We start from the raw sequence: 55,651 nt of genomic DNA on the forward strand, positions 1-55,651 counted from the left end.
AAAACCGGCGGTGAAGGCGCCCTCCATGCGGGAGGGCTGCTTGTCGGCGCGTTCGGGCATGGCTCGACGATCGCGCGGAACACGGCCTTCCGAAGGGTCCGTCGCCGACTCGCAACCGAGACGTGCTCCGCTCTTCACGGGCCTGCCCGGTCCCGGAGGTCACTCGAATTCCGGTGACGCACGACCAGTGCTCGTCGGTGACTCCGCCGAGGATCAGCCACCGGACGGTCGTGGACGGGGCGCCGTGTTCGGCCCCGACGACCGGCGGCCCCGCCGATTCCGTCAGAGGCCCGGCCGGGAGCTTCATGCGGCGCGTTCCAGTTCCCAGAGCAGTTGGTTCAGGCCGATGTGTCGGAAGGTGCTGAGGCGGCGCACCATCTGGGAGGCGAGGACGGTCGGCAGGAGCGGGTGGCCGTACGGGATCGGTCCGTCCGGCCGCTGCACGACCTGCACGCCCTGGCCGCCGTAGCCGTAGCCGACGCCGCTCACCCCGTACAGAGGCGCGCTGCGGGTCAGGAGCACCGTCGGGTCGTGGGTGAGGTGCGGGCACAGGTCGGCGGCGGTGCGCGCGTGCCGAGGGCACACCGGCGGTTGGTTCGTGAGGATCATCGGGTCGTCCGGGTCCACCGTGCCGGGGCCGGCGAGGAAGATGAACCCGAGCGGGGTTCGTGCGGGCTCGGCGCAGACCTGGCAGCGCAGCGCCTGCATCGTGCCCCGCTGCCGTAGGGGATGCATCATCCGCCACTGCGGCCGGCCCACCGGCCGGCCGAGGTCGTCGACGGGGCCGAAGGAGCAGCGGGCCCACAGCACGCCGCGCAGGTCGCGGTCCCGGGGGTCCTCGTCGGCGTAGCGCAGCCGGTAGCGGCCCGGCCCGAGCGTGGTCAGCAGCAGGTTGTCGGGGGCGGCTTCCTCCCCCGCGCGCTGGATGACGAAGGGGACCAGGGGCGGTTCGGGGTGCACGGTGTTCTCTCTCGTACGGGGGAAGGCGGTGTGGGTCATGCCGCCTGCTTCGGGCAGCGGGGCGACGAGCCGCTTGGCGAGTTCTTTCGGCGGGACGTCGTCGAGGGCGGCCGGCGTCATCGGGGGAGGCCGCCGGGGAGCGCGAGACAGCACCAGGTGGTGGCCCCGTCGTCGCTGGTCCCCCAGGTGCCGTCGTGGGCGGCGGTGAGGCAGCCGACGAGGAAGAGGCCTCGACCGCGCTCGGCGGTGTCCGCGGCAGCGCGGACGACCGGCCGGCCGAGTGTCTCGTTGTGCACGGCCAGGCGCAGGAAGCCGTCGCGGACCGTCATGGTGAAGGTGACTCGTGTGCCGGCGCCGTGCTGAATGGCGTTGGTGACCAGCTCGGAGACGATGAGCTCGGCGTCGTCGACCAGCGGCTCCAGGCCGCAGTACCGCAGCCGGGCCGCGGTCACTCGCCGGGCCGTCCTCACACGGCGCGCGTCCTGTTCGGAGACGCCGTCCCCGGCCCGGGGCGGGCAGACCTCGAAGCACACGCTCACCCGGTCGCCGGCCGGGCGCGGACGCTCGGGCTGACGGCGGTCATGGGGTGAGTGGTCTGCCGCCGCGGCTGACAAGGAAGGCCCGGCGGTGTCCAGGGCACTTTGACGGGTACGCCCCGGAACCGGGGGGTGAGCAGTCGTCATGGTCGTTCGCCTCGCGCTCGCGGTCGTTTCGGTGCCCTGTCCGCTCCTCGCGGGGGATCGAAGAGCGGACAGGGCCGACAGCGGCCACCCGCATGGGGCGGTCGGCCGGTGACCAGATAACTCCGTTGCGTTGCTGGGTGGTTAGGGTGATCGGATGCCCATTCAACGGAACACCCTAGGGTGATTTGACCCCCGCTTTACCTGACGGGCGGAAAGCGCGGGGCTACGGTGCGTGCATGAGCGTCACGCGCAATGAGGTTCTTGAAGCGTGGATGGACGAGCACGGCCACAGCTCCAACAGCTTGGCCGAAGCGGTGAACAGGGCCCTTGAGCGACTTACCGGACGGCTGGGCGGGCTTGACGGCTCGTCGGTCCGGGATTGGAAGGCAGGCCGCGTCAGATGGCCCAAGTCAGCCACACGCAGGGCTCTCGAGGATGTCACCGGCTTGCCCGCCACCGCTTTAGGGTTCGTGCCACGGGGCCGGGCTCTGTCCACCCCCGCCGCACCGCAGGAGGACCTCGACATGAAGCGCCGTAGCCTCGTCGGCGGCATCGCTGCCGCCGCAGCAGCCGCCGCTGCCCCTGGCACCGCGGCACCCCGCAGTATCGGTATGAGCGACGTCGGCCGTCTGCAGCAGCGGTTCGCCGAAATCATCGCAGGCGACCACCGCTACGGCGGTCAGCTCGGTATCGAGCAGCACGCTGCCGCGCTCGCCGACGAGGCGCTGAACCTTCAGAACGCCGGCAGCGCCACCCAGCGCGTACGCAGCAACCTGTACGCATGCGCGGCCTCGTTCCGTTCCTCCGCGATGTGGGCGGCGATCGACGGCCGTCGCTACGACGACGCGAAGACGCACATGCGCGAGGCGCAGGTCCTTGCCGAGATGTCCGGCGATCAGGCGATCAAGTTCCGCATCTGGAGCCACGCGGGAGCCATGTACCGGCACATGGGCCGCCCCGCCGACGCCTTCGCTGCCAACGACGTCGCACGCAACCTGCACATCACGCGCCACGACCCCCTGTTCGCCTCCCTCGGCCTGGCCCGGCAGGCAGCCATCCACGGCGCAGCGCAGGACCGCGCAGGAACCCGCCGCGCACTCGACCAGGCGCAGGACGCCATGCAGCGCGCGAACCCCGACGACTACCGGCCGGTATGGTTGCTCGCCTTCTACGACCAGGCCGAACTGGACGCGCTCGCCCTGTCCGCCCACCTCGCGCTCGGCGACTATCCGACCGCCGAATTCCACGCCCACCGTTGCCTGTCCGCCCTGCGGCCCCACATGCGCCGCTCCCAGGCCATCACCACCACCCGTCTCGCACACGCCCAACTCGCCCAGGGCGACCTCGAGACCGCCACGGCCACTGCGATGAAGGTCCCCGCCGACGCCGCCACCCGGCATCCCCGCGTCTCCCGCATGCTGCAGGAGTTCGGGGCCGCCCTGCGCGCGAAGGCACTGGGCGACCCCACCGTGCAGACCTGGACCGAGCACACCCGCGACACCTGGAGGGCCACCGCATGACCACGGCACCCACGACCGAACTCCGCACGTTCACCGACCTGGGCCCCGTCCGTGGCGACGTGATCGACGTGTACGCCGACGTGCGCGCCCCGCTGCTGCACCTGCCGAACTACGCGGTCACGGCATTCGGCGAACGGTTGGATCGGCACAGCGCCGAATCCGGGTTCGCGGTCGTCCTCGCGTACGCGGACGGGCACCCGGTCGGCTATGTCTACGGCAACCGGATCGAGCACGGCGACCGGTACTGGCAGCGCACCGTCCCGGAGCCGCCGGAGGAGTACACCAACCGCCCGGCCGTGGCCTTGAAAGAGATCGGAGTGCGGACCACCTGGCGGAAGACCGGCACCGCCCGGCGCATGCATGACGCCTTCCTCGCCACACGGGACGAGCCGTATGTGACGCTCATGGTCAACCCGGCGGCCGGCGACGGGAAGGTCCACGCGCTCTACCGGTCGTGGGGGTACGAGGACATCGGGCAGAGCCGACCGTCACCGGCCTCCCCCGTGCTCATGGTGATGATCCGCGCAACCCGCTGACCGGCTCGGCGAACAGCCCGACCGTCTCCGAGCGGCCCGGCGTAGACGCAGCGACTCGGAAAGGCACCTTCGGTGTCGAGGTGTGCTGTGCGATCGCTGGCGTAGTGATCCGAGGCGTCGATTCCTGGCCCGAGGAGTGAGCTCCGGGCGGATCCGCGGCAGGATGTCGCTCAACGTGGTCCAAGGGCTGTCCTGCCTTCAGGAGGCGGGCCTGTTCCGGTCATTCGTGAGAGCGTCGTGCTTGTGATCGAGTCCTGGGTGATCAATGACGACAGCCCTGTCCCCGTGTCGTCCGAAGTGGTGCTGGAGGCCCTCCGGGCGAGGATCGACAGCGGGCGGCTTGAGACGGGGCTGACCAGTTCGTCCGGACGATCGCTGGCCTTCGTGACGAATACCGAGCGCGCGATGGTGATGCTGCTCGGAGAGGAAGGCGATCCCGGTGAGCATGCCGTGGACCCGGGCGCTACGGGACTGAGCGATGGGTTCGTCCTCTCCAACGGGCAGGACGACGAGTACCCGGATGAGGACACCGTCCCCGTCGCTGAGGCGTTCAGGCTCGTGGAGCACATCGTCGGCACCGGATCCTGGCCGGCGGACGCGCGCTGGGCAGGTGATCGCTGACGGGGACCGTCGTCGGGCCCGGACAGGGAAGCCGGTGAGGTGGGATACAGCCTGGCCGGACAAACCCGGAAACACCCACCCCTGCGCCCGCCCCGAGCTGGGCGTTCGGCCACCTCGCAGGGGCCCGGTACGCCCTCGCCGTCGTCGCGCGGGAGGCGGCCGGAGTGATCGGGTTCGGTGGTCTGGCCGTCGACCCCCACCAGCAGCGCGGAGCCACCATGGGCTTCGCACCGCGCCCGGACGCGTGGGGTGCGGGACACGGCGTGGAGACGGTGCGGCCGCTGCTCGGCGTCGGGTTCGACGACCCGGGCCTCCACCGTGTCCGGGGCGCGCGCTCCCCGCTCGACGAGGCCTCCGCCAGGACCATGGCGGCCGCGGGCGTGGTCGAGGAGGGCGTGATCCGTGCGCACGTGTTGAAGGCGGGCCAGTGGCGTGACTCCGTCGTGCACGCCGTCCTCGAGCGGGAGTGGCGGCCGGCGTCTTGAGCAGCCGGGCCGGAAGGGACCGGTGCCCGGAGCGGGACTTGACGGATAGCCGGGCGGGCGGTTGCCGGGGCCGGAGGGCCCTCCGAGGGTAGGTGTATGTCGAAAACATCGGTCGCCGAGGCACCGCCCTCGGTGACGCCGAGGACCGCACCGCTCGTCGCGACCGTCGCCACCGTGTCCGTCATGGGCGTGCTCGTGGTCGGCCAGATGTACGTCACCATCCCGCTCATGCCGGAACTCTCCGACGCCTGGGGCGTGTCGACCGGGGCGGCGGCGGCCTCGACCACCGCGTTCGCCTTCGCCCACGCCGTGGGCTCGCTGCTCAGCGGGCCGCTGTCCACCCGCTGGGGGCGGCGCACCGTGATGGTGGCCAGCGTCCTCGCCACCGCCGTCGTCACCGCCCTGCTGCCCCTGGCGGCCTCCCTGACCGACGGGGTCGTCCTGCGCGCCCTGCAGGGCCTGTTCGCGGGCTCGTTCATCCCCATGGCGTACGCCTACATCAACGCCCGCGTCGCCCCGCACCGCGCCTCCCTGGCGCTGACCGTGGTCTCCGCCTGCATGGGGGCGACGGTCGTGATCGGCCAGGTCGAGGCGCAGCTGGTGGCGGCGTGGTTCGGCTGGGTGTGGACGTTCTGGGGAACCGTGCCGCTGCTGCTGGCGGGGGCCGTCGTCTCCTGGCGGGTCCTGCTGCCCGAGGAGCGGCAGGTCGGGGGCGGCCTCTCCGGCGTGAAGGCCGCCCTGGGCTCCCGGATGATCCCGCTGTACCTGGTCATCCTGGTCGGCGCGGGCAGCCTCACCGCCGTCTACACCGGGGTCCAGCTGTACGGGCCCGACGAGGTGACGGACGGCGGCGGGCCGCTGCTCGCGCTGCGCGCCAGCGCCCTGCCGGCGCTGCTGGGCGCCGCCCTGGTCGCCCCTTTCCTGGCCCGTTTCCCCGCCTCCCGCCGCGCCACCGGAGCGCTCCTGGTGACCGTCGCCGCGCTGCTGGCCGCCGCCCTCGGCGGGAACGACGCCGTCGCGCTCGGGGCCGCCCTGTTCGCGTTCATGGCGGGCTTCGCCACGCTCGGTCCCGCGCTCATCCAGTCGGTCGGCGCGCGGGCCGGGGCGGCGGCCCAGACCACGGCGATCGCCCTGTACGGCTTCACGCTCAACGTGGGAGCCGGGGCGGGCGCACAACTCGACCGCCTTCTTCGACGAGTTCACTTCGCTGGCGCTGTTCCTGGCGCTGGCCCTGGCGGTCGCCGTCTGCGGTGTCGTACGCGGCGGGCGTACGACCTGACGCACTCGCGGGCCCTTCGTTGCCGCGCCCTGCCCGGCGCAGAACGATGTGGCCGGCGGCCGCACATTCCACCGCCCACGTACTCATGACCCCGTACGCCCAGGGAGCGCCCGACCATGACCAACGTCGCCGTCATCTACTACTCGTCCACCGGCTCCACCCACCAGCTCGCCCAGGCGGCCGCGGACGCCGCCGCCGCGGAGGGCGCCGAGGTGCGGCTGCGCCGGGTGCCCGAACTCGCGGCCACCGGACGGCCCGGCTCCCAGGAGCACGCCGACAGCGTGGCGGACATACCCGAGGCCACGCTGGACGACCTGGAGTGGGCCGACGCGGTCCTGCTCGGCTCGCCCGTCCACTTCGGGCTGGCCGCCCCGCAGCTGATGCAGTTCATCAACACGTCCTCGTCGCTGTCGATCCACGGCAAGCTGCTCAACAAGGCCGTCTCCGCCTTCGCCTCCGGTTCCGCCGAGCACGGCGGCCAGGTGACGACGATCCTGGCGCTGCACAACGCGATCTGCCACTGGGGTTCGGTCATCGTCGCCACCGGCTCCGCCGACCCGGTGCTGTACGAGAAGAACAACGGCAACCCGTACGGCGCGAGCACCGTGACCGGCAACCGCGTCGGCTTCATCCACGACGAGAACGCCGGCGCCATCGCCTACCAGACCCGCCGCACCCTCCAGGTCGCCGCGGCGCTGAAGGCCGCCGCCGCCGCTCCGGCCGCCGCCTGAACCGAGGGGAGAGAGATCATGGCAGTCAGTGACCCGGCCCGGTTGCCCTCGGTCTTCGTCGAGGCCTTCAACGCCAAGGACCTCGGCGCCATCGACCGGCTCTTCGAACCGGAGGCGGTGCGGGTGCTGCAACCGGGCGTGGTGGTGACCGGCGACGGCCGCCGCCGGGCGACCAGCAGCTTCCTCGCCCTGGGCGTCCCGATCGAGATCAGCCTCCGGCACACGTACGTCTACGACGACACGGCCCTGCTGATCGGCGACTTCGTCATCGACGGCACCAAGCCCGACGGGGAGCACGTCCACATCGAGGGCACCGCCACCGACGTGGCCCGGCGCGGCGCCGACGGCCTCTGGCGCTACATCATCGACAACCCGCCGGGCGTCGAGGTGGGCGGGGAGTGATCCGCCGGCCCGCCGTCGCGGCCCGCAGCCCCGTCGCCGGCCCGCCCGTCCGACCGCCGTCCGCGACCGGGAAACCGGTCGACCGGCCGGAAGGCGGGAGGGACTTGACGGACTATTGAATGCCGGTGGCCGGCCCGCCGCGCCCGCGACACCATGGAGCGCGAACCCGCAGCCGGAAGACGGCTCGAGCACTCAATCCGATGAGGGAGCAGTACGGGCATGACCAATGTCGCCATCGTCTACTATTCGGCCACCGGAAACATCCACAAGCTGGCTGTCGCCGCCGCCGAGGCGGCGGAGAAGGCCGGGGCCGAGGTAAGACTGCGGCGGGTCGCCGAAATCACCGACGAGCCGCTCGCGCCCAACTACACGGAATGGACCCAGGCGAACAACGAGCACGCGGCGGCCGCCGGCGGGGTCCAGGTGGCCGCCATCGACGACCTGGACTGGGCCGACGCCGTCGTCTGGGGCACGCCGGGCCGCTACGGCCTGCTGGCCGGACCGCTCAAGCACTTCATCGACCAGACCTTCGAGCTGCACGCGCGGCGCGGCCTGATGAACAAGGCGATGTCCGCGTTCACCTCGACGGGAACCCCGCACGGCGGCCAGGAGTCCACGATCCTGTCCCTGAGCAACGTCTTCTACCACTGGGGGGCCGTCATCGTGCCGCCCGGCGTCACCGACGACATCCTGCTCACGCCGAGCAACGGCAACCCCTACGGGGTCAGCGCCACCTCGGGCCTGCAGGCCATCCCGGGCCACCTCGCGCAGAACGTCACCGACGACAACCTCGCCGCCGTCGGCTACCAGACCGTGCGCACGATGCGGGTGGCCGAAGCGCTCAAGCAGGGGCTGAAGCAGGGCTGAGCCCCTTTTCCCGATCCCGTGTGCCGCACACGGCCGGCCGGACCGCGCTCCTCGCGCGGCCCGGCCTTTTCCTTTCCCCGCGATATGACACATTGCCCGGCCTTCCCTTTTCCGCTCCGCATTCACGTGGGAGATTTTCCGGAGGAATTCCCATTTTCGCGTGTCGGTTCTCGGAGGAAGAGTCCTGATGTTCAAGGTGCCGAAAAGCAAGAAGTTCCTCTACCTCGGAGTCGTCTCCGAGCGTGCCGCGCAGAAGTACGGCGACACCCCGATCACGCTCGACCACGACATGGAGGCCTTCCCGGAGGTGGGCCGGAAGCTGACCGTCCGGGAGTTCGCCCAGCTCGTGGCCGACACCGCGAACCGGCTGTGGGCCGCGGGCGTGCGCCCCAGCGAGCACGTGGCCGTGTACAAGACGTCGAGCTTCGACATCACGGTGCTGGCCTGCGCGGTGGCCCGGATCGGCGCGGTGCCGGCGATGCTCTCCCCGCACCTGGACGGCGAGACGATCGGCAAGCTCCTCGAGCGGCTCGAGCGCCCCACCCTGCTCACCGACGAGGCGAAGCTGAGCGGTTCGCTGGCCGGGCTGCCGCTGCCCGAGCTGACCGAGCGGGTCCTCAGCGCGACGGGCCCCCACCCGGACGCCGTCGCGCTCGCGGACCTGGCGGGCGCGCCGGGGCGCCGGCCGGTGCTGCTCGACCCCGACCAGCCGGCCCTGATGACGCACACCTCCGGGACGACCGGCGTGCCCAAGCTGGTGGTGCACTCGGCCCGTTCACTGGGCGCCCGCGGCAACTGGCAGGACAAGGTCGTCTCCTTCATCCGCAAGCGGGAGACGGTCGCCATGCACGTGTCGTACGTGCACTCGCGGATGTACCTGGGCCTGGCCGTGCTGCAGATGCGCGGCATGCCGATGGTCTTCATGGACGACGGCAGCCCGGCGCACGTCGCCGACATGCTGGTCCGCCACCGCCCCGGCGTCCTGGAGACCCACCCCAACTCCTTCCTGGAGTGGGAGGAGATGCTCGAGGACCCGCGCCGGCCGATCTCCAACGTCAAGTACTTCAACAGCACCTTCGACGCGATCCACCCGAGCACCATGCACAAGTTCCTGCACGCCACGGACCGCCGCAGCCCGGTGTTCCTCCAGGTGTACGGGCAGAGCGAGTGCGGTCCGCTGGCCGGTCGCACCTACCGGCGCCGCAACGCCCTGAAGGCCGACGGCCGCTGCCAGGGCTACCCCACGCCCGGCATGACCAAGTACCGGCTGGTGTCGCGGGGCGGCGCCAAGCCGTCGAAGGAGAACCCCGGCTACATCGACGTCGCCACGGCCGGCCGCGCGCTGACGTACTACGGCGAGCAGGAGCGCTTCGACAAGCAGGTCATCGGCGAGTGGTGGCGGGGCGGGGACGTCGGCTACCGCACCAAGTGGGGCTGTCTGCACCTGCTCGACCGGGAGGTCGACGTCATCCCGGGCATCGACTCCACCCTGGAGATCGAGGACGCGGTGCTGCACAAGCTGGACGAGCTGACCGAGCTGGTCATCGTGCCCGGCCCCGACAAGCGGCCCGTACCGGTGGTGTGCACCCGCGGTGACAAGCCGCTCGACCCGGAGCGCTGGAAGGCCGCCGTCGCCGGCGGGCCCGCCCTGGGCGCGCCGGTCCAGCGCCGGCTGTCCGACCTGCCGCGCACGGCCACCGCGAAGATCCGGCGGCTGGAGCTGGCCCGGCAGCTGGCCGAGACCCTCACGTCCGGGGAGACGGCCGGCGAGCCGCAGGGCACTCCCCCGGCACGGGCCGGGGCCGCCGCGCGCTGAACCACCCGACCGGGAGGATCCCGACCGGAAGAAGGGAGAGAGCGGATGGCGGCACAACGGACGCCCGAACGGACGGCTCAGGGCACGGGGTGGAGCCCGTCGCCCCCGGATCCGGGGTTCCTGGAGGTCTGGGCGAGGTCCGCTCCGATTCGCCTGGCCGGCTACGAGGAGGACCTCGCCGAACCCCACATCCTGCAGAGCGTCGACTGACCGGCCCTCTGACGGCCTCCGGCTGCCGGGTCCGCCGCCCCTTGTGCGGCGGGCCCGGCAGCGGCGCGTCCCATCGGATTTTTCGATACGACTTGGAAACCGGCATGCGGGTTTGTTCTTCTGTAGGTGGAGGAAATGAACCGCCGTGAAAGGGCTGACATGTCGAGTGACCGCATCCGCGTGGCCGTGATCCTGTCGAGTGTGCGCAAGGGCCGGTTCGGGCCCACGATCGCCAACTGGTTCGTCGGCACCGCCGACGGACGCGACGACATCGAGGTCGACCTGGTCGACCTGGCGGACTTCCCGCTGCCGACCGCCCTGACCGACGAGCCGTCGCCCGAGGTCGCCGAGGTGCTCGCGGCGTTCTCCGCCCGGCTGACGGCGGCGGACGGCTTCGTCGTGGTGACGCCGGAGTACAACCACAGCTTCCCGGCCGCGCTGAAGGCCGCCGCGGACTGGACCCAGTACGAGTGGCACGCCAAGCCCGTCGGCTTCGTCGGCTACGGCGGCCTCGCCGGCGGCCTGCGCGCCGTCCAGCAGCTGCGGCACATCTTCAACGAGCTGCACGCCGTCCCGGTCCGCGACGCCATCAGCTTCCACAGCCCCTGGGCGCAGTTCGACGCCGAGGGCAACCTGACCGACCCCGCGGACGCCGAGGCGGCCGCCAAGGTCCTCTGGGACAAGCTGAGCTGGTGGGCGCTGGCCACCAAGGAGGCCAAGGCCCGCCGCCCGTACGACAACTGACCCGCGCGGGAGAACCCCGCACCCCACCGGTCGCCCCACCACCCCCGGGCGGCGGCCGGGCCACGACCTGAACCGGCCGTCCCCGCGCCGCGCCCACCCGGCGCCGGCGGGGCGGCACCGCACCACCCCCAGGACCGCGGGCCCGCGCTCACCCCCCGTCGCGGGCCCGCGAGGAAGTCCCTGCCGAGACACACCGGTTTCCTCCATGTCCGGTTCGGCAGGGTCCGGTCCGTGTGTGCCGGCGCACCGAACGAGGGTGCGTGCGCCGGCACACCGGAGCGACGGGGCCCGGCACGACGGGGCGGTTCGTGCCGGGCCCGCCCCACCGGGCCGGGGCGGCCGCGCAGCACCCCGGCCGCCCCGACCGGCAACTCGTCTCGCGCGTCCGTGGGAAGCTCATGATCGCTGCCGGTGTGCTGTGCGGGAACGCAACCGACGCGGTCGGTGGTCACCGGAGTCGAACACGGCGGACACCGTCTAGGACCGACCGGTGATCGATCCGCGGGAACACCCACGGCCCGAGGTGTCCCTCGGAGGACCCCCGCAGGGGAGTCGAGGCAGTAGTCGGTTCGGCTGCCTGAGCCCGGCTGGGCCGGGGCACCCGTGTCGTGGATGGCGCCTTCGGGGTTTGCCGACGATTCCCCTGGAGGCACCCCCGTTCTCAGGCCTTGGCCGCCGCGACCTCGCGCGCCCTGCCTGACAGCTCCCGCACCGCGCGCGTCTTGGCGTACGGCGTGAGTTCCTTGCGCATCGTGGTGAAGTGGTCGTCACCACGGACGGACGACACATGTTCGTACTCGTCCAGGAAGCGCTCCCACGACTCGCACGACGCCTCGACGTGGCCGTACCGAAGCTGCCGCTGCGCCAGCAGCGCGTAGGCGTGCTGTGGGCCCGCTGCTCCTTCGGCGAGGTCGACGACCTCGGCCGGCCGACGGGCCGGCCGCAGTGGCGGATGATGCACCCGCTGCGGCAGCGGGGAACGATGCAGGCACTGCGCTGCCAGGTCTGCGCCGAGCCCGCACGGACCCCGCTCGGGTACGTCTTCCTCGCCGGCCCGGACACCGCGGCCCCCGAACAGCCGGTGATCCTCACGAAGACGCCCATGACGATCGCTCCCGAAGCCCCGGCACGTCCTGCTGGGCCGGAGTTCCTCGAGCTGGAGATCACCGGCAGGTGTCAGCTCACCTGCCCGTCCCTGTGCTACGCCAAGGCGGGCCCCACCGAGGGCCACGGCAGCATGACCGGCGACGACTGGAAGCGCCTCATCAGCGAGGCCGCCGAGATCGGCCCGCGGTGAAGTGCACGTCCTCAGCACCAAGGATCTGTGCGGCCGCTGCGCGGACGGGCGGGCCGCGGTCATGACCGACGGCACGGTCACTCCGTGCGTCCTGGGCGCTTCCTGCAGACGGGGAACGCGAAGACCGACGGGCTCACCGCAGTTTTCAACGGGCAGCAGTGGGCGGACACAGTGGCGAGCATCCCCGGCGGCCCATTTCGGCGGACGGCTGTACGCCGGACGACTCCAGCGACGTGACGTGACACCGGTCATAAGGGTTCTTCGCGTGTGACCAAGAAGTGGGCCGTGCGGCCTTGCCGGACCCGCCCCCTCGCTGCACAGACGTCACCTGGGCCTGCGCGGCCCAGCTCTACCTACTACGTCCGATGGTAGAATGTGAGAAAGTTAGAAAGTTGGAGAGTCGCAATCTAGCTGAGTCCTGGGTAGTCTGAGTAGCGAAGAAGACATGGAAGGTGAGAGTGGGAGGACATCCATGGCTGCGGCTACGTTCCAGGCCAGCGTGCGCGAAAAGGGGCAGCTGACGCTGCCCGCAGGCGTACGCGAGGCGCTGGGGGTCTCCCCAGGTGATGAGCTCGAGTTCGAGATCAACGACGCCGGCATCGTCGAGGTTCACGGACTGAGGAAGATCCGCACCGACCAGGCATGGTTCTGGACGGAGCGGTGGCAGGCCGGTGAGCGCGAGGCCAGCGAGGACATCGCGGCCGGGCGCACGACCCGCCACGAGGGCGTGGACGGCATGTTCGCGCACCTCGGCAAGGAGAACTGACCCCGACTCACCTGGAGGCCCTATTGCCGACTTTCGATACGACTGCCCGCTTCGACCGCGACTTCAAGAAGCTCCTTCCGCAGGAGCGTGAGCGGTTCGAGGACGCCGTCCGGAACAAGTTCGTGCCGGACGTGGCGACGGGGCAGTTTCGGCCCGGCCTCCGGGTCAAGCCGGTCCAGGGAGTCAGGCTCCCTGACGGCGAGCGTCCCATCATGGAAATGACCTGGGCGCCTGACGGGCGCGCCACCTGGCAGTACGGGGACGAACTCCGCGCGGGTGAGCCGCACGTCATCTGGCGCAGGGTCGGCGGACACGAGATCTTCGATCCCGGCCCCGCGTGAGGGACCTGGAGCGGCCCACCGCGTCCTGCGGTGGGCCGCTCTCGCGCGTCTGACTCGCCCGCCGTCTGCCGACGTCGGCACTTCGGGGTCTGGACATGTGCCGGGACCGGTGACGTGGTCCGCGTCGACGGAGCGCGCATCCAGTTCGCCGACCGCGACAACGACGATCGGGCCGACCACCCCGATGCCGGTCCTCGGAAGGGCGCCACCCGGGCCCGGATCAACTACGGCTGAAGACACCGCGGCCGTCGAAGCCGCTCTCCGCTTCCGTAGCCGAAGGCACTGATCCGCCGGGGGCGGGCGACGGGGTCCGCCCCGCCGCCGACCCCCGGGGATCACGGTCCCGCCCCCACCGGACCGGCCGGACGCTCAGCTTCCCCCGGCCGCCCCGGTCAGCAGCTCGTCGGGGGACGCGGTCAGTTCGCGGCCGGTCAGGCCGCGCAGCACCGGGTAGGCGCGGGTGTCGCCGGCCAGGACGCCGCCGAGCACCGTGCGGCCGTCCGCGGCCAGGACCACCTTCGCGTAGGTGCCGGCCCGCCGGTCCTCCCGTACGTACTCGATCGCCCCCGGAGCGCGCGCGTGCGCGTCGCCGAAGCCGGCCACCTCGACGCCGAGGAGCTTGAGCTTGGCGGAGGCGTCCGCCCCGGCGAACGGCTCGCCCGCCTCGCCCACCAGCTGCCGGGCCACCGTCTCGGCCATCCGGAAGCCGGGGGCCACCAGCCCGTGGCAGCGGCCCTCCACGGCCGCGCACTCGCCGATCGCCCAGATGCGCTCGTCCGCGGTCCGGCACCAGCCGTCCACCAGGAAGCCCCCGCGCTCACCGCGCTCGAGCCCCAGCGGGGCGGCGAGTTCGTCGCGCGGCCGGACCCCGGCGGCGAAGACGACGAGCGCGGCGTCCAGCACCGTGCCGTCGGCCAGTTCCACCCGGTCGGCCCGGCCGTCCGGGCCCGCGCCGACCGCGTGCAGCGCGCTGGAGCAGTGCACGCCCACCCCGAGCCGCTCGATCGCCCCGGCCAGCACCCGGCCGCCGCCCTCGTCGATCTGCTGGGCCATCAGCCACGGCGCCATCTCCACCACACGGGGCCGCATGCCCAGCAGCCGGAGGCCGTTCGCGGCCTCCAGGCCGAGCAGCCCGCCCCCGACCACCACCGCCTCGCGGCCCGGTACGGCGGCCGCGCGGATCGCCGCGACGTCCTCCACCGTCCGGTACACGAAGCACCCCGGCAGGTCGTGTCCGGGCACGGGCGGCACGAACGGCCGCGAACCGGTGGCCAGCACCAGTGCGTCGTATCCGATCTCGGTGCCGTCGTCGCAGGTCACCGTCCTGGACCGGCGGTCGGCGCCGGTCACCGTCGTGCCCGGGCGCAGCCGCAGGCGGCCGTCGCCGAGGACGTCGGGCCCGGCGAGGGCGAGGGCGTCGGGGGTGGCGCCGTCGAGCAGGGAGGACAGCGCCACCCGGTCGTAGGCGGCGCGCGGCTCCTCGCCGAGCACGACGACGCGCCACCGGCCGTGCCGGTCGTGCGTGAGCAGTTCCTCGACCAGCCGGTGGCCCACCATGCCGTGGCCGGCCACGACCAGGGTGCGCGTCGTCACGGCCTCGCTCCTTCCGCAGGGGTGTCGTCGCCGTCGCCGGCGAGGGTGGTGCACAGCCGCCGTACGGCCGAGGTGCAGCCGCCGCACCCCGTCGTCGCCCGGGTCGCCCGGGCCAGCGCCGCCTCGTCGTGCGCGCCGCGGTGCCAGGCGTCCTTCAGGTCCTTCGCGGTGACGTTGTTGCAGTGGCACACCACGGCCTCGTCCGGCAGCGTCCCGCCGCCCGCGTACGTGCCGTCGGCGCCGGTCAGCAGCGCGAGCAGGTCGGCGGGGACCGGCTCGTCGCGGAGGTACAGCCGGCTCACGGCGGCGACGGCGGACGGCGGGCCGACGACGGCCCCTTCGTGGATGCGTCCGCCGCGCAGCACGAGACGGGCGTGGCGGCCCCCCGCCCGGTCCAGCAGCGAGACCGCCTCGTCGGTGCCGTCCGGCGGGACGGGGCCGGCCGGCGGGAGGACGACCATGTCCTTGCCCGGGGTGCGCGGCCGCAGCACGCGCCGCCCGGGCGCGTACGGCCGCTCCCGCCCGGTGAGGATCAGGGCGAGCGCCTCGGCCTGCTCCCACGCCTGGAGCACGGTCGTGCCGACCGCGCCCGCGTGCTCGGCGCAGTCGCCGATCGCGTGGACGTGCGGGTCGCCGGTGCGCAGCAGGGCGTCGACGACCACTCCCGCGCGCACGTCGAGACCGCTCGCGCGGGCCAGCGCGGTCTCCGCCACCGTGCCCGTGCACAGCAGCACGGTGCCCGCCGCCAGTACCTGGCCGTCGTCGAGGACGACCTTGCCCGGCGTGTACTCGGCGGCCCGGCGGCCCAGGTGCAGTGTGACGCCCCGGCCGGCGAGCCACTCGGCGGGCACCGCGGCGCCCGCCGCGTCCAGGTGGCGCTCCATCAGGTGCCCGGCGGGGTGGACGAGCGCCACCTCCTGGCCGGTCCCGCTCAGCGCCCAGGCCGTCTCGACACCGCGGATCCCGCCGCCGAGGACCACGACGGGCCCCTCGGACGGCGGGCGGCAGTCGGCCGCGGTGCGCACCGCGCGCACCCCCTTGGCGAGCAGGCCGGGTCCGGTCTCCAGACCCGGCACCGGCGGCACCCTCGGCCGGGCCCCGGTGGCCAGCACCAGGACGTCGTAGGGCAGTGCGCGGCCGTCGTCCGTGCGCACCGTGCGGGAGGCCCGGTCGACGGCGGTGACCCGTACGCCGGTCAGCTGCCGCACCTCGGCGGGCAGCGCGGGCAGCGACAGCCGGCCGGCGTCGAGCGTGCCGTCCAGGACCGAACCGAGCAGGGCCCGGTGGTAGGCGGGCCGCGGCTCGGCGCCGACCACGGTCACCCCGCCCGGGTGTCCGTACTGCGTCAGCCGGGCGGCCAGCCGGTGCGCGGCCGGGCCGCCGCCCACGATGACGACGCCGGTCACGGCCGCTCACCCGCCGGCGTGACGCGCACCGCGCTCACCTTGAACTCGGGCATGCGGCTGCGCGGGTCGAGCGCGTCGCCGGTGAACAGGTTGGCGCGGCCGGCGCCCGGGAAGTGGAACGGCACGAACACGGTGTCGGGGCGCAGCGCGCGGGTCAGCCGTACGCGCGCCCGGGTGGTGCCGTGCACCGAGCCGACCTCGGCCGTCTGCCCGTCGGCCAGGCCGAAGCGGCGGGCGGTGTCCGGGTGCATCTCGACGACCGTCTCCGGCGCGGCGGCGACCAGCTCGGGCACCCGGCGGGTCTGCGCGCCCGACTGGTACTGGGCCAGTACCCGGCCGGTCGTCCCGTACAGCGGGAACGCCTCGTCGGGTTCCCGGGCGGACGGCCGGTGGTCCACGGGCGTGAACCGGGCGCGCCCGTCCGGGTGCGCGAACCGGTCCAGGAACAGCCGCGGCGTTCCCGGATGGCCGGCGCCGTCGCCGCCGGCCGGGCAGGGCCAGTACAGCGCCTCGCCCGCGTCCAGGCGCGCGTAGCTGATGCCCGAGTAGTCCGCGCGGGCGCCGGCCGAGGCCCGGCGCAGCTCCTCGAAGACCTCCCGGGGCCGGACGGGGAAGCGGCCGGCGTCCTGGCCGAGCCGGACGGCGAGCGCGTGCAGCACCTCCAGGTCGGTGCGCACGCCGGGCGGCGGGGTCAGATGGGCGCGGCGGCGCAGCACCCTGCCCTCCAGGCTGGTCAGTGTGCCCTCCTCCTCGGCCCACTGCGCCACGGGCAGCACCACGTCGGCGAGCGCGGCCGTCTCGGACGGCACGAAGTCGGCCACCACCAGCAGGTCGAGGGAGTTCAGCCGCTCGGTGACGTGGGCGGCCCGGGGCGCCGAGACGACCGGGTTCGACCCGAACACCATCAGCGCCCGCGGCCCCACGTCCCCGCCGAGGGCGTCCAGCAGTTCGTAGGCGCTGCGGCCCGGGCCGGGCAGCTCCCGCGCGTCCACGCCCCACACGGCGGCCACGTGCGCGCGGTCGGCCGGATCGGCGAGCGAGCGGTAGCCGGGCAGCTGGTCCGTCTTCTGGCCCATCTCGCGGCCGCCCTGCCCGTTGCCCTGTCCGGTCAGCGTGCCGAAGCCGCTGCCCTCCCGGCCGGGCAGCCCCAGGGCGAGGGCCAGGTTGACGAAGGCGGCGACCGTGTCGGAGCCCTTGCTGTGCTGTTCGGCGCCCCGGCCCGTCAGCACGTGGGCCCGGCGGGCGCCGCCGAGCATCCGCACCGCCGTGCGCAGGTCGTCCGCCGGCACGCCGGTGACCTCCTCCACGCGCTCCGGCCACCAGGCGGCGCAGCTCTCCCAGGCCGCGTCGAAGCCGGTGGTGCGCGTGTCCACGTACTCCTTGTCGACCAGCCCCTCGGTGACCGCCAGGTGCAGCAGGCCCAGGGCCAGGGCGAGGTCGGTGCCGGGGGCGGGGCTCAGGTGCAGCGCGGCCCGCTCGGCGGTGCGGGTGCGGCGCGGGTCGACGACGACGAGGTCCGCGCCCTCCAGGTGGCGCATCAGCGGCGGCATCGTGTCCGCCGGGTTGGCCCCGGCCAGCAGGATCACGTCGGCCTCGTCCAGGTCGGTGACCGGGAACGGCAGCCCGCGGTCGAGCCCGAAGGCCGCCGTGGTCGCCGCGGCCGCCGACGACATGCAGAACCGGCCGTTGTAGTCGATCTGGCTGGTGCCCAGGGCCACGCGGGCGAACTTGCCGAGCGTGTACGCCTTCTCGTTGGTCAGCCCGCCGCCGCCGAACACCGCGACCGCGTCGGCGCCGTGCCGTGCGCGGATCTCCCGCAGCCGCCCGGCCACCAGGTCGAGCGCCTCGTCCCATCCGGCCGGCGCGAGTTCGCCGTCGGCCCCGCGCACCAGGGGGGTCAGCAGCCGGTCGGGGACGGCCAGTACGGAGGGCGCGGTCCAGCCCTTCTGGCACAGCCCGCCCCGGTTGACCGGGAAGTCGGCCGAGGGCCGCACCGCCACACCGCCCCGCTCGCCCGAGAGCACGGTGGAGCACTGCAGCGCGCAGTACGGGCAGTGGGTGGTGCTCTCCCGCTCCTGCCCGGCCCTTCCCTCACCGGACATGGGAGGGCCTGCTCTGCTCGGTGACGGGCAGGGGGTCGCTCGGACGCTCGCCGCGCAGGTACACGGCCCGCAGCACCACGGCGCACAGCCCGTAGAAGGCGAGGAAGGACCAGAACGCGGGCGCACCGCCGCCCGCGTCGCCGTACGCCGAGCGGAAGGCGAGGTTGATGGCGACCCCGCCGAGCGCGCCCGCCGCGCCGGCGATGCCGATGACGGCCCCGGACAGGCGGCGGGCGGCCGCGAAGGCCGCCGTCGCGTCGTGACCGGCGGTGATGGCGGCCTCCGCCTGCCGGGCGAAGACCGCCGGGATCATCTTGTACGTCGAGCCGTTGCCGACGCCGCTCACCACGAACAGCCAGGTGAACCCGGCCACGAACAGCGCGAACGAACCGTTTTGGCCGGCCCACAGCAGGACGCCGGTGCCGGCCGCCATCCCGGCGAACGACCACATCGTCACGCGTGCGCCGCCGAACCGGTCGGCGATCCTGCCGCCGAGGGGGCGGGCCACCGAGCCGAGCAGCGGTCCGAGGAAGGTGAACGAGGCCGCCTCCAGGGGCGTGGAACCGAACTGGCTCTGCAGCACCAGACCGAAGGCGAACCCGAAGCCGATGAAGGAGCCGAACGTGCCGATGTACAGCAGCGAGATCCACCAGGTGTGGGCGTTCGCCGCGGCCTCGCGCTGGGCGCCCGGCTCGGCGCGCACCATGGCCACGTTGTCCATGCGCAACCCGGCCAGCAGCGCGGTCAGCGCGATCAGCGGCAGGTAGAACGCGGCGACGTACGCCGGGTGGGTGTCCCCGGCGACGGAGATCACCAGCAGGCCGAGCAGCTGCACCGCGGCGACGCCCAGGTTGCCGCCGCCCGCGTTCAGACCGAGCGCCCAGCCCTGCTTGCGCTGCGGGTAGAAGGCGGTGATGTTGGTCATCGAGGAGGCGAAGTTGCCGCCGCCCGCCCCGGCCGCCGCGCCGATCAGCAGGAACACCCACAGCGGGGTGCCCGGCCGCTGCACGAAGTACACCGTCGCCGCCGTCGGCACCAGGAGCACCAGCGAGGAGAACAGGGTCCAGTTGCGCCCGCCGAACCGGGTCACGGCACTGCTGTAGGGCAGCCGCAGCAGGGCGCCGACCAGGGTGGGCACCACCACCATCAGGAACTTCTCGTCGGGTGCGAAGTCCAGTCCGATCTCCGGCGACATGAACAGCACCAGGACCGACCACATGCTCCACACGGAGAACCCGACGTGCTCCGCGAGCACCGACAACACCAGGTTGCGCCGGGCGACGCGCTTCCCGCCCCGCTCCCACGCCTCCTCGTCCTCGGGGTCCCAGTTCTCCATCCACCGCCCTCGGGCGGCTCGTGCACTGGCCATCTTCTCCTCGGCTTTCTCCGGGTCGTGCCGTGGTGGCGGGGTCGGGGTTCAGTGCTGCGGGGCGGACCGGTCCGCGAGGTCCTGCGCCGCTCGTGCGGATGCTTCGTTTCCGGGCAGGTGGCCGCCCCGGGGCCGGCGGAGCGCGGGACACGGGCACCCGGGGCTGATGACGTGCGGGCGGACCGGGCGGGACACGCGTGCGGTGCCCGCCCCGCCCGCCCCGCTGCCTACGCGCCGGAACCGAGCAGGCGGGCCAGCTCGAGGCGCTTGATCTTGGTGGTGGCGGTCTGCGGGAGGTCCTCCAGCCGCCACTGGACCGGATCGCCCAGCGCCGGCAGATCGACCACCGCCGTCTTCCACGCCATCTCGTCCAGCGGCGCGTCGTCGCGCGTGCACACCACCGGCACCGCGCGCCCGTCGGGGCCGGGGATGATGATGACCTCGACCAGTTCCGGCAGCCGGGTGAACAGCTTGTCCTCGATCTCCAGCGTGGACTGCACGCCGGGGATCTCGTCGACCTCGCGGTCCAGCAGGTGCAGACAGCCGAACCTGGTGCGGTAGCCGAGGTCGCCCATGCGCCACCAGCCGTCGTTGACCTGCTTCTGCCAGCGCTGGTGCTCACCGAGGTAGGTGACGATCCGCCCGTCGCTCCTGACCTCGATGAAGCCGGGGTTCTCCTTGGAGACCGGCGCGCCGTCGCGGCTGACCACGCGGACCCCGGTCATGCCCGGGAACGGCACGCCGACGCAGCGGCCGTTGAAGTCCGCGCCGTCCTTGAGCGAGTAGGTGCGCGCGGCGATCGGACCGACCTCGCTCTGCCCGTAGGCCTGGGCGAAGCGCCGGCCCTTGCGGCGGGAGGCCTTCAGCATGGTGTTGACGGTGCGCGGGTGGATGGCGTCGAAGGTGGAGGAGAAGTACTTCACGTTCGCCAGCGGCCCGCGCGGGTCGTCGGCCAGCTCCTCCCAGCGCAGGAAGGTGTTGGGGTGGGCCTCGATGAACCCGGGCGGGATCTGCGTGAACAGGTCGGCCACGGTCCGCGGGTCGTCGTCCCTGAGGATGATCAGCGGGTGGCCCTGGAGGATCGAGATGGGCATCGCCGTGAACATCCGCGAGTGCACGAACGACACGTGGACGGCGATGGGTTCGCTGCGGCCCACCGCGGTGCGCACGACGGTGGCCTGCGGCCGGTAGCGGGCCTGGAAGCTCATGCCGGTGTGCACGGCCAGCTTCGGGGTGCCGGTGGTGCCGGAGGTGTGGGTGATGAGGGTGGGGTGGTCGATGGGCATGCTCACCGCGGGGACCCGCTCGGCGCCGGCCAGTGAGGCGAACGAGGTCGCCCCCGCGTGCTCGCCGGTGGCCAGCAGCACCCTGCGGGACAGGTCGAAGACCTCGCCGGGCAGGTGGTGCTCGAGCTTGTCCTGGTCGGTGACGAGGAACGGCTGCCCGACCCGGCGCAGCAGTTCGGCGACCGTCGCGCCGTCCAGTTTCGGCGACAGCAGGACCGGGATGGCCCCGGTGCGGGCGACGGCGCAGGCGAGGAGGGAGATGTCGAAGCCGTCGCTCTTGTGCACCACGACGTGGTCCCCGGGGCGCACCTTGACGGACCAGAGCCGGGAGGCGACGTCGTCCACCAGGTCGGCCAGTTCGGTCAGCGTCACGCGCCGGCCGAGGCCGGGGGCGATGTCCAGGTCGTGGTCGAGGATCACGAAATTCGCCGGATGGCGGGCCGCCGCTCGGTCGAACAGCGTGCCGAGCCGAATTCCCTTGCTTCCTATTCGCTGGAGAAACATGTAACCGATCTCTCGTCCATGGCTGCGGATTCCTGAAGGGGTGGCCGCATTGCGGATCTGACGGCCTGCCGGTGCGGGTGGTGCGACGCGCGGTCTCAGTTCTTCTCGATGACGTCCTTGATGCGGGCGAGGGTGTCGTCGAGGTCCTGTCCGAGCTTGGCGGTCCATTCGGCGACGAACCGCTTGCGACCGTCCTCGTCGAGATCCGCGACGATCTTGTGGATTCCGGCGGTGGCCCTGCCCATCCGGAAGTGGTGGACGAGCCAGGAGGTGCCGTCGCCGGCGTCCTCGACGTCGAAGCCCCAGATCGACTCCTGGTCCTCGCGGGCGTGGGTGAGCATCATCCAGCGGAAGGTCCGGCCGGGCTCGGCGGCCACCACGCGGGCCTCGGTGTACCAGGTGCCGCGCACCAGCGGCGCCCAGCCGACCACGTCCTCGCTGCGCAGGTTCTCGCCGCGGAAGACCGACCCGACCGCCGAGGGCTCTCCCTCGATCCACTCGCCGCCCATGCACTCGGGGCTCCATTCCTTGCTGCGGGTCAGATCGCTGACCACGGAATAGATCTCCGCCGGTGTCGCGGAAACGCGAATGCGGGCGTCGAGTTCGAAGAGCGGGGAATTGTTGATGATGGTTCCGGTGTTCGCTGTCATGGCGGCAATCCTGCCGATGCGCGCGGAACCGGAGCAATCAAGCCGTTCGGGGTCCGTCAAGTTCAATGACGAACCGCGGCCGGAAAGCGGTCGGGGGAATTGTATTCAATTCGGGAAACGGGAAGGACGTGAAGGCGCCGCGGCGGCGGCCGCGGCGCCTTCACCGGCGGCGGAGCGCGCCGCCCGTCCCCGGGCCGCGTCAGTCGCGCACCCGCAGCACGAGCTTTCCGTGCACCTTCCCCTCGTCCAGGCGGCGGTGGGCCTCGGCCGCCTCGCTCAGCGGCAGCACCTCGGTGGCGCGCGGGCGCAGCAGGCCCGACGCCAGCAGCCCGTTGATGCCGCGGGCCGCGTCGGCGAGCTGGGCGGTGTCGGCGTGCGAGATGGCGAAGCCGTGCACGGAGCGGTCCCTCAGGTACAGCGGCCCCACGGGCAGCACCGGGCGGGTGCGCAGTCCGGCCAGCACCACGATCCGGCCCCGGCTCGCCAGCAGGTCCACCGCGGTCTCGAGGTCGTTGCCGCCGGAGGTGTCGACGTGGACGTCCACGCCGTGCGGCGCGGCGGCCCGGATCCGTCCGGCGACGTCGGCCGAGCGGTAGTCCACGACGTGGTGGGCCCCCAGGGACCGCACGTACGGCTCGTCGCGGCCGGAGGCGACGGCGATCACCCGGGCGCCCGCCCGGACCGCCATCACGACGGCCGCGCTGCCCACGTTGCCGCCGGCGCCGAGCACGGCGACGGTCTCGCCGGCGCGCAGCCGTCCGTGCGTGAACAGCGCCAGGTGCGCGGTCGCGGCCGGGTGGGCCAGGGCCACGGCGTCCACCGGGTCCACCCCGTCGGGCAGGTGGTAGAGCCGGTCCGCGGGCACCGCCGCCTGCTCGGCGGCGGCTCCCTGACGGCCGTCGTGGCCCAGGCTGTTGCACCACACCCGGTCGCCGGGGCTGAAGCCGGTCGCGGCCGGTCCGGCCGCGGCCACCGTGCCGACGAGGTCGCGGCCGATGACGAAGGGGAACTCGACCGGGGTGCGCCAGGCTCCCGAGCGGACGAAGGTGTCCACGTGGTTGACGGCACTCACCTCGATGTCGACCAGCACGTCGTGCGGGCCGGACACGGGCGGTGGCAGCTCGCCGTGACGGATGACGTCGGGAGAGCCGAGCTGGGTTATGTAAGCGGCACGCATGGTCGCCGAGTCTGGCACCGCCCCCGGCGGGTGCGGCAGAGCCGGCGGCGATCGCGGGACACGGTCCGTCAGGTCGGCCCGGAGGTGTGTCAACTCGGGCCCGGTGAAGGCCCGTCGCGCCTCTACGCTTCCCCTCGTGTCCCCCGTACTGACCGATGTGGCGCCCGGCGACCGGCGGATGACCGCGCACGTACGGCCGCTGATCCGCGCCCTGCGGCCCGCGCTCACCGAAGAGGACTTCGACCGGTTCGCCTCCGAGGCGCACGCGCAGGGTCTGGTGTTCACCGCCGCGTACGACGGCCGCGGCCACTGCGCCGCGGTCGCCACGCACCGCGTCCTGGCGACCAGCCGTGGCCGGATCCTCTTCGTCGACGACCTCGTCACCCACCCCGACCACCGTTCGACCGGCATGGCGACGGCCCTGATGACCCACCTGGCCGAACGGGCCCGCGCGTCCGGCTGCCACCGCGTCGAACTCGACTCCGGCACCGCCAACGTCACCGCCCACCGCTTCTACCACGCCCGCGGGATGACCATCGCGGCCCTCCACTTCACCCTGGCCGTCCCCGGGGACTGACGCGGCCCGTTCCCCCTCTTGTCCTGGCCGCGTTGTCCTCGTCGAACCTCGACCCGTACGGAACGTTCCGTACGGGGACGGACGACCGCCTCGGCCTCAGCCGGTCGGCGACCGTACCCGGGCGGGCGGGAGGACGCAGCCGTCCACCGGGAGGATGCCGGTAGGCTGACCTGTCGTGGAAGCGGGGGCAGGAAACGAGATGGTCGCCGTCCCGTCGGGACGGGTGACGCTGTCGGACCGGCGGACGCAGAGCGATTGGACGGTCGAGGTCGCGCCGTTCGAGATGTCGGCGTTCCCGGTCACGCAGTCCTGGTACGCGCGCGTCACAGGCCGACGGCCGAGCAGTGCGCAAGGCGAGCGGCTGCCGGTCGAGGGTGTTTCGTGGTGGGACGCGGTGCAGTTCTGCAACGACCTGTCCCGGCAGGAGGGGCTGACGCCCGCATACGATCTGTGCGTCGACGCCGGGACGGCCGCATGGGACACCTCCGCGGACGGTTACCGACTGCCGACCGAGGCCGAATGGGAGCACGCCTGTCGTGCGGGTACTCCTGGCCCGCGGTACGGCCGGCTCGACGAGATCGCCTGGCACCGGGGCAACTCCGACGGGCGGATCCATTCCGTCGGCGGCAAGCAGCCCAACGCATGGGGCCTGTTCGACATGCTGGGCAATGTGTGGGACTGGTGCTGGGACGTCTACGACGCCGAGGTGTACGGCACCTACCGGGTACTCCGCGGTGGCGGATGGGCCGACGAGCACTGGAGCTGCCGGGCGTCGGTGCGGCGGCGCAGCCACCCGACCTTCCGGATCGACGACGTGGGGTTCCGCGTCGCCCGCTCCGCACCACTGCCCCGGCCGTGACGGCCGCGTGCTGAACCGGTCGGTCAAGCGGTTGCGACCGGCCCGCGGGCGACGTGCCGGTGAACCCGCGGGGCGTGGAAACGCGCTGGTGGAGCGGGGCGGCCCGGGCCTCCCCCGGCCACCGGACAGCCGGACAGGCCGCGGCCGCGGCGCCCTCCCCGTGTGAAGTGACCCAGGTCACTTCACACGGGGAGGGCTTGGCGTGCGGATCTCGCCCATGTCACTCTGTCCGCACCTCTCCCCTGCCCGGAAACGCTTCGGGCACGGTGTGCCGAAGGCGGCCTCCGTCGAATCGTCCCGTCCGGACCCGGCGCACGCCCGCTCCACGGCCGCAACAGCCGGCCGCTCAGGGAACGGGACCTCCCAGCCCTCACCACCCCGCGGTGACCGTGCCGGAGCACAGGCGCGCCGTGCGGCGCCGGCAGGGGGCCCGAGCACACGTCCTCCTGTCCCGGCCGGACCCGTTCCGAAGGAGTGCCTCCGTGCGTATCGCCGTGACCGGGTCGATCGCGATCGACCAACTGATGGTGTTTCCCGGACGCTTCACCGATCAGCTGATCAGCGAACAGCTGGAGCGCGTCTCCCTGTCGTTCCTCGCCGACCGGCTCGAGGTGCGCAGAGGCGGTGTCGCCGCCAACATCGCCTTCGGGCTCGGCCGCCTGGGGCTGGCCCCGCACCTGGTCGGCGCGGCGGGAGCCGACTTCGCCGAGTACGGTGACTGGCTGCGCGCCGCCGGCGTGGACACGCGTGCCGTGCGGATCAGCGAGAAACGGCACACCGCTCGTTTCGTCTGCACGACGGACCAGGCGCAGAACCAGATCGCCACCTTCTACGCCGGCGCCATGGCGGAGGCCGAAAAGATCGACCTCGCCCACGTGGCCGCCCGCTGCGGCGGATTCGGCCTCGTCCATGTCGGTGCCGACGCGCCCGCGGCGATGCTGCGCCACACCGAGGCCGCCCACCGCGCCGGTGTCCGTCTGTGCGCCGACCCCTCGCAGCAACTGGCCCGGCTGACGGGACCGCAGGCCCGACGCCTGGTCGACGGGGCCCATCTGCTGTTCACCAACGAGTACGAGGCCGCCCTGCTGCGCGAGCACACCGGCTGGGACGAGCGCGACGTCCTGGAGCGGGTCGGCACCTGGGTGGTCACGCGCGGCGCGGAGGGCGTCTCGCTGTCCCGCCGCGGTCGGCGCCGGCTCGACGTGCCGGCCGTACCGACGCAGCGGATCGCCGACCCGACCGGCGTCGGCGACGGGTTCCGTGCCGGGTTCCTCGCGGGGCTCGCCTGGGGCTGGCCGCACGAGCGCGCCGCACGACTGGGCTGCGCCCTGGCCTCCGTGGTCCTGGAGTCGGTCGGCACCCAGGAGTACAAGCTCCTCGCCGCGGATCTGGTCGACCGGGTGGACCGGGCCTACGGGTACGAGGCGGCCCGGGAGATCGAGCCGCGTCTGGCAGGTGTGTCGTGAGCGGGCGGGGCCGGGGGCGGCCAGTGACGGGGACGGCGGCGCCGTCGTTGTCGTTCGAGTTCTTCCCGCCCAGGACCGCCGAGGGCGAGCGGAGCCTGTGGCGGGCGGTCCGGCGTGTCGAACCGCTCGCCCCCGACTTCGTGTCCGTCACGTACGGCGCGGGCGGCTCCTCGCGGCACCGCACCGTCGAGGTCACCAAGCGCCTCGTGTCGGAGACGACGCTGCGCCCGGTCGCGCACCTGACCGCCGTCGGGCACTCGGTGGCCGAACTGCGGAGGATCATCGGCCAGTACGCGGACGCGGGCGTACGCGACGTGCTCGTCCTGCGCGGTGATCCGCCCGGCGACCCCAAGGGGCCGTGGGAGCCGCACCCCGAGGGCTTCAGGTACGCGTACCAGCTGGTCGAACTGGTGCGTTCACTGGGCGACTTCACGGTCGGCGTGGCGGCCTTCCCGGAGATGCACCCGCGCTCGCCCGACTGGGACAGCGACATCCGGCACTTCGTCGCCAAGTGCCGGGCGGGCGCCGACTACGCCATCACCCAGATGTTCTTCGACGTGGAGGACTACCTGCGGCTGCGCGACCGGGTCGCGGGCGCGGGCTGCGCGGTCCCGATCATCCCGGAGATCATGCCGGCCACCGACGTCCGGCAGATCCGCCGGTTCGCCGAGCTCTCCGACGCGGCGTTCCCCGAGGACCTCGCCCACCGTCTCGACGCCGCCCGCGACCGGCCCGGTGACGCGTACGCGATCGGGGTCGAGCACGCCACCGCCATGGCGCGGCGGCTGCTCGCGGAGGGCGCACCCGGTCTGCACTACATCACGCTCAACCGGTCCACCGCCGCCCTCGACATCCACCGCAACGTGGTGGGCTCCGCGAGCCCGGTCAGCTGACCGTCCACGGCCGGAGTCTCTCCGGGTTGCGCACGGCCCGGACGTGCTGGACGCGGTCGCCGGCCGCCTCGAACTCCGGCACGGTGACGGTGACCCCGTGGTGCCGCACCACCGGACCGGGCCGGCCGTTGACGCCGCGCTCCACGATCGTCAGGCCGGACATCCGGTCGAGGAGGCCGATCAGGGCCCCGGCGATCCTCTCGCCGCCCCGGGCGGGGCGCAGTCCGGCGTCGACGATGCCGCCGCTGTCGGCGACCGCCATGACCTCGGGGTCGAGAAGACCGATGAGGGTCTTGATGTCCTTGGCCTCCCACGCCTGCCAAAAGCCACTGACCACCTCCGCCCGTCGCGCTGTCGCGGTCGCGGGAGGCTGCCGGGCGCGAATGCGGCGGCGGGCCGAGGACGCCAGCTGCCGGCAGGCCGCCGGCGTACGGCCGACGATCTCCGCCACTTCCGCGAAGGGGTAGCGGAAGACGTCGTGCAGGACGAACGCGACGCGCTCGGCCGGCGTCAGCGATTCGAGCACGACGAGGAAGGCCATGCCGACCGACTCGTCGAGGGTGATCCGGTCGGCGGGATCCTCGGTGCCGCCGGACCGCCCCCCGACCCACTCCGTACGGTCCGGCAGCGGCTCCGGGGGCCATTCGCCCACGCAGTTCTCCCGCCGGGCCCGGGCGGAGCCGAGCAGGTCCAGGCAGATGCGGCCGGCGACCCTGGTCAGCCAGCCCTCGGGGGAGACGATGGCCTCCCGCTGCTCGTGCGACATGGCGTACCAGCGGGCGTACGTCTCCTGCACGACGTCCTCGGCGTCGGCCAGGGAGCCGAGGAACCGGTAGGCGAGATTGATCAGCCGGGGACGTTCCTCCACCAGGACGGGGAGCGCCGGACTGAGCGGGGCGTCACCCGGCTCGGGCCGCGTGCTCATGGTGTCGCCATCTCCCTCGTCCCCCCTCACCTCACATCACGGCGGCCTGCGTCGTCGAACAGACGGAGACCGAGCACCACCTGTTCCCCCGTCAGGAGGCCCGGCCGCCCGGGCCCTCGGTCTCCCCTTGCCGCTTCTCCGTCCCTCCGCAGGCGGGCCCGCCTGCGGAGGGACGGAGACGGAAGGGTGTGCCGGGGTTCGCGTCCGTCACTCTAGGAGCGGCTGACCAGCGAGTCCCGTGCGGCGTACGGAACATCGAGTACGGCTCCAGCAGGCCTCGAGTGCGAGGCGGACGAGCATCCATGAAGAGAGGACAGCACCCGTCGTGGAATCCGTGAACGTCGCGATCATCTACTACAGCGCGACCGGCCATGTGCACACCCTCGCGCACGCCGCCGCCGAGGGCGCCGAGAAGGCCGGTGCGACCGTCCGGGTCCGCCGCGTCGCCGAGACGGCCCCCGCCCGGGCCATCGACGCCAACCCCGCCTGGGCCCGGTACCGCGAGGAGCACCCGGACGTCACCGAGGCCGGTCTCGACGACCTCGACTGGGCCGACGCCGTCCTCCTGGGCACGCCCACCCGGTTCGGCAACCCCGCCAGTCAGCTCCGCGCCTTCCTCGACACCACGGGCCCGCTGTGGGTGCAGGGCCGGCTCGCGGGGAAGGTCTACTCCGCCTTCACCGTCAGCAACACCCTCCACGGCGGGCAGGAGTCCACCATCCTCGCCCTCTCCAACACCTTCTACCACTGGGGCGGCATCATCGTGCCCCCCGGCTACACCGACCCCGTCCAGTTCCAGGTCGGCAACCCGTACGGCGTCTCCCACGTCGCCGGCGTCCCCGGGCGGCAGACGGCCCCCGGCCAGGAGACCCTCCAGGCGGCCCGCCACCAGGCACGGCGCGTCACCGACACCGCGGCGGCCCTGAAGAAGGGCCGCGCCGCGCAGTGACGCCGCTCCCCCGCCGGGCACCGGCCGCGCGGGTTCCCGGCCCCCGGCGGCCGGGAACCCCCGGGTACGGCGGCCGGGGTCAGCTGGGGATCCAGTCCCGCTGGATGCGGGGGGTCCCGATGCCGAGCGACCGCATGTGCTCGATGGGGTTGGTGTACTCCCGGCTGGCGACGATCCGGCCGTCGCCGAGCGTGAAGCCGTGGATGAAGTGGTTGCGGTAGCGGCCCTCGGGATAGCCGGGGAAGCGGATCGTTCCCTCGCCTTCGCACTCGACCCAGATGACCGCCGGGTCCTGCGTCTCGTAGAGGTGCACGTCGGTCCACCGCCAGTCGGGCAGCACCTTCAGGGACAGCTCGCCGTGCCGCTTCAGCTTCTCGCGGCCCCTGACGACGATGGGCCGGCCGATGTCGGTGTAGAACAGGGACGCGGTGCCGTCCTCGGTGTAGAGGGTGTAGCGGCTCAGCCGTGCCTCGGCGCCGGTCTCCATGTACCGCTCCACGGCCCGCCGGTTGCGGGCCCGCAGGTCGTGGTGGTCGGTGAACACCGCGGCGGAGCCGCCGGATCGGGTGGACGGGGACGGTGTCATGGTGCCTCCCGGTGGGCCGGTGGGGTGGATGCGCGGGTCACGGCTGGAGCCGGCTGATCCGCCAGCCGTCGCCGACGCGGTCGTAGCGCAGTCGCTCGTGCAGCCGGTCGGTGCCGTTGGCCCAGAACTCCACGGAGGCGGGTTCGAGCCGGTAGGCCACGAACGTCTCGGGGCACGGCAGCGGCCGCTCCGGGACGCTCAGCTCCAGGGCCCTGGCGCGCAGCTCTTCGAACTCGTCGAGGTCGGCCAGCGGCTCGCTCTGCCGGGAGACGGAGGTCATCGGGTGGGTGAAGACGGGCCGCGCGAACCACAGGGCCTCGGCCTCGGCCCGGGGCAGCAGGCGCACAGGGCCCGCCAGCGTGATCTGCCGGCTGGTCTCGCGCCAGTACAGGACGCCGGAGGCCCACGGGTTCTCGGCCAGTTCCCGGCCCTTCCGGCTGCCGGCGTGGGTGATGAAGACGAGACCGGCGTCCGTGACCGCGTTGACCGCCACGATGCGCGACGAGGTGCGGCCCCGGGCGTCGGCGGTGGCCAGGGCGAGGGCGCGCGGTTCGCGCACGCCGTGGGCGGTGCTGCCCTCCAGCCACGAGGCCAGCAGCGCCATCGGCTCGGGGGACGGCACGAGGAACTCGGGGAAGTCCAGCTCGACGGTCGTGGTGAGGGTCTCCGAACGCGTGCTGCCCCGGCCGGCGGCCTTCCCGGGCGTTCCGTTCCCCGTTGACAGGTCAGACATGGAGCACTCCTTCGATCGTGACGACGCCGTGGCCCTCGACCTCGACGGAGTCGACCCGGTCGCCCTCCCCGTGTACGCGCGCGCCCATGGGGGAGGGACGGCCGATCTCGACGCCCTGGGTGATCTCGATGTGCCGGCCGTAGGCGCTCAGGCCGTGGCGGGCGAGGTGGATGGCGATGGGCCCGGCGGCGGAGCCGGTGGCGGCGTCCTCCATGACTCCGTACGCGGGTGAGAACATGCGGTTGCGCCACCGGGTGCCCTCCCCGGCGAAGCAGTTGGTCGCCATGTCGGGGAACCGGGCCAGGGCGCGGTGGTCGGGATCCACCTTCGACAGCGCCTCGACGCTCTCGAAGCCGACGAGGACGTGGCGCGGGCCGTTGCGGTAGATCTCCACCGGGAGCGTCGACCCGCCGACGCCGAGCGCCTCGAGGAGTTCGTCGGCGCGGTCGAAGGGTTGCCACACGGGCACCGGCTGGCGCATGCGGGCGGCGACGGCCTTTCCGTCCACGCGTTCCAGCTCGACGGGGATGACCCCCATGGCGGTCTCGATCCGCAGCCGGTCGGCGTCGGTGCGGGTGCCCAGGGCGATGGCCGTGCCCAGCAACGGGTGCCCGGCGAAGGGGAGCTCGTTGACCGGGGTGAAGATCCGCACATGGGCGTCCGCGCCCTGGCTGGGCCGGAGCACGAAAGTGGACTCCGAGAGGTTCATCTCCCGGGCGATGCGCTGCATCTGCTCGGGGGTCAGGTCGTCGCTCGCGAAGAACACCGCGACCGGGTTGCCGGTGAGCGGCTTCCGGGCGAACGCGTCGACGACGACGTACTGGTGCATCTGTTCTCCCACGTTTCCAAGGGGGCGCGGCCGTGCCGGGGCGAACGGAGGGCGGCCGGCCCGGCGGTGCCTCCGGTCAGGCCGGATCAGGGGTGCGGTCCGGGGCGAGAAGGCCGGCCAGGGTGGTGCCCACGATGCGCGGTCCGTCCTGGGTGAGCACCGACTCGGGGTGGAACTGCATCGAGGCGAACCGGGGACCGCGCAGGGCGTGGACCTCCCCGGTGGCCGGGTCCCGGCTGACCCGGACCGGGCCCAGACCGTCGGCGGTGAACTCGTCGCTCTCCCCGACCAGGGCGAAGGTGTTGTAGAAGCCGACGCGTTCGGCGGCGCCGAACAGGTCGATCTCCTTCTGCACGCCCTGGTTGGGCACCGCCCTGCGGCGCAGCGGCAGGCCGAGCCCGAGGCCGAGGACCTGGTGGCTGAGGCATACGGCGAGAAAGGGACGGCGGGCGCGCAGCAGGGCGCCGACCGCCGTGTGCAGATGGCGCATCTTGGGGTGCCCGGTCTCCTGCGGGTCGCCCGGGCCCGGCCCCATCACGACCAGGTCGTGCCCCTCGAAGGCGTACTCCTCGTCGAACCGCCGGACCGTCACCCGCAGGCCCAGCGCGCGCAGTTGCTGGTCGAGCATGGAGGTGAAGGTGTCCTCCGCGTCCACCACCAGGACGTCGCGTCCGGCCAGTTCCGGCCATGCCGACGCGCGCGCCGCGGCGTCGGAGAGCCAGAAACCGGCGATGGCGTCGTTGCGCGCCCGCAGGGCCCGGCGTACGCCGGGGTGGTCGGCGAAGCGCTCCCGCCCGCCCCCGTCCAGGGCGGCGACGAGCGCGGCCGCCTTGGCGCGGGTCTCCGCGGCCTCCGAGGCGGGGTCGGAGTGGCGGACGATGGTGGCGCCCACGCCGATGCCGATGCGTCCGTCGGTCCCGATGTCGGCGGTACGGATCAGGATCGCCGAGTCCATGACGCGCTCGCCCGCGTCGTCACGGCCGATGAGCGCGGCGGCGCCGCTGTAGTACTCGCGGCCGCCCGGCTCGAACCGGGCGATGGTGCGGCAGGCGCTCTCCAGCGGACTGCCGGTGACCGTGGGCGCGAACATGGTCTCGCGCAGGATGTCGCGCACGTCGCGGCCGGTGTGCCCCTCGATGAAGTACTCGGTGTGCGCGACCCGGGCCATCTCCTTGAGGTAAGGGCCCACGACACGGCCGCCCGCCGGGCAGATCCGGGCCATCATCTTGAGTTCCTCGTCGAGGACCATGTAGAGCTCGTCGGTCTCCTTCCGGTCGCCGAGGAACTCCAGGACGCCCGAGAGGGAGGGACCCGACAGCGGGTAGCGGTACGTGCCGCTGATGGGGTTCATGACGGCCGTGCCGCCTTGGAGGCTGACGTGCCGCTCGGGCGAGGCGCCGACCAGGGTCCGGGTGCCGGTGTGGATCAGGAACGTCCAGTGGGCACCGGACTCGCCCTTGAGGAGCCGGCGGAACAGCGCGGGGGCGCTCGGCGGCCCGTAGTCCGTGATGTCGGCGACGAAGGTGCGCTTGATGACGAAGTTCGCGCCCTCCCCGGTGCCGATCATCTCCTTGACGATGCGGCGCACCACCTCCTCGTACGCCTCGTCGTCGACGTCGAAGCCGCCGCCGGCCAGCGTCGTCGGCACGTCGGGGATCCGGGTCAGCGCCTCGTCGAGAGGCAGCCGCTGCTGGCCGGTGACGGTCATCGCCACCAGCGGCGTCCCGTCGTCGGCGCAGGCGAAGCCGCGCTCGGCCAGCTGCCGGTAGGGGACGACGACGAGGACCTCGTGATGTGCGCCGGGGTCCGGGACCGGCGGCAGGGGGATGTCGGCCAGGGTCGCGGGCAGGGAGACCTCGCCCGTCAGGACCTCGACGGCGCCGGGGTCGGTCCCGGGCCGGTACAGCAGGGCGTACGGCCGTGACGGTGTGTTCAGCACCTGGTCGAGCAGATCGGCACGTGTCATGCGAACAGCCCCTTGACCGTGGTGACTCGGGCGCAGCGCCCGGCGGCGTAGGCGAGTGCCTGGTGGTGGTGGTCCGCCGAGAAGTCGGCGGTGGCGTCGGCGACGAGGAACGGCCGGATGTCGTGGGTGAAGGCGTCGACGGCGGTGGCCAGCACGCCGACGTGGGCGTAGACCCCGCACAGGACGAGCTGGTCGCGGCCGGTGGCGCGCATCCGCTGCAGCAGGTCGGTCCTGAAGAAGGCGCTGTAGCGCCACTTGGTGAGCAGCCAGTCGTGTTCCGCCGGGGCGAGCGCGTCGACGACCTGGCGGTCCTCGGGTGCGGGACGCATGCCCGGACCCCAGAAGTCCTTGAGCAGACCGCGCTCCTCGTCGGTCATGCCGCCCGGCTGGGCGGTGTAGGCGACCGGCATGCCGAGCCGGACGCACTGCTCGCGCAGCCGCGCCGCGTTGCGGACCAGGGCGTTGCGCAGGTCTTCGGGGAACGGCTTGAGGAAGTACCGCTGCATGTCGTGGACCAGAAGGACCGACCGGTCGGGTTCGGCCTTCCAGGACACGACGGCCGACGGCAGGTCACCCTCGGAGGGAAGCGGGTACGCGGAGATGGAAGGTATACCGGTCATGGCTCCTGTTCCTGCTCGGCAGGTGGCTCAGGCGGTCCAGGACGAGATCACGGAGACGGCCTGCCACGGAGTGAGGCGGGGATCGCAGAACGAGGTGTAGCGCTCACCCACGAAGTCCAGGTCGGCCCGGGTGGTGGCGCATTCGGTGACGTCGTCCGGTGTGGTCTCCAGGTGCAGCCCGCCGGGGACGCCGCCGGCGCCGCGCACGGCCGCCACGAACCGCGAGACCTCCAGGGCGACGGTCTCCACGAGGCGCGCCTTGTGGCCGCCGGGCGCCGTCACGGTGTTGCCGTGCATGGGGTCGGTGAGCCAGATGACGGGGTGGCCCGCATCGTGCACGGCCTCGACGAGGCGCGGAAGCCGTTCGGTGACGCGGTCGGCCCCCATCCGTGCGATGAGGGTGAGTTTGCCGGGGTCCCGCCACGGGTCGAGCCGCTCGCACAGCGCCAGCAGCTCGTCCGGCTCCATGGTGGGACCGACCTTGCACGCCACCGGATTGCTCACCTGGGAGAGCAGGGCGACGTGGGCGCCGTCGACCTGGCGGGTGCGCTCACCGATCCACGGCCAGTGGGTCGAGCCCAGGAACAGCCGCCCCTGCTCGTCGATGCGGAGCATGGGGATCTCGTAGTCGAGGAGCAGCGCCTCGTGGCTCGTCCAGACCAGGGGTTCCACGACGTCGCGTCCCGCGGCGCGTTCGCTCCAGCCCAGATGACCGACGATGTCGTTGGCGGCCATGTATCCCGTGAGGATGCGCAGGGGGTCGGCGCGGCGGCTCTCGCGGTCCGGTTCCGGACCGTTGACCATGTGGCCCCGGAAGGAAGGCAGGGTGGCGCCGTCGACGACCTCGGTGTCCTTCGAGCGGGGCTTGGCGAACTGTCCCGCGATGCGCCCCGCGCGCAGCACGGGCCTGCCGGTGACCAGACCGAGGGCTCCGGCGAGCAGGTCGAGCACCGCGGCCTTGCGTGCCACGTGGTGGGGGGTGCACTCCCGCGGGTCCTCGGCGCAGTCGCCCGCCTGCACCACCATGGCGTCGCCGAGCGCCACCTTGCCGAGCAGGGTCCGCATCGTGGCCACGTCGTCGGGCCGTACGAGGGTGGGGCGTGCGGCCAGTGCCTGGCTCACCCTGCTCAGCTGGGAGAGGTCGCTCCATTCGGGCTGCTGCATCGCCTCCCGGAGACGAATGTCCCGTACGACGTCTCTCACGACATCTTTCATGACGTACTCCGATCCGCAGACGACGTCGTGCCGTTCAGGTGGCGGGCCTTTCAGGTGGGGATTCCCTTGCGCTTGATCTCCGGGACGGGAATGCCGAGCGCCCGCAGCTGCTCGAAGGGGTTCATGAATTCGCGCTGTCGCTTGATCTTCCCGTTCTCGAACTCGAACGAGTGCAGGAAGTGGTTCTCGTAGTAGCCCTCGGGGTAGTCGCCGAAGCGGATCTTCCCGTGGCCGTCGCACTCCACCCAGAACCGGTCGGGGTCCTGGGTCTCGAAGATCGTGATGTTGTACCACTCCCAGTCGGGGAAACACTCCAGTGACCAGACGGCGTGGTCGGCAAGACGGTCCTTGCCCTTGATCACGATGGGGGCGCCGGTGTCGGTGGTCCACAGACCGCCGCTGCCGTCCTCGGTGAACAGCTCGTGCCGCCGCAGCCGGTCCTGACCCTTGGTGTTCATGTACTGCTCGACGACGGCGCGGTTGCTGCGGCGCAGTTCCGCGTGGTCGGTGAATCCCTGGGGGACGGCGCTTTCGGACACAACGGCTCCTCTGTGTTCTCGAGTGACTGAACGCATGACGAAAGCGGCCCCGGTGACGGGACCGCTTGACGGTGAAGTGAACGGACCTCGGCGCATTCACCGGATGCGCGGCCGGCCGCCGGTCGCGGCCGGCCGAGGCGAGGCCGGGGGACGCCGTGCTAGCCGGCGTCGACGGCTGTCAGCATGGCCTCCACCCGGGTGTGCCACTGGTAGTACGACTGGATCTTGTGCGACTCGCCCTCGGGGGTCACCGAGACGCCGTAGACGTACTGCTCGCCGGCGGGGTACGGGGCGTTCTTCACGAGCTTCTCGATGCCCGGGCCGATCTCCAGGGGAAGCCCCAGCGGGTCCTTCGTCTTCACGGAGAAGGTGATCCGCTCGATGGCCGAGGATTCCCAGCTCAGAGTGGTGTACATGCAGAAGGCCTGCTCGCAGAAGCGCAGCAGCCCCTCGCTCGGTTCGGGCAGCCCCGCCTCGCTCAGCAACGCCCGGAGCGCCTCCGGCCGGAAGAACTCGGGCGAGGACGGGTTGAAGTACAGGTTCACCGTCCGCTTCGGGTAGTCGATGCCGACCGTGTTCACGATGTCGGCCACGCCGTACCGCTCGAAGAAGGCGAGGTTGTCGGCGACGCTCCGCGGCATCGACGCCAGCTCGGCGAGCTCGGCCGCCGGCTGCGGTGTCGGCACGGGGAAGAAGGTCCAGGTCTTCTTGAAGCCGCCGACGACGCCGAAGTCGAAACCGTAACCGCCGACCGGGAAGGCCCGGTGGATCTCCGCCGACAGTCGGTCGACGGCATGACCCGTCCGCGTGGCCAAGCCGTTGGACAGCGCGACCGCGTAGGGGTCGAGGTCCTTGGGAAGCATCGTCCAGCGGCAGTCGAGGTCTCCCGCCCCCCGGGGACCGGTCTGGGTCCGGAAGGAGATGACGGCGGGCGCCATCACATGCTCGTACGCCGTCAGGATGGGCCAGACCTTGTCGTGCGAGAGGGGGACGCCCATCATCCGGGACGTCTCCTCGGTGACCGAGTAGAACTCCGATGTCCGAGCTTCTGGCATGCTTCCTCCACGGATCAGTCGCGGTGTCCGACGGGGTGAGGACAGGACAGCTGCCTCGTGCACCTCTGGTGCGGGCGTGCCCGGTTCGGGCGCCGTGAAGGCGGCCAGGACACCGAGCAGCACGGCACGGATGCCGGAAAGCGGGAGTGAGAGAATCTGCCGACTCGCTGCCGCCCGGGAGTTTTCGGGCAGGGAGGGCGTGCAGAAAGCGTGACACAGGCGGCGCCTCCGCACCAAGGGGCTCCCGGAGTGACCTGGATCACGCAACCGACGGTCCTGGCGCCGGTCCGCTGACGGTGTGCCGGACCGGTGCGACGACCGGGGCGCCCGCCTCGCGTGTGCAGCTGCCGGGCCCCGTGCCCGCCACCTGTGCGGTGGCCCCGCCGAAGACCCTAGGGCGTACCGCTCATGCGGTTCCAAGACCTTTTCCGTCATGTGATGATGCCTCCGAAGGCATCACCGGAGGTGAGCGGTGGATCTCCTGCAGTTGCGCTACTTCCAGGCCGTCGCCCGGTACGAGCACATCAGCCGCGCCGCGGAGGAGCTGCACGTCGCCCAGCCCGCGCTCAGCCGCACCATCGCCCGTCTGGAGGCCGACCTCGGCACCCCGCTCTTCGACCGGCGGGGCCGCCGTGTCCGGCTGAACCAGTACGGCGCGGTGTTCCTGCGCCACGTCGACCGCGCCCTGCGCGAACTCGACGACGGCCGCAGAGCGCTGCGCGACGCCCGTGACACGGGGCTCGGCCGGGTCTGCGTCGCCTCCGAGACCCTTCTGACGATCACCCCTGTCCTCGGCAGTTTCCGCGCCGCCCACCCCCGGGCCGACGTGCGGCTCTTCCAGTCGAACGCACGCGAGATGAGCCGCCAGCTGCGCGCCGGCGAGGTCGACTTCTGCGTCGCCTCGCAGCCACTGACCGGCACGGCCCTGGAGTGCGTGGAGCTCGCCCGGGAGGAGGTGCTGCTCGCGGTACCGCGCGGACACTGGCTCGACGGCCGGGAGAGCGTGACGATCCCCGAGATCGCCGACGAGCCCTTCGTCACCACCCGGCCCGGCCACTGGCAGCGCGCCCTCCTCGACCGGCTGTTCGCGGCCGAAGGGCTCACCCCCCGGCTGTCCTGCGAGGGTGACGAACCGGCCGCCAGCCAGGACATGATCAGCGTCGGGCTCGGCATCGGCCTCATCCCCGCGATGTCCCGCCAGGCCGGTACGGAGACGAGCGTCCCGGTCGCCTGGGTCCACCTGGACGCGCCCGACTGCCACCGGGTGCTCACGCTCGTGCAGGGCCGCGACGCGTACCTGTCCGAAGCAGCCCTGAAATTCAGGGAGTTCATCATCGGCAGGCCCTTCATGGCACACCGTCCGCCCGGCCCGCGCCCCGAGCGCGCCCTTCCTCCCGCCTAGAGCCGTCCCGGCCGGAGCGGCCCTGGTGCGGCGGCGACCCGGTCTGGTACGTTCCCACCGGCTGCCGTACCCACCTGCCGCTGGACGTCGCGTGTCCGAACGGTCGTGGTGCCAGGGCACGTCGGCGGGGGTGTCGCGTCCCCGGCCGGCCGGGGCGGCGCATCCCACGTCTCCTGATCACTCGACCGGTTTCCGTGCCGTGGCGTGTCTCCGGCACACGGCCGATCGCCCTCGAGGAGTTCCGTCATACCCGAGATCACGTACGTGGCCGTCGATGGGACCGAACGCGAGATCGACGTCCCCGTCGGTACGAGCGTCATGCGCGGCGCCGTCCTCGACGACGTCGTGGGCATCGTCGCCGGGTGCGGCGGCACCACGCAGTGCGCCACCTGCCACGTCCATGCCGACGATGCCCGGCTCGGCGCACCGGCGCCCGCCGAGCCGGCCGAGGACGGCATGCTCGACCTCACCGCCCGCCCGCGCCGGCCCGCCGGTGCGGGCCGGGGCGCCACGCTCACCGGCCGGCCGCCGCGCGCGACGCGTTCGCCCGGTCGGTCCTCTCCCGGGTGAACTCGGGCAGCTCACGGCCGAAGTGGCCGTACGCGGCGGTCCGGGCGTGGATCGGGCGGAGCAGGTCGAGACCGCGGGTGATCGCGGCCGGGCGCAGGTCGAACCCCTCGGTGACGGCCGCCTGGACGCGGTTCACCGGCACCGGGACGGTGCCGGACGTCTCCGCTGACAGCCCGACCGGCTCGGCCTTGCCGATCGCGTACGCCACCCGCGCCTCGCAGCGCGCGGCCGGGCCCGCGTCACCCGTCGGACCCCACCGCCACAGCGGCAGGACAAGGACGGATCAGGCGACGCCGCTCGCGACCAGGCGGTTGAGCGCCGTCAGGACGTGCACGTCGGCCAGTACGGGAAAGTCGAAGGGCAGGGGACGCGGGCCCGCCTGGTCGGGGATCGAGGTGAATCCGCCGTCGGGGTGCTGCTGGTCCTCCAGGTAGGCGAGGGGCTTGGCCAGGTCGACCCCCGGGGCGTGGCGGGCGAGCGCGCACAGGGCCTGTGCGGTGGACAGCACATCGCTGTCCTTCCCCGGGCCGTGTCCCCACCCGCCGTCGCTCGCCTGGGCCTGCTGGAGGAAGGCCACGGCCCTGGCCGTGCACGCGTCGGCGCGCCGGCGCAGAACCTCTTCCGACGCGGGGACGCGGGACAGGGCGTCCAGGACGCGCAGGGTGACGCTCGAGACGCTCAGCGACCAGCCCGGTTCAAAACTCCCGTCCTCGTGCTGGGCGCCGATGAGTATCTCGGCCGCGGGGCCGAGCAGGTCCGCGTGGCGGCTCCAGGGCAGGGCGATGACGGCTCCCGCCGTCATGTCGAGGTCCCAGGGGTGGCCCCGCAGATAGGTGGGAAAGCCGCCCTCCTCGTTCGCCCGGGCGCGCAGATACGCCTCGCCTCCCTCGATGCCGTGCCGGAACCGCGTCTCGTCGAGTGTCCGCAGGAACTCCACGCACCGGGCGGTGTCGTCGACGTCGGTCTGGGTCGTGGTCTCGTTGTAGCCCCAGCCGCCGTCGGCGTGCTGGCGGGAGGCGATGTACTCCCCCATCCGCGACACGAGCTGCGCGTGTCCCGGCACGGGGGCGAGGGCCACTCCGGCGAGGGCGGTCACGAAGACCTCCTGCCCGTCGACGAACGGCACGCCACCGTCCCGGCCGCGCAGCCGGACCAGCGCCTCGATCCCCTCGCGCATCAGTTCGCAGCCGGGCCGGAAGGTGTGCAGTGCGTGCAGTGCCACCAGGTGGGCCAGCGCGTTTCCCTCCCACACCCGCCCCGCGGGGAAGGCGGCCAGCCGGCGCACCAGCAGATCCCGGTACTCGAGCACGTCCCGCTGGTGCGTGGCGTTTCCGGGCTGTCCCGCTCCCTCGTCGTCGTGCGCGTGGAGGATGGTGGCCGCGCACAGGGTCAGCTCCGTCCACACCGCCTGCGGCCGCGGGCCGATGCTGCCCGGATCGGGGCGCGCGCCGTCCGGCAGCAGGCCGCACAGGCTCAGAATGGTCTCCAGCAGGAGCCGCTTGCGCGCACCGGTGCCGTGCCGGGACCTCCCGAGGTCCAGCACGTCGGCGGTGTCGCAGGGCCGGCCGAGCAGCGCGTCGGCGACCACCCGTTCCAGGGCGCCGTTGGGCCGGGCCCGCTGGAGGTAGTCCTGCAGTTCCTTCTGCGCACGGGGCAGCGCGCGCTCCTTGCGCAGCAGAAGCAGCAGCAGCGCGGACTCGATGATCCGGCCCGCGCACCGGTCCTTGACGGCGCCCTCGCCGTCCACCTGCACGGCCAGGTGGCGCGCCACACGGTCGCGTACCGCCGCGGCTCCGGACCGCTGCCCGTCACCGCTCGCTGCCGGCGGCTGCAGGGCGGGGCCGCCCACGGAGCCAACCAGACGATCACTCATGCTCAGTTTCCTTTCGGACGTCCGAACGCAACACACGGCTGCCCGTGCGGCAGCCCGTGCCGGGGTTGCCGGGCGCGGAGGGGGAGGGCGGTTCGTTCCAGGGGCGGGCGCACACAGCAGGCCCGTCCCCGCCCGCGTCGCCCGGTCCCGGACGGACCTCGCGCGCGTCGGGGAGAAAAAAGAACGCCGAGCACGGTGGGAGGAGAACCTCGACCACCGCTCGGCGGAATCCGGGCAGGGGGAATGTGCCGACAGTGTGACACGGCCGACGTCACCGGGCCAAGGGGTGTCCGAAAGCCGACGCGGCACACGCCGACGGACGCCGGCTCACAAACCGGGTGGCCACGTCGTCAGTCAAGTGTGCTGGAAGCTCAGTAGTTCAGAAGAGAAATGGGGATCTCGATGCACGACACCTCTTCCGAGGGTGCGCCCTCCCACGCCGGGGCGGGCACGGCGGTCATGACGGACCGGACGGTGGACGGTCGTGGAACGGTTGTCCTGCTGCGGGTCGTGGCGGCCCTCGCCCTGCTCCAGACCCTGGTGCAGGGTCTGCTGGCCGGGATGCTGATGAACGGCGACGTCGACTCGATCGACCCGCACGGGCACAACGCCTACGCCTTCGAGTTCCTGGTGTTCCTCCAGGTCGTGGCCGCCTTCCTGCTGTGGCGCCGCAACCGCTGGCTGACCTGGCCGCTGAAGGCGACCATAGGCATCCTGGTGGCCACCTTCGCCCAGACCGGACTGGGTCTGAACGGCTCGCTCGCCGCCCACGTCACCCTCGGTGTGGCGCTGTGCGCGATGGAGACGGCGCTCGTCCTGCGCGCGTTCACGCTCCGCGTGGCGGCCCCGTCCCCGTCCGCCTGAGCCTGCCGGCGCGCGGGCGCCGCCGGCGTTCGCGGTCACGGCGGGGCGCCGCCGTGACCGCCCGGCGCCGTTCGGGAAACGACGGGTACGCACGACCTCACAGCCGGCCGCGCCGTCTCGTCATGACCAGTGACAGAAGTGATCCGAGGAGACCCCGACACCATGAGCTCCCCGCAGGAAGACGACCAGCTCGATCCGGACCTGGACGCGGTCATGAACGAGCGGCGCCAGCTGATCAATCTGGCCTACCGGCTGCTGGGATCGCTGGCCGACGCGGAGGACGTCGTGCAGGACACGTACGTCCGCTGGTACGCCATGACGCCCGCGCAGCGGGAGGCCATCGTGTCCCCGGGGGCCTGGCTGAACAAGGTCGCCAGCCGCATCTGCCTGGACCTGCTCGGCTCGGCGCGGGTGCGCCGCGAGAGCTACGTGGGCGAGTGGATCCCCGAACCCGTGCCCGATCGCACGGAGTGGGCCACCGTCCGGCCGGCGGACACCGCCACCGATCCCGCCGACCGGATCACTCTCGACGAGTCGGTCAGCATGGCCTTCCTCGTCGTCCTGGAATCACTCACCCCGGCCGAGCGCGTCGCGTTCGTGCTGCACGACGTCTTCCGCTATCCCTTCAACGACATCGCCGACATCGTCGGCCGGACACCGGCGGCCTGCCGTCAGCTGGCCACGTCGGCGCGCCGCCGCATCCGCGACGCACAGACCCCGACCCGGCCCGCCAACCGGCAGACCGATGTCGTGCGGAACTTCAAGCAGGCCTGGGAGTCCATGGACATCGACGCCCTCGTCGGTTTCCTCGACCCCAACGCCGTGTCGGTCGCCGACACCGGCGGACTCGTCGAGGCCGGGGCCCGCTCCCTGGAGGGCGCCCGGCAGATCGCGAGCGGTCTCGTGGCCCTCCTCCAGAGGATGCCCGACCTGACCATCCTGGAGCGCATGGTCAACGGTCGGCCGGGGCTCGTGATCCAGCAGGACGGCGTCATCGTGAGCGTGATGGCGCTGGAGGCGACCGACGACCGGGTCACCCACCTGTGGGTCATGCGCAACCCCGAGAAGCTGCGCCGGTGGAGGACGGAGCCGCAGGGCTGACCCGGGCGGCCCGCCTCACATCACGGGGGGCTGCGTCGTCGTACCGGTGGGGGCCGGGTCCGTCCCGCTCCCCCGGGGACGGCCCGGTCCGGGTCTCCCGGTGTCCGCCCGGCTCTCAGCGGGCCACGGCCGCCTCGGCCACCGACGCGTGCGGTGAGGGGTCCAGGAACCGCACGGTCTCGAATCCCGCCTCCGTGAGCAGTCCCTCGTACTCCGCGCGGGTGCGGTTCCTTCCGTTGAGGACGGTCATCATCAGCATGTCGACCGTCTTGCCGAAGTGCGGCTCGTTGCCCGCCGGGATCATGGGGTTGGCGACCAGCAGCCGCGCGTGCGCGGGCATGGCGGCGCGGCAGGTGCGCAGGATGCTCACGCACTGCTCGTCCGTCCAGCTGGCCAGTACGTGCTTGAGGACGTAGACGTCGGCGCCGGACGGCACGGAGACGAAGAAGTCCCCGGCCTCGGCCTTCCAGCGGCCGGCCAGGTCCGGGGTGTCGAGGACGTGCCCGGCCACCACGTTCTCCAGGTCGAACAGGACGCCCGTCATGTGCGGGTTGCGCCGCAGGACGGAGCGCAGCAGGCCGCCGCGTCCGCCGCCCACGTCGACGATGCTCTTGGCCCGTGAGAAGTCGATGGCCTCGGCGATGTCGTTGCTGAGCGCCTCGGAGGCCGCCGCCATGCTCGCGTTGAAGGCGGCGCCGAAGTCCTGGTGGGTGGCGACGTAGTCGTAGAAGGGGGTGCCGTACTGCGTCTCGAAAGCGGTCGTGCCGGTGCGCACCGCTTCGTGCAGACGGCCCGCCGGCTCCCAGAAGGGGGCCTCGCTGTACACCAGGACGGTGTCGCGCATCGACCCCTTCGCGTCGGTGCGCAGCGGCTGTGCGAGCGGGGTGAGGTGGAACCGGCCCGCCTCGTCCTCGCGGAAGACTCCCTTGGTGGCCAGGAACCTCAGGAGCCGGTACAGGTGCGGCGCGTGGGCCCCCGTCGCCTCGGCCAGCTCCCCGGCCGTGCGGGGGCCGTCCACCAGGTGATCGGCGATACCGAAACGTGCGGCGCTGTGCAGAGCCGTCGAGTACAGGTAACCCAGGGCGAGGTCGAGCAGGTCGCCCGGTTCCCGCCCGGTGCCGGAATCCGACGGAACCGCTTCGCCCGCGCGGTGAGCGACTGACATCGATCAACTCCCTCTCTCATGCGGCCGGAGGCCGAGGGTGGGTGGTGGGTGCACGAGACCCTGTACGGACCTTCACCCTCTGTCCGGCCGTTCGAGTTCCGCTCGAGCGCCGCACGAGGACGGGACGGCCCGGACGTCAGTTCGCCGGTTTGACGCGGGCCTGCGTTTCGGAGGTCATCCGGTAGTAGGACGCGAGCTTGTAGTACTCCTCGGTGGAGGACAGCGCGCCGGCGTAGACGAGCACCCGGTCGCCTTCGTAGGCGTGCGGCACGCTCCTGGCGAATTTCTCGAGCACCGGCTCGGCGCGGGAGGGGAGTTCCGCCGGGTTCGTGGTCCTCACGGAGAAGCTGATCCGCTCGACCCTCGAGGAATCCCAGCCGAAGGTGGGGTACACCGCCGACGAGGTCCCGATGAAGTCGAGCAGCCGCCCGCTCGGCTCCGGCAGCCCGAACGCGCGGACCATCGACAGCACGGCCCCACGTTCGACCTGTTCGGCGCCGAGTCCGTTGAAGTACACGTTCCACGTCCTGTGCGCGTAGTCGATCGCGATGGCCGACACCTTGCCGTCCAGGCCGTACTCGACGAACGTGCTCATGTGCTCCCGCAGGCCGACCGGCATGGACGGGACGTCGGCGAGCCCGGCGAGTTCCCGGAAGCCGCCCAGCGGGAAGACGATGTACGCCTTGTTGAAGCCGCGTGAGATGCCGTAGTCGACGCCGTAGGCGGAGACGGGGAACCGCTTCCGGAGGTCCGGGAAGAGAGCGCGTATCGGATGGCTCGTCTCTTCGACGAGGCCGTGCGCCAGGGCGATGTCGTAGGGATTCCCGGCACTCGGCGGCATCGTGAAGTCGAAGGAGACGTCCTTGATGTGTCCTCCGCTGGTCACGATGTTGAAGACGACGGTGGAGTCGATCACTTCCCGAAAGGCGGTGAGGACCGGCCAGGCCTTGTCGCGCGAGCAGGTCACCCCCACGAGTCCGGCCGCTTCCTTCATGGTCGAATACAAAGATTCGATGTCGTTCTCTCCGGACACCGCGCCTCCATGTGTCGCGTTCCCCGCCCCCGTGCTCGACGAGGCGATGGCTCCCCTTGATGACGACGGACTCCCGGCGGCGCACCATCGGTTCCGGTGTCCACGGCGGCGAGTTCAGGCCGTTCGAGCCGCATCATGTGCGCCGCGACTCGAGTCGGGTTGGAGAAGCACTGGTGGCCGGGGTGAGTGACTTACGTCACTTTATGGGGATCTTGGCGTGCGGGTTCGTCCCATGTCACGCTTACCGCACCTCTCCCCTGCCCGAAATCCCTTGTGGCACGGTGAGTTGACTGCCGCATCCGTCGGCTCATTCAGGACCGCGTCCGCGTTCGGCGCACCGGTCCGGCTCGCGACACGCTGCGCGCACGGCCGCAGGTTCCCTCCTCGTCCGCTGCCCTCGCACGCGCCGCCCTCCCCTCCGCTCCACCTCTCGGTGTTCACCGCGAGAGATCGCAGGCGCCCTTCTCTGGGCGGTATTCAGCGCGGAAAGGAAGCATATCGGATGACTGGTCTCATCGTCCCGCCCGGCCAGGGGCGAAAACTGATCACGAAGGCCCAGGAAGTGACGTTCAAGGCCACCAAGGAGCAAGGCTCCGTCATATCGGTGTTCGAGGTGGTCGTACCGCCCGGTTTCGATGTCGGAGCACACGTCCACAAGGATTCCCAGGAGTTCTTCTACGTCCTGGAAGGGGAATTGCAGATCCTCGCGTTCGAGCCCACCCGGCGGACCGAGAATTCCTGGCACGACTGGCAGTCCCCCGACGGGGACAAGGCGGTCAGGGCGACCGAGGGCGCCTTCATGTTCGTTCCCCCGGGCACCCCGCACGCCTTCCGGAACGCGTCGGACGAACCGGCCCGCATGCTGTTCCAGTGCTATCCGTCGCCGTACCACGAGTTCTACTTCGAGGAGATCGCGGAGATCTGGGCGTCCGGCGGTCCGGTGGATCCCGAGGCCGTCGAGCGGATGCGCCGTCGGTACGACGTCAGCCAGATCACGCCGCTCCGCTACGAGCCCCCCACCCTGACTTCTTCCCGGCCGACGACAGAGCATGGAGTGTGACGGAGATGGCCACCATGGACGGAATTCCCCTGGTGCACGCGAGCCTGGGCGAGCAGGAGCTGGCGGCCGTCGCCGAGGTGTTCGCCTCGGGCTGGCCGGCCGGCCAGGGCCCCCGGGGCAAGGCGCTGGAGGCCCAGCTCGCCGGGCGCTTCGGCGTGGACGGCGTCGTCGCGCTGAGCAACTGCGGCGTCGCGCTCCACCTCGCGCTGCTGGCGCTGGGTGTCGAGCCGGGCGACGAGGTGATCGTCGCCGACTACTCGTTCCCCGCTCCGGCCCATGCGGTGCGGTACCTCGACGCGACACCGGTCTTCGCCGATGTCCGCGCCGACACCGGCACGGTGGATCCGCAGGCGGTGGCGGATCTCATCACCCCGCGGACGGTGGGCGTCATCGCGGTGGACACGGTCGGCCTGCCCGCCGACTACACGGAACTGAACGCCCTGGCCGAGCGCCACGGCCTGTTCGTCATCGAGGACGCCGCCTGCGCGGTCGGCGCGACCTACCAGGGGCGGCCGGCGGGCGCGCTGGCCCCGGTGGCCTGCCTGTCCTTCCACGGGCGCAAGGGCGCCACGAGCGGTGAGGGCGGAGCGCTGCTGACCTCCGACCCGGCGATCGCGGAGCACGTCCGTCTGCGGTCGGCCTTCGGCATCACCAGCATCTTCGACCAGGCACAGGTCGTGGGCCTGCCGATCCCGACGTTCACCGAGATCGGCTACAACTACAAGCTGTCCGACATCGCCGCCGCGATCCTGCAGGTGCAGCTGAACCGGCTCGACGAGCTCCTGGAGCGGCGTGACGCCGTCGCCGCGCGCTACGCCGAGCTCCTCGGCGACGAGGAACTGCTGACGCTTCCCCGGGTGCCCGCGGACCGCACCCACACCTGGCAGTCGTACCTGGTGACGCTGGACCGGAGCGTGGACCGCACGGCGGTCGCCGCCGAGCTGCGCGGCCGCGGCATCGGCTGCGGGCACGGGACCTGGGCCTCGCATCTGCAGCCCGCGTTCGAGTCGAAGCAGGCGTGCCCGGTGTCGGCGGACCTCTTCGAACGCCAGCTCGCCATCCCCATGCACGCCGAGCTCGGCACGGACCAGGTCGAACGCGTCGCGGACGCCCTGCGCGGCGCGATCCGCGCCCACACCGCCCGGCCGATGTGACGGACGCCGGCCCGGACGGTCCGGGCCGGTCCCGCGTTCCCGCGCGGCGGTGCGTCGGGCGGTCCGGGAGTCACCTCACGGGGTGCGTCCCCGGCTCGTCCCGCACGCACCGCCCCTTCGCGTCCGTGTGCCGCAGGCCCGGTGAGGGCCTGCGGCACACCGGAAGGACGGCTCGGGCCGGTTACGCGGTCTTCGTGGCGGAGATGACGGCCTGGACGGGGATGACGTCCGGCGGGATCTCGGAGGCGTCCTTGGTGACCGCCTTCGTCACCTTGAACCCGCTCTCCTCCAGCCACTGCTGATACACCGACAGCTTCTGCGGACCGCCCTGCCCCATCGTGCACCCGATGAAGAAGGCCGGGAAGAAGTCCACGTTGTAGTTGTCGGCGTCCCTGATGTCCTCCGGGTACACCGGCACCAGGACATGCACCTGCCCACCCGGCTCCAGCGACTTGTGCACACCCGCCAGGATCCTCAGCACGTCGTCCCGGTCGAACATGTCCAGGAAGTGCTTGACCAGAACGGTGTCGAACCCCTCGGGAACCCCGTCGAAGACGTTCCCCCCGATGAACGACAGGTGCTCCTGCAACCCCTCCGCCCGGAAGTTCGCCAGAGCCTCCTCCCGCTTCTCCGGCAGATCGAACGTCGTCACCGACAGCCCCGCGGACTCCTTGTACCGGTAGGCGTGAATCGCCCCCAGCCCGGTGTTGCCCGCCAGATCCAGCACCCGCGCACCGGCCGGGATGTCCACCTGAGCGAAGAACCACGGATCGATGTTCGCCGTCACCGTGTTCATCAGCCCCAGCCAGGCATCCTTGAGATCCTGATGCTCGGCCACCGCGTCGTACAACGTCCCCTCGGCCCCGTACAGCTCCCGCAGACCCACCACCGAACCGCTGCGCGCGCTCTGCGTCAGGTAGAACAACTGCCGCAACGCCGTCACCTTGATCAGGTTCATGTACCGCAGCGCCCGCTGGAGATCCTTCTCCTCGACGCCTCCGAGCGCGTCCAGACGATACCCCCCGCGCTCCTCGTCGAACGCGACGAACCCCTCCTTCACCAGCAAGAACAGCAACTGCTCCACCGCGTCCGGCTTCACCCCCGCCGCCTCACCCAGCTCCACCGCACCCAGCCCCGGACTCTCCCGCAGCCGGTCGATGATGCCGAGCTCGAAACACGACAGCAGACTCATGAACCGCGACGGACCCACCATGTACTCACGAAAACGCGCGAGCGTCGCCTCTGGCGTCACCACAAGAACCCCTCTTCCGAAAAGATGAACCCCACCGCCACAGCGGCAGGACATGGACAACTCACGCCCGCTCTTCCAGCCGCTGCTCGAACCGGCGGGCCAGCTCCAGCCGCTGCACCTTCAGCGTGGCGGTCCGGGGCAGTTCGGCCCGCGGGATGTGGACGGGGTCGGCGAGCTGGGGGAAGTCGGCCGCTGCGGCGCGCCAGCGGTCCGGGTCCACCGGCTTGTCGTCGACGGTGCAGATCACCGGCACCGGCTCGGAGTCCGGCCCCTGCACCACCACCAGCTCGGTCAGCTCGTCCAGCCGGCCGAGCACCACGTCCTCGATCTCCAGCGAACTGCGCACCCCCGGGATCATGTCGACCTCCCGGTCGAGCATGTGCAGGCAGCCGAACCGCGTCCGGTACCCCACGTCCCCGGTCCGCCACCACTCGCCCTCGCGCTGGGCGTCGTAGCGCTCCTGCTCACCGAAGTACGTCTTCGCCAGACCGTCCCACGCCACCTCGATGAAGCCCGGGTTCTTCTCCGAGGGCGGACTGCCGTTCCGGCTCACCACGCGGATCCGTGCGGCGCCCATGGGCATGGCCCAGCCGACGCAGCGCCCGTTCGCCTTGTGGGCGGAGCGGCGGAAGTAGGCGCGGCCGACGGCCGGACCGACCTCGCTCTGCCCGTAGATCTGGAAGAACAGCGCGCCGGGCCGGGTGGACGCCCCCAGCAGCTTGCTCATCGTCCCGGGGTGGATCGCGTCGAAGGTGCTGCTGAAGACCTTCACCGACGCGAACGGCATCCGCGGGTCGTCCGCGAGCCCCTCCCACTCCATCAGGGAGTTGGGCAGCGCCTCGATGAGGACCGGGCGGTGCTCGAGGAAGTGCTCGGCCACCTCGGCGGGGGCGGGCTCCCGCATGAGCAGGACCGGATGCGCCTTCAGCAGCGCGAGGGACATCGCCGCGACCATCCGCGAGTGCACGAAGGGCACGTGGATGGCGAAGGTCCCCTTCCCCCGCAGGAGGGAGAGCAGGCGCCACTGCGGTAGGAGACGCAGCCCCTGGGTGCGGGGGGTGTGCACCACGAGCTTGGGGATCCCGGTCGTGCCCGAGGTGTGGGTGATCACGGCTGCCTCGTCGATCGGCCGCACCACCGGCCTGACCCGCGGTGCGTCGGCGAGCCCGGCCAGCGACACCGTCCCGGGCCGGTCGCCCGCCGAGGTGATCACCCGCCGGGTGAGGTCCCGAAGCGGCAGCCCGTCCAGGAGGTCGAGCTTGGCGCCGTCGGTGAGCAGGGCCGGCCGGTCCAGCCGCCGGAGCAGGACGCCCACGGTCCGGGCGTCCAGGGCCGGCGACAGGTTCACGACGACCGCGCCGATGCGGGAGACCGCGGCGGCGAGCATCCAGTGGTCGGCGTTGGCCGTCTTGTAGATCACGACGCGCTCGTCGGACCGGACGCCGGCCGCCCGCAGCCGGGCCGCCAGGTCGTCGACGTACTCGGCGTACCGGGCCACCGTCAGGCGCCGGCCCGCCTCGGGGAAGGCGTCCAGATCGTGGTCCAGGGTGATCGGCGTCGACGGGTTCACGGCCGCGGCCATCTCCGGCAGCAGACCGAGATGAAGGCCGCGCTTCTGTATCGATGCGTAGGCTGTGGAGCCCTTCATGGGGACTGTCTCCTTAGGAGGCGCACTGCGGGATCGGGCGGACGTCGTGCGGGTCCGCTGAGCGCCCTCGCCTCTGGCCGGGCAGGGCGGCGAGCGCCGGTCAGGCGACGCCCTCGACGGTCGCCGGCGCGTCGGCACTCCAACGGCCCAGCGCCATCTCGGCGGTGATTCCGGGGCCGAAGCCCGCGATCAGACCCGTGGCCTCGGAGGCCGGGGTGTCCTCTTCGAACAGCCTGCGAGCCGCCTCCAGGACGACCGCGCTGGCGATGTTGCCGTACTCGCTCAGGGTCGACCAGCTGTGCCGGAACACGTCGCGGTCCACGTCGAGGAACTTGGCGAGGTCGTCCAGGATCCGCGGCCCGCCGGCGTGCACGATGTAGAAGTCGAGGTTGCCGGCGTCCCAGCTGTGGTCCTTGGCGAACTCCCGCAGCACCGGCGCCAGCGGCTCCATCGTCCCGGGCACCCTGCGGTCCAGCTGGAAGTGGAAGCCGGTGTCCCTGACGGCGTAGGAGATCCAGTCCTCGGTGTCCGGGATGAGGTACGAGGCGTTGCGCTCCAGGTCGATGCCGACGCCGCCCACGCCGCGCACCACGGCGGCCGCGACCGCGTCGCCGAACAGCCCGTCGGACAGCAGCGCACCGATGTTGTCGTCCTCGGGCTGGTAGCACAGGGAGCACAGCTCGCACGACACGATCAGGACGTTGCTCCCCGGGTGGGCCAGGCAGAAGTCGTGGGCCCGGTTGATCGCCGCGCCGCCCGCCGCGCAGCCCAGCTGGGCGATGGGTATCTGCCGGGTGTCGGACCGGAAGCCGAGCCGGTTGATCAGCCACGCGGTCAGCGACGGCATCAGGAACCCGGTGCACGACACGTAGATGATCGCGTCGACGTCACGGGCCGTCACGTCGGCGTTCCTCAAGGCCTGTTCGATGACCTCGGGCGTCCGCTTCTTGGACTCGAGCTCGTAGAGGCGGTTGCGTTCCGTCAGGCCCGGGTGGCGGAGCGTCTTGTCGATGGGCTGGACGATGTGCCGCTTCTTCACCCCCGTGTTCCGGATCAGGCGAAGCGCCAAAGGGAGCTGAGGCTTTCCGCCGTGCACTCGCTGAGCGAATTCCAGAGTCTCTTCCATCGTGATGACGTATTCCGGCACGCTCACCGCGGGCTTGCAGAGCCTGGCCATATCTGGGGTCCACTTTCTCTGGAGTCTGCCGTCTGTACGTGACGAGTCGTTCGCGTGCTTTCCGGTGCTGCCCTGAGGGGCGTCGTCGGGGGTCGGGAACCGCTGATCGGCGCAGTGGGCCGGTGGCGTGGCCGAGCGGGCCGGACGCCTCCCCGGACCCGGCCGGCCGGGTCCGGGCGTGCCAAGGGAACGCGCGGCGAACACGCGGCCGGAGACCGGGTGGAGTCAGGGGTTCTTCGCGGGCTCCCAAGAGCCGGTCACGGGACACGGAAAGGGGCCGGGGCGGCCACGCGCCCTCAGGTGAACGGCGCCTTCACCGCGCGGCGGGGAACAGGCCGCCGGTCGGTGCGCACCTGCCCGGCCGGGACGGCGGCGGTCCCTCGGCGAACGGACCGTCACGGAAAGGGATGTGGGCAGGGGAGGCGTGCCGACATAGTGACACGGCCGGTCTCACCGTGCCAAGGGCCACCGGAATGTGATGTGGTCCACGTCAACGCCGTCCCACCGGGTCGGCCGGTGACCGCGAGGACGCGGGAGGTCCGCAGCGCGGCGGCCCCGTGACCCACGCGGCGGCGCCCACGGGCGGCGGGCCGCCGGACCGTGCGACCGGACTCGACCGGCTCTGTAGTGGCCCCACCCATACTCGGCGCCGTACGGACCGCATGGACCCGTGGAGGAAAGAGTGTCCGAGACCAAGCTGGCAGACCTCTACTCGGCCATTGAGGAGTCGGCCCGGCTGCTCAATGTGCCGTACGCGCAGGACAAGGTGCGGTCGGTGCTGACCGCGTACGAGGAGGCGCTCGCGACCACACCGATCGCTTTCCGCATGGGGACCGGCCGGCGCTATTCGAGCGACGTCGACTGGCGCTTCCCGGTTCCCACGGACGGCGTCGACCCCTACACCACCGCACTGGCGCACGGTCTGCTCGAGAGCACGGACCACCCCATCGCCTCCCTGTTCCTGGAGGTCGCGGAGCGCTGCACGACCACCTTCTACGGCGTCGACTTCGGAGTCGCCAGCGGCCTCAAGAAGCTGTACCTGGCGTTCCCCGCCGACGACATGGAGCCGCTGTCCACGCTCCTCGACCTGCCGTCCATGCCGCGCAGCGTGGCCGACAACTACGACTTCTTCGTCCGGCACGGCATGGACGGCAAGCAGATGCCCATGTTCTCGATGGACTACCGGCACCGCACGGTGAACCTGTACTTCAACGCGCTCTCCCCCGAAACGCTCGAGCCGGACAGCGTCCGGTCGATCTTCCGCGACCTGGAGCTGCCGGAACCGAGCGAGCGGCTGCTCACGCTGAGCCGGCAGGCGTTCGGGTTCTACGCCACCCTGGGCTGGGACTCCCCGAAGATCGAGCGGTCCGCCTTCTCCATCCTGATCAAGGACCCGGCGGACCTTCCCGTGCCGATGGAACCGGAGATCGAGAAGTTCCTGGCCAGCATGCGGCGCCGGGCCGCCGACGACAAGTTCCTCTACTACGTCGCCATGTCGTCGACCGGCGAGGAGATCTACAAGTTCCAGTCGTACTACCAGTTCCAGCCGTGGCTGAACCCGATGCTGCAGTCCGACTCCGACGAGGGCCAGGGCAGCTGACCTCCCGTCCTCCCGCACCGAAGGGACAGCCATGACCATCACCCGACCCCGCCAGGGGGCCGCTCTGCCCACGGACGACATCGACGCCGCGCTCAGGCGGTTCCTGGCCGCCCGCCGGGCCGAGGCGGAGGCGATCAGCCCGGCCTACGCGGCCGCGGTCACCGAGCTGGAGAGCTATGTGCTGCGCGGGGGCAAGCGCGTACGGCCGGCCTTCGCCTGGCTCGGCTGGATCGGCGCCGGGGGCGACGAGGCCGGGGCCGAGGCCGAGGCGGTCCTGCGCGCCTGCGCCGCGCTGGAGATGTTCCACGCCTACGGCCTGATCCACGACGACGTCATCGACGCGTCACTGACCCGCCGTGGCGCTCCCGCCGCACACGTGATGTTCGCCGACCGCCACCGGTCCCGCTGCTGGAACGGCGACGCGGAGCAGTTCGGCACGGGTGCCGCGATCCTGGTCGGGGACCTGGCGCAGTGCTGGGCCGACGACATGGTCCGCACCTCCGGGCTGCCGGAGCAGGCACAGCGGCGGGTGGCCCAGGTGTGGTCGGAGCTGCGCACCGAGGTCTTGTGCGGTCAGCTGCTCGACCTGACCGCCGAGGCGGCGGGCGACGAGGACATCGAGACGGCGCTGCGCGTCAACCAGTACAAGACGGCCTCCTACACGGTGGAACGCCCGCTGCACATCGGCGCGGCGATAGCGGGCGCCGACGCCGGGCTCATCGCCGCCTACCGGGCGTTCGGCGTCGACATCGGCATCGCGTTCCAGCTGCGCGACGACCTGCTGGGCGTCTTCGGCGCCCCGGAGGAGACCGGCAAGCCGTCCGGCGACGACCTGATCCAGGGCAAGCGCACCGTGCTGTTCACCGCCGCCCTCAAGTTCGCCGACGAGCGGGACCCGGACGCGGCGAAGTTCCTCAGGACCAGGATCGGGACGCGGATCTCCGACGAGGAACTGCACACGATGCGCGCCATCATCACCGACGTCGGCGCGGTGGACCACGTCGAACGCGACATCACCGTCCGTACCGACCGGGCCGTCGCCACGCTGCGGGCGAGCGGCGCCACCGACGTCGCCAAGGACCGGCTGACCGCCATGGCCGTCAGCGCGACGCAGCGGACCTCCTGACGGGCGCGCACCGTCCGCACCCGCCCCGGCCTGCCCTTCGGCAGCCGTGAGCTCACAAAGCCGGCCGCTGGATCGTCGTATCTGTGCGGCCTCGAGTGAGTCCGGTGTACTGAAGAAGGAGAAGATCATGGCAACACGGAGCGCAGCCCCCGCCGCCGGGGCGGGCTCGGAGGTGACAGCGGACCCCAAGCGGTGGTGGGTCCTCGCCGTCGTCTGTTGCGCCTACCTCATGGTCGGTCTCGACCTGACCGTGATGAACCTCGCGCTTCCCGAGGCCCAGCAGGACCTCGGCTTCAGCGACGGCGACCGGCAGTGGATCGTGACCGCCTACGCCCTGCCGTACGGAAGCCTGCTGCTGTTCTGCGGACGCCTGTCCGACCTGATGGGCCGCAAGCGGGCCTTCCTCATCGGACTGACCGGATTCGCCGTCGCCTCCGCCGTGGGCGGTGCCGCGCCCAACTTCGAGACCCTGGTCACCGCCCGGGCCGCCCAGGGAGCCTTCGCCGCCCTGCTCTCCCCCGCCTGTCTGGCCCTGATGGCCGTCACCTTCACCGACCCCAAGGAGCGCGGCAAGGCCTTCGGCGCCATCGGCGGCGTCATCGCCGCCGGCGGTGGCCTGGGCCTGCTGCTGGGCGGTTTCCTCACCTCCGCCCTCGACTGGCGCTGGTGCATGTACGTCAACCTGGTCTTCGCGGTCGTCGCGCTCGCCGGCGGTCTGACCCTGATCGCCCGCCAGACCGCCTCGCGCAATCCGATGGACGTCCCCGGCGTCCTGCTGGCCTGCAGCGGCATGTTCTGCGTCGTCTACGGCTTCTCCAACGCCGAGGACGGCTGGGGCGAGCCGAGCACCTGGGGCCTGCTCGTCCTCGGCGGCCTCCTCCTGACCGGCTTCGCCGCCTGGCAGACCCGTGCCGCCCACCCGCTGCTGCCCCCTCGTGTCGTCCTCGACCGCAACCGCGGCGGCGCCTACCTCACCGTCCTGTTCGTCGGAGCGGGCTTCTTCGGGCTGCTGCTCTTCCTGATCTACTACATGCAGACGGTTCTGGGGTACTCCCCGCTCAAGTCGGGCACCGCCATCCTGCCCATGGTCCTGGCCACCCTCGTCACCACGGCCGTCTGCGGCGCCAAGCTCTTTCCCAAGGTGGGACCCCGTCCCATGATCCCCAGCGGCCTGCTGGTCACCGCGCTCGGGCTGGTCTGGCTCACCCAGATCGAGGTCGACTCCACCTACACCGCCAGCATCCTCGGCCCCATCATCGCCAACGGCGTGGGCATGGGTCTGGTCTACGCCGCCGCGCTCAACACCGGCACCTCCGGTGTCCGCCCCGAGGACTCCGGCATCGCCTCGGCCACCTTCAGCGCCGGACAGCAGATCGGCGGCGCCGTCGGCACCGCGCTGCTGAACACCATCGCCGCCACCGCCGTCACCGGCTGGCTCACGGACCACACCGACGGCAAGCCCACCCCCCTCCAGCTCCAGTCCGCCGCCGTGCACAGCTACACGACCGTGTTCTGGTGGTCCGCCGCCATCCTCGCCGGCGGTGCCGTCATCGCCGCCGTCCTCCTGCGCAGCGGCCCGCTGCCCACCCAGGAGCAGGCCGCCGAGGACCCCGCCGCCCGCTCGGAGGCACAGCCCGCCTGACCCGTGCCCTCACGCGCGAAGGACGGCCCCGGTGACCGGGGCCGTCCTTCGGCTTTCCGGGCGCGGAGACGGCCGCCTCCGCCTCCATCGCGACTCCAGCGCCGGTCCAGTCAGCCACGCCGATAATGTGACATGAGTAAACACAAGGACATCATCAAGCAGTACCTCGAAGGTGTTCACCGCGGTGACCACGAGCTGGTCCTGTCCCTGGTGACCGACGACGTCCTGCTGGAGAAGAAGGGTCAGCCCGGTTTCCGCGGCAAGGAAGTGCTCCGCGCCGCCATCGACAACAAGGACGGCATCGTCCACAAGGACGCCGGCTCGCTGCGCCCGACCCACAAGGTCGCGCGCATGATCGAGGAGGGCGACACCGTGGCCGTGGACGGCACCGTCGAGGTCCCCCTCCCGAACGGTGGTCGGCTGGAGC

The 55,651-nt window shown here is 72.0% G+C and carries 55 protein-coding genes and 1 pseudogene (2 of these 56 only partly in view); 29 read left to right on the forward strand and 27 right to left on the reverse strand.

All coding sequences use genetic code 11. The features are described 5' to 3' along the window. The 3 genes from ACZ8ZB_RS35360 to ACZ8ZB_RS35370 all read right to left on the reverse strand — a co-directional run. Positions 1–60, reverse strand: the start of a protein-coding gene (locus tag ACZ8ZB_RS35360; protein ID WP_470741877.1) for an inner-membrane translocator. It extends 279 nt beyond the left edge of the window; the window shows 60 of its 339 coding nt (coding positions 1–60); its start codon is at positions 58–60; the stop codon falls past the left edge of the window. Between the two features lie 243 nt (positions 61–303). Beyond that, on the reverse strand, positions 304–1,080 hold the full coding sequence (locus ACZ8ZB_RS35365) for a hypothetical protein (protein ID WP_470741878.1): 777 nt from the start codon (positions 1,078–1,080) through the stop codon (positions 304–306). Continuing rightward, a complete protein-coding gene (locus ACZ8ZB_RS35370; protein WP_470741879.1) occupies positions 1,077–1,493 on the reverse strand; it encodes an ATP-binding protein in 417 nt (138 codons plus the stop codon). The genes ACZ8ZB_RS35365 and ACZ8ZB_RS35370 overlap by 4 nt, the downstream gene beginning before the upstream one ends. Positions 1,494–1,879: 386 nt before the next feature. On the opposite strand from ACZ8ZB_RS35370, the gene ACZ8ZB_RS35375 reads away from it, so the two are divergent. The 11 genes from ACZ8ZB_RS35375 (at position 1,880) to ACZ8ZB_RS35425 (ending at position 10,854) form a co-directional block, all read left to right on the forward strand. After that, positions 1,880–3,163 carry an XRE family transcriptional regulator gene (locus ACZ8ZB_RS35375; RefSeq protein WP_470741880.1) on the forward strand — a complete coding sequence of 428 codons (1,284 nt, stop codon included), beginning with the start codon at positions 1,880–1,882 and terminating at the stop codon, positions 3,161–3,163. Beyond that, positions 3,160–3,699 carry a GNAT family N-acetyltransferase gene (locus tag ACZ8ZB_RS35380; RefSeq protein WP_470741881.1) on the forward strand — a complete coding sequence of 180 codons (540 nt, stop codon included), beginning with the start codon at positions 3,160–3,162 and terminating at the stop codon, positions 3,697–3,699. The genes ACZ8ZB_RS35375 and ACZ8ZB_RS35380 overlap by 4 nt, the downstream gene beginning before the upstream one ends. Positions 3,700–3,942: 243 nt before the next feature. Further along, positions 3,943–4,320 (forward strand): hypothetical protein, encoded by a 378-nt coding sequence (locus tag ACZ8ZB_RS35385; RefSeq protein WP_470741882.1) that lies wholly within the window; start codon positions 3,943–3,945, stop codon positions 4,318–4,320. 44 nt (positions 4,321–4,364) lie between these two features. Then, positions 4,365–4,805 (forward strand): GNAT family N-acetyltransferase, encoded by a 441-nt coding sequence (locus tag ACZ8ZB_RS35390; protein WP_470741951.1) that lies wholly within the window; start codon positions 4,365–4,367, stop codon positions 4,803–4,805. 96 nt (positions 4,806–4,901) lie between these two features. Beyond that, a complete protein-coding gene (locus ACZ8ZB_RS35395; RefSeq protein ID WP_470741883.1) occupies positions 4,902–6,173 on the forward strand; it encodes an MFS transporter in 1,272 nt (423 codons plus the stop codon). 27 nt (positions 6,174–6,200) lie between these two features. Then, on the forward strand, positions 6,201–6,815 hold the full coding sequence (locus ACZ8ZB_RS35400; protein ID WP_470741884.1) for a flavodoxin family protein: 615 nt from the start codon (positions 6,201–6,203) through the stop codon (positions 6,813–6,815). Positions 6,816–6,833: 18 nt separating this feature from the next. Next, the gene (locus ACZ8ZB_RS35405) at positions 6,834–7,217 is read left to right on the forward strand and encodes a YybH family protein (protein WP_470741885.1); all 384 of its coding nucleotides are present in this window, start codon (positions 6,834–6,836) and stop codon (positions 7,215–7,217) included. 219 nt (positions 7,218–7,436) lie between these two features. Next, positions 7,437–8,084 (forward strand): NAD(P)H-dependent oxidoreductase, encoded by a 648-nt coding sequence (locus ACZ8ZB_RS35410; RefSeq protein WP_470741886.1) that lies wholly within the window; start codon positions 7,437–7,439, stop codon positions 8,082–8,084. A 187-nt stretch (positions 8,085–8,271) separates the two neighbouring features. Further along, on the forward strand, positions 8,272–9,900 hold the full coding sequence (locus ACZ8ZB_RS35415; RefSeq protein ID WP_470741887.1) for a class I adenylate-forming enzyme family protein: 1,629 nt from the start codon (positions 8,272–8,274) through the stop codon (positions 9,898–9,900). 45 nt (positions 9,901–9,945) lie between these two features. After that, entirely contained in the window at positions 9,946–10,110 is a 165-nt protein-coding gene (locus tag ACZ8ZB_RS35420; RefSeq protein ID WP_470741888.1) for a hypothetical protein, read from the forward strand. Positions 10,111–10,269: 159 nt separating this feature from the next. Continuing rightward, positions 10,270–10,854 (forward strand): NADPH-dependent FMN reductase, encoded by a 585-nt coding sequence (locus ACZ8ZB_RS35425; RefSeq protein WP_470741889.1) that lies wholly within the window; start codon positions 10,270–10,272, stop codon positions 10,852–10,854. Between the two features lie 661 nt (positions 10,855–11,515). Here ACZ8ZB_RS35425 and ACZ8ZB_RS35430 read toward each other — a convergent pair. After that, positions 11,516–11,641: a hypothetical protein gene (locus ACZ8ZB_RS35430; protein ID WP_470741890.1), complete on the reverse strand. Its 126-nt coding sequence runs from the start codon at positions 11,639–11,641 to the stop codon at positions 11,516–11,518. On the opposite strand from ACZ8ZB_RS35430, the gene ACZ8ZB_RS35435 reads away from it, so the two are divergent. The 3 genes from ACZ8ZB_RS35435 (at position 11,642) to ACZ8ZB_RS35445 (ending at position 13,258) form a co-directional block, all read left to right on the forward strand. Next, on the forward strand, positions 11,642–12,151 hold the full coding sequence (locus ACZ8ZB_RS35435) for a hypothetical protein (RefSeq protein WP_470741891.1): 510 nt from the start codon (positions 11,642–11,644) through the stop codon (positions 12,149–12,151). A gap of 472 nt (positions 12,152–12,623) precedes the next feature. Further along, positions 12,624–12,917: an AbrB/MazE/SpoVT family DNA-binding domain-containing protein gene (locus tag ACZ8ZB_RS35440; protein ID WP_470741892.1), complete on the forward strand. Its 294-nt coding sequence runs from the start codon at positions 12,624–12,626 to the stop codon at positions 12,915–12,917. A 23-nt stretch (positions 12,918–12,940) separates the two neighbouring features. Next, positions 12,941–13,258 (forward strand): hypothetical protein, encoded by a 318-nt coding sequence (locus tag ACZ8ZB_RS35445; protein ID WP_470741893.1) that lies wholly within the window; start codon positions 12,941–12,943, stop codon positions 13,256–13,258. 369 nt (positions 13,259–13,627) lie between these two features. Here the strand turns inward: ACZ8ZB_RS35445 and ACZ8ZB_RS35450 are convergent, their stop codons facing one another. The 7 genes from ACZ8ZB_RS35450 to ACZ8ZB_RS35480 form a co-directional block, all read right to left on the reverse strand. Beyond that, positions 13,628–14,851 carry an FAD-dependent oxidoreductase gene (locus ACZ8ZB_RS35450; protein ID WP_470741894.1) on the reverse strand — a complete coding sequence of 408 codons (1,224 nt, stop codon included), beginning with the start codon at positions 14,849–14,851 and terminating at the stop codon, positions 13,628–13,630. After that, positions 14,848–16,257, reverse strand: a complete 1,410-nt coding sequence (locus tag ACZ8ZB_RS35455) for an FAD-dependent oxidoreductase (RefSeq protein WP_470741895.1) — start codon at positions 16,255–16,257, stop codon at positions 14,848–14,850. Before ACZ8ZB_RS35455 ends, ACZ8ZB_RS35450 begins: the two co-directional genes overlap by 4 nt. Beyond that, positions 16,254–18,359, reverse strand: a complete 2,106-nt coding sequence (locus ACZ8ZB_RS35460; RefSeq protein WP_470741896.1) for a molybdopterin oxidoreductase family protein — start codon at positions 18,357–18,359, stop codon at positions 16,254–16,256. Before ACZ8ZB_RS35460 ends, ACZ8ZB_RS35455 begins: the two co-directional genes overlap by 4 nt. Next, entirely contained in the window at positions 18,349–19,728 is a 1,380-nt protein-coding gene (locus ACZ8ZB_RS35465; protein ID WP_470741897.1) for an MFS transporter, read from the reverse strand. The genes ACZ8ZB_RS35460 and ACZ8ZB_RS35465 overlap by 11 nt, the downstream gene beginning before the upstream one ends. Positions 19,729–19,955: 227 nt before the next feature. Further along, positions 19,956–21,518 (reverse strand): class I adenylate-forming enzyme family protein, encoded by a 1,563-nt coding sequence (locus tag ACZ8ZB_RS35470; RefSeq protein WP_470741898.1) that lies wholly within the window; start codon positions 21,516–21,518, stop codon positions 19,956–19,958. A 95-nt stretch (positions 21,519–21,613) separates the two neighbouring features. Then, positions 21,614–22,168, reverse strand: coding sequence for an SRPBCC family protein (locus ACZ8ZB_RS35475; protein ID WP_470741899.1), 555 nt, complete (start codon positions 22,166–22,168; stop codon positions 21,614–21,616). Between the two features lie 199 nt (positions 22,169–22,367). Then, a complete protein-coding gene (locus tag ACZ8ZB_RS35480) occupies positions 22,368–23,345 on the reverse strand; it encodes an NADPH:quinone reductase (protein WP_470741900.1) in 978 nt (325 codons plus the stop codon). Between the two features lie 136 nt (positions 23,346–23,481). On the opposite strand from ACZ8ZB_RS35480, the gene ACZ8ZB_RS35485 reads away from it, so the two are divergent. The 4 genes from ACZ8ZB_RS35485 to metF all read left to right on the forward strand — a co-directional run bounded on the left by ACZ8ZB_RS35485 (position 23,482) and on the right by metF (position 27,140). Next, positions 23,482–23,922 (forward strand): GNAT family N-acetyltransferase, encoded by a 441-nt coding sequence (locus tag ACZ8ZB_RS35485; protein WP_470741901.1) that lies wholly within the window; start codon positions 23,482–23,484, stop codon positions 23,920–23,922. A 199-nt stretch (positions 23,923–24,121) separates the two neighbouring features. Continuing rightward, complete coding sequence (locus ACZ8ZB_RS35490; RefSeq protein ID WP_470741902.1) at positions 24,122–24,781, forward strand: formylglycine-generating enzyme family protein; 660 nt, start codon at positions 24,122–24,124, stop codon at positions 24,779–24,781. A 482-nt stretch (positions 24,782–25,263) separates the two neighbouring features. Continuing rightward, a complete protein-coding gene (locus tag ACZ8ZB_RS35495; protein WP_470741903.1) occupies positions 25,264–26,247 on the forward strand; it encodes a carbohydrate kinase family protein in 984 nt (327 codons plus the stop codon). Positions 26,248–26,270: 23 nt separating this feature from the next. Further along, the gene (gene metF / locus ACZ8ZB_RS35500; protein WP_470741904.1) at positions 26,271–27,140 is read left to right on the forward strand and encodes a methylenetetrahydrofolate reductase [NAD(P)H]; all 870 of its coding nucleotides are present in this window, start codon (positions 26,271–26,273) and stop codon (positions 27,138–27,140) included. Here the strand turns inward: metF and ACZ8ZB_RS35505 are convergent. Further along, complete coding sequence (locus tag ACZ8ZB_RS35505; protein WP_470741905.1) at positions 27,133–28,065, reverse strand: sigma-70 family RNA polymerase sigma factor; 933 nt, start codon at positions 28,063–28,065, stop codon at positions 27,133–27,135. The genes metF and ACZ8ZB_RS35505 overlap by 8 nt on opposite strands. A gap of 325 nt (positions 28,066–28,390) precedes the next feature. On the opposite strand from ACZ8ZB_RS35505, the gene wrbA reads away from it, so the two are divergent. Next, positions 28,391–29,014, forward strand: a complete 624-nt coding sequence (gene wrbA, locus ACZ8ZB_RS35510; RefSeq protein WP_470741906.1) for an NAD(P)H:quinone oxidoreductase — start codon at positions 28,391–28,393, stop codon at positions 29,012–29,014. Between the two features lie 79 nt (positions 29,015–29,093). Here wrbA and ACZ8ZB_RS35515 read toward each other — a convergent pair whose 3' ends face one another. From ACZ8ZB_RS35515 to ACZ8ZB_RS35550, 8 genes are all read right to left on the reverse strand, one after another. Beyond that, on the reverse strand, positions 29,094–29,600 hold the full coding sequence (locus ACZ8ZB_RS35515; RefSeq protein ID WP_470741907.1) for a PhzA/PhzB family protein: 507 nt from the start codon (positions 29,598–29,600) through the stop codon (positions 29,094–29,096). Between the two features lie 37 nt (positions 29,601–29,637). Next, the gene (phzG, locus tag ACZ8ZB_RS35520; RefSeq protein ID WP_470741908.1) at positions 29,638–30,333 is read right to left on the reverse strand and encodes a phenazine biosynthesis FMN-dependent oxidase PhzG; all 696 of its coding nucleotides are present in this window, start codon (positions 30,331–30,333) and stop codon (positions 29,638–29,640) included. Further along, positions 30,326–31,174 carry a PhzF family phenazine biosynthesis isomerase gene (locus ACZ8ZB_RS35525; protein WP_470741909.1) on the reverse strand — a complete coding sequence of 283 codons (849 nt, stop codon included), beginning with the start codon at positions 31,172–31,174 and terminating at the stop codon, positions 30,326–30,328. The genes phzG and ACZ8ZB_RS35525 overlap by 8 nt, the downstream gene beginning before the upstream one ends. Positions 31,175–31,238: 64 nt before the next feature. Then, a complete protein-coding gene (locus ACZ8ZB_RS35530; RefSeq protein ID WP_470741910.1) occupies positions 31,239–33,128 on the reverse strand; it encodes an anthranilate synthase family protein in 1,890 nt (629 codons plus the stop codon). Then, the gene (locus ACZ8ZB_RS35535; RefSeq protein WP_470741911.1) at positions 33,125–33,748 is read right to left on the reverse strand and encodes an isochorismatase family protein; all 624 of its coding nucleotides are present in this window, start codon (positions 33,746–33,748) and stop codon (positions 33,125–33,127) included. Before ACZ8ZB_RS35535 ends, ACZ8ZB_RS35530 begins: the two co-directional genes overlap by 4 nt. A gap of 27 nt (positions 33,749–33,775) precedes the next feature. Continuing rightward, the gene (locus ACZ8ZB_RS35540) at positions 33,776–34,951 is read right to left on the reverse strand and encodes a 3-deoxy-7-phosphoheptulonate synthase (RefSeq protein WP_470741912.1); all 1,176 of its coding nucleotides are present in this window, start codon (positions 34,949–34,951) and stop codon (positions 33,776–33,778) included. 62 nt (positions 34,952–35,013) lie between these two features. Continuing rightward, positions 35,014–35,502 carry a PhzA/PhzB family protein gene (locus tag ACZ8ZB_RS35545; protein ID WP_470741913.1) on the reverse strand — a complete coding sequence of 163 codons (489 nt, stop codon included), beginning with the start codon at positions 35,500–35,502 and terminating at the stop codon, positions 35,014–35,016. A 158-nt stretch (positions 35,503–35,660) separates the two neighbouring features. After that, positions 35,661–36,557, reverse strand: coding sequence for an aromatic prenyltransferase (locus ACZ8ZB_RS35550; protein WP_470741914.1), 897 nt, complete (start codon positions 36,555–36,557; stop codon positions 35,661–35,663). A gap of 472 nt (positions 36,558–37,029) precedes the next feature. On the opposite strand from ACZ8ZB_RS35550, the gene ACZ8ZB_RS35555 reads away from it, so the two are divergent. Both ACZ8ZB_RS35555 and ACZ8ZB_RS35560 read left to right on the forward strand, forming a co-directional pair. Beyond that, complete coding sequence (locus ACZ8ZB_RS35555; protein WP_470741915.1) at positions 37,030–37,959, forward strand: LysR family transcriptional regulator; 930 nt, start codon at positions 37,030–37,032, stop codon at positions 37,957–37,959. A gap of 264 nt (positions 37,960–38,223) precedes the next feature. After that, on the forward strand, positions 38,224–38,529 hold the full coding sequence (locus ACZ8ZB_RS35560) for a 2Fe-2S iron-sulfur cluster-binding protein (protein WP_470741916.1): 306 nt from the start codon (positions 38,224–38,226) through the stop codon (positions 38,527–38,529). Here the strand turns inward: ACZ8ZB_RS35560 and ACZ8ZB_RS35565 are convergent. Together ACZ8ZB_RS35565 and ACZ8ZB_RS35570 are read right to left on the reverse strand one after the other, a co-directional pair. Continuing rightward, positions 38,474–38,767: pseudogene (locus tag ACZ8ZB_RS35565) on the reverse strand (methionine adenosyltransferase domain-containing protein); the annotation flags it as partial. The gene ACZ8ZB_RS35560 and the pseudogene ACZ8ZB_RS35565 sit on opposite strands and share 56 nt — an antisense overlap. 45 nt (positions 38,768–38,812) lie before the next feature. Continuing rightward, the gene (locus ACZ8ZB_RS35570) at positions 38,813–40,402 is read right to left on the reverse strand and encodes a prenyltransferase/squalene oxidase repeat-containing protein (protein ID WP_470741917.1); all 1,590 of its coding nucleotides are present in this window, start codon (positions 40,400–40,402) and stop codon (positions 38,813–38,815) included. 402 nt (positions 40,403–40,804) lie between these two features. On the opposite strand from ACZ8ZB_RS35570, the gene ACZ8ZB_RS35575 reads away from it, so the two are divergent. Further along, positions 40,805–41,266 carry a hypothetical protein gene (locus ACZ8ZB_RS35575; protein WP_470741918.1) on the forward strand — a complete coding sequence of 154 codons (462 nt, stop codon included), beginning with the start codon at positions 40,805–40,807 and terminating at the stop codon, positions 41,264–41,266. A gap of 162 nt (positions 41,267–41,428) precedes the next feature. Further along, positions 41,429–42,367: an RNA polymerase sigma factor SigJ gene (gene sigJ, locus ACZ8ZB_RS35580; RefSeq protein ID WP_470741919.1), complete on the forward strand. Its 939-nt coding sequence runs from the start codon at positions 41,429–41,431 to the stop codon at positions 42,365–42,367. A gap of 115 nt (positions 42,368–42,482) precedes the next feature. Here the strand turns inward: sigJ and ACZ8ZB_RS35585 are convergent, their stop codons facing one another. Beyond that, on the reverse strand, positions 42,483–43,532 hold the full coding sequence (locus ACZ8ZB_RS35585) for a methyltransferase (protein ID WP_470741920.1): 1,050 nt from the start codon (positions 43,530–43,532) through the stop codon (positions 42,483–42,485). Positions 43,533–43,668: 136 nt separating this feature from the next. Beyond that, the gene (locus tag ACZ8ZB_RS35590; protein WP_470741921.1) at positions 43,669–44,565 is read right to left on the reverse strand and encodes an aromatic prenyltransferase; all 897 of its coding nucleotides are present in this window, start codon (positions 44,563–44,565) and stop codon (positions 43,669–43,671) included. Between the two features lie 502 nt (positions 44,566–45,067). Between ACZ8ZB_RS35590 and ACZ8ZB_RS35595 the strand changes: the two genes are divergently transcribed. Continuing rightward, entirely contained in the window at positions 45,068–45,625 is a 558-nt protein-coding gene (locus ACZ8ZB_RS35595) for a cupin domain-containing protein (protein WP_470741922.1), read from the forward strand. Between the two features lie 14 nt (positions 45,626–45,639). Next, positions 45,640–46,779: a DegT/DnrJ/EryC1/StrS family aminotransferase gene (locus ACZ8ZB_RS35600; RefSeq protein WP_470741923.1), complete on the forward strand. Its 1,140-nt coding sequence runs from the start codon at positions 45,640–45,642 to the stop codon at positions 46,777–46,779. A gap of 181 nt (positions 46,780–46,960) precedes the next feature. Here ACZ8ZB_RS35600 and ACZ8ZB_RS35605 read toward each other — a convergent pair whose 3' ends face one another. From ACZ8ZB_RS35605 to ACZ8ZB_RS35615, 3 genes are all read right to left on the reverse strand, one after another. Continuing rightward, the gene (locus ACZ8ZB_RS35605) at positions 46,961–47,971 is read right to left on the reverse strand and encodes a methyltransferase (protein ID WP_470741924.1); all 1,011 of its coding nucleotides are present in this window, start codon (positions 47,969–47,971) and stop codon (positions 46,961–46,963) included. A gap of 121 nt (positions 47,972–48,092) precedes the next feature. After that, positions 48,093–49,679 carry a class I adenylate-forming enzyme family protein gene (locus ACZ8ZB_RS35610; RefSeq protein ID WP_470741925.1) on the reverse strand — a complete coding sequence of 529 codons (1,587 nt, stop codon included), beginning with the start codon at positions 49,677–49,679 and terminating at the stop codon, positions 48,093–48,095. 100 nt (positions 49,680–49,779) lie between these two features. After that, positions 49,780–50,856 (reverse strand): type III polyketide synthase, encoded by a 1,077-nt coding sequence (locus ACZ8ZB_RS35615; RefSeq protein ID WP_470741926.1) that lies wholly within the window; start codon positions 50,854–50,856, stop codon positions 49,780–49,782. A 682-nt stretch (positions 50,857–51,538) separates the two neighbouring features. Here ACZ8ZB_RS35615 and ACZ8ZB_RS35620 point away from each other — a divergent pair. From ACZ8ZB_RS35620 to ACZ8ZB_RS35635, 4 genes are all read left to right on the forward strand, one after another. Continuing rightward, entirely contained in the window at positions 51,539–52,456 is a 918-nt protein-coding gene (locus ACZ8ZB_RS35620; protein ID WP_470741927.1) for an aromatic prenyltransferase, read from the forward strand. Positions 52,457–52,487: 31 nt separating this feature from the next. After that, entirely contained in the window at positions 52,488–53,582 is a 1,095-nt protein-coding gene (locus ACZ8ZB_RS35625) for a polyprenyl synthetase family protein (RefSeq protein ID WP_470741928.1), read from the forward strand. Between the two features lie 127 nt (positions 53,583–53,709). After that, positions 53,710–55,224 (forward strand): MFS transporter, encoded by a 1,515-nt coding sequence (locus ACZ8ZB_RS35630; protein WP_470741929.1) that lies wholly within the window; start codon positions 53,710–53,712, stop codon positions 55,222–55,224. A gap of 132 nt (positions 55,225–55,356) precedes the next feature. Next, on the forward strand, positions 55,357–55,651 hold the 5' portion of the coding sequence (locus ACZ8ZB_RS35635) for a nuclear transport factor 2 family protein (protein WP_470741930.1). It continues 89 nt past the right edge of the window; the window shows 295 of its 384 coding nt (coding positions 1–295); the start codon lies at positions 55,357–55,359; its stop codon lies beyond the right edge, outside the window.

This window comes from Streptomyces sp. 12E (assembly GCF_055633275.1).

Coding starts and splice junctions, on each gene's coding strand:
- ACZ8ZB_RS35365 (WP_470741878.1), bottom strand. CDS start 1,080: ATGACGCCGGCCGCCCTCGACGACGTCCCGCCGAAAGAACTCGCCAAG.
- ACZ8ZB_RS35375 (WP_470741880.1), top strand. CDS start 1,880: ATGAGCGTCACGCGCAATGAGGTTCTTGAAGCGTGGATGGACGAGCAC.
- ACZ8ZB_RS35380 (WP_470741881.1), top strand. CDS start 3,160: ATGACCACGGCACCCACGACCGAACTCCGCACGTTCACCGACCTGGGC.
- ACZ8ZB_RS35395 (WP_470741883.1), top strand. CDS start 4,902: ATGTCGAAAACATCGGTCGCCGAGGCACCGCCCTCGGTGACGCCGAGG.
- ACZ8ZB_RS35400 (WP_470741884.1), top strand. CDS start 6,201: ATGACCAACGTCGCCGTCATCTACTACTCGTCCACCGGCTCCACCCAC.
- ACZ8ZB_RS35405 (WP_470741885.1), top strand. CDS start 6,834: ATGGCAGTCAGTGACCCGGCCCGGTTGCCCTCGGTCTTCGTCGAGGCC.
- ACZ8ZB_RS35410 (WP_470741886.1), top strand. CDS start 7,437: ATGACCAATGTCGCCATCGTCTACTATTCGGCCACCGGAAACATCCAC.
- ACZ8ZB_RS35415 (WP_470741887.1), top strand. CDS start 8,272: ATGTTCAAGGTGCCGAAAAGCAAGAAGTTCCTCTACCTCGGAGTCGTC.
- ACZ8ZB_RS35420 (WP_470741888.1), top strand. CDS start 9,946: ATGGCGGCACAACGGACGCCCGAACGGACGGCTCAGGGCACGGGGTGG.
- ACZ8ZB_RS35425 (WP_470741889.1), top strand. CDS start 10,270: ATGTCGAGTGACCGCATCCGCGTGGCCGTGATCCTGTCGAGTGTGCGC.
- ACZ8ZB_RS35435 (WP_470741891.1), top strand. CDS start 11,642: ATGTTCGTACTCGTCCAGGAAGCGCTCCCACGACTCGCACGACGCCTC.
- ACZ8ZB_RS35440 (WP_470741892.1), top strand. CDS start 12,624: ATGGCTGCGGCTACGTTCCAGGCCAGCGTGCGCGAAAAGGGGCAGCTG.
- ACZ8ZB_RS35460 (WP_470741896.1), bottom strand. CDS start 18,359: ATGTCCGGTGAGGGAAGGGCCGGGCAGGAGCGGGAGAGCACCACCCAC.
- ACZ8ZB_RS35465 (WP_470741897.1), bottom strand. CDS start 19,728: ATGGCCAGTGCACGAGCCGCCCGAGGGCGGTGGATGGAGAACTGGGAC.
- ACZ8ZB_RS35470 (WP_470741898.1), bottom strand. CDS start 21,518: ATGTTTCTCCAGCGAATAGGAAGCAAGGGAATTCGGCTCGGCACGCTG.
- ACZ8ZB_RS35475 (WP_470741899.1), bottom strand. CDS start 22,168: ATGACAGCGAACACCGGAACCATCATCAACAATTCCCCGCTCTTCGAA.
- ACZ8ZB_RS35480 (WP_470741900.1), bottom strand. CDS start 23,345: ATGCGTGCCGCTTACATAACCCAGCTCGGCTCTCCCGACGTCATCCGT.
- ACZ8ZB_RS35490 (WP_470741902.1), top strand. CDS start 24,122: ATGGTCGCCGTCCCGTCGGGACGGGTGACGCTGTCGGACCGGCGGACG.
- ACZ8ZB_RS35505 (WP_470741905.1), bottom strand. CDS start 28,065: ATGAGCACGCGGCCCGAGCCGGGTGACGCCCCGCTCAGTCCGGCGCTC.
- ACZ8ZB_RS35515 (WP_470741907.1), bottom strand. CDS start 29,600: ATGACACCGTCCCCGTCCACCCGATCCGGCGGCTCCGCCGCGGTGTTC.
- phzG (WP_470741908.1), bottom strand. CDS start 30,333: ATGTCTGACCTGTCAACGGGGAACGGAACGCCCGGGAAGGCCGCCGGC.
- ACZ8ZB_RS35530 (WP_470741910.1), bottom strand. CDS start 33,128: ATGACACGTGCCGATCTGCTCGACCAGGTGCTGAACACACCGTCACGG.
- ACZ8ZB_RS35535 (WP_470741911.1), bottom strand. CDS start 33,748: ATGACCGGTATACCTTCCATCTCCGCGTACCCGCTTCCCTCCGAGGGT.
- ACZ8ZB_RS35550 (WP_470741914.1), bottom strand. CDS start 36,557: ATGCCAGAAGCTCGGACATCGGAGTTCTACTCGGTCACCGAGGAGACG.
- ACZ8ZB_RS35570 (WP_470741917.1), bottom strand. CDS start 40,402: ATGAGTGATCGTCTGGTTGGCTCCGTGGGCGGCCCCGCCCTGCAGCCG.
- ACZ8ZB_RS35575 (WP_470741918.1), top strand. CDS start 40,805: ATGCACGACACCTCTTCCGAGGGTGCGCCCTCCCACGCCGGGGCGGGC.
- sigJ (WP_470741919.1), top strand. CDS start 41,429: ATGAGCTCCCCGCAGGAAGACGACCAGCTCGATCCGGACCTGGACGCG.
- ACZ8ZB_RS35585 (WP_470741920.1), bottom strand. CDS start 43,532: ATGTCAGTCGCTCACCGCGCGGGCGAAGCGGTTCCGTCGGATTCCGGC.
- ACZ8ZB_RS35595 (WP_470741922.1), top strand. CDS start 45,068: ATGACTGGTCTCATCGTCCCGCCCGGCCAGGGGCGAAAACTGATCACG.
- ACZ8ZB_RS35600 (WP_470741923.1), top strand. CDS start 45,640: ATGGACGGAATTCCCCTGGTGCACGCGAGCCTGGGCGAGCAGGAGCTG.
- ACZ8ZB_RS35605 (WP_470741924.1), bottom strand. CDS start 47,971: ATGAGTCTGCTGTCGTGTTTCGAGCTCGGCATCATCGACCGGCTGCGG.
- ACZ8ZB_RS35610 (WP_470741925.1), bottom strand. CDS start 49,679: ATGAAGGGCTCCACAGCCTACGCATCGATACAGAAGCGCGGCCTTCAT.
- ACZ8ZB_RS35615 (WP_470741926.1), bottom strand. CDS start 50,856: ATGGCCAGGCTCTGCAAGCCCGCGGTGAGCGTGCCGGAATACGTCATC.
- ACZ8ZB_RS35625 (WP_470741928.1), top strand. CDS start 52,488: ATGACCATCACCCGACCCCGCCAGGGGGCCGCTCTGCCCACGGACGAC.
- ACZ8ZB_RS35630 (WP_470741929.1), top strand. CDS start 53,710: ATGGCAACACGGAGCGCAGCCCCCGCCGCCGGGGCGGGCTCGGAGGTG.